We start from the raw sequence: 57671 nt of genomic DNA on the forward strand, positions 1-57671 counted from the left end.
CAGATTCCGTAGTTGCATGCGCGCATGAAATTGAAGATCGCAGCGCTGCCGAGCAGCTCAAAGGCGCCCGGATATTCGTTTCTCGTTCGTCTTTTCCCACGCCCGAAGAAGGCGAATACTATTGGGTCGATCTTATCGGCCTGGCGGTAGTCAATCGTGAAGGCCTTGCTCTGGGCGAGGTGAAGGAGTTGCTGGCCACTGGCCCGCAAACAACCCTGGTACTGAGCTTTGTAGACGCAGGCAAGCCACAAGAGCGCATGATCCCGTTCGTGGATGCCTACGTGGATTCGGTAGACCTTCCTGGCCGTCTAATCACTGTAGATTGGCAACTCGACTACTGAGCCTTTCCGTTACGGGGTGATCAATACCCCCGTGTGCGCTGCGCTCAATATCTTCCCGCATCTACGGGAAGCGGACTCTAGCGAGTCACTTGTACGAAGATCTCGTTGGGTTTGACCATACCCAGTTCAAGCCGCGCTTTTTCTTCCACCATACCCAGCCCCGCCTTCAGATCATCCACCTCGGAGGCAAGTTGCTCGTTTTCGAGCTTCGCCCGCGAGTTGGACGCTTTCTGCAGATCCAGCTTTTTCTGCAACGCCGCCACATTGGGAATACTGCCGCGACCGACCCACATCTGTGCGTGCAAGATCACCAGGACGGCGACCAGCACAAATGGAACGACGCGGTTACCCATGCTCAGTTCATTGCTGTAGTTGGTTGGAATGCTACGATTTTAATAGGATCAACGGAGGTTGTAAAAGGCTGAACGGCCTGGATATTGGGCCATATCTCCCAAATCTTCCTCAATACGCAGCAATTGGTTGTATTTGGCCATGCGATCGCTGCGGCTGAGCGAGCCCGTCTTGATCTGTCCGGCGTTGGTGCCCACTGCGATGTCTGCAATGGTTGAGTCTTCTGTTTCGCCGGACCGGTGGCTGATGACTGCGGTATAGCCTGCGCGTTTGGCCATCTCGATGGCGGCAAACGTCTCAGTGAGGGTGCCAATCTGATTGATCTTGATGAGGATCGAGTTGGCTATACCTTTCTCAATGCCTTCTTGCAGGATTTTGGTATTGGTAACGAACAGGTCGTCGCCTACCAATTGGACTTTCTTACCCAGGCGCTCGGTGAGCAGCTTCCAGCCGTCCCAGTCGCCTTCGGCCATGCCGTCTTCGATGCTGATGATGGGGTATTTATCGGCCCATGTGGCCAGCATATCGACCCATTGCTCAGCAGACAGACGCACACCGCCTTCACCTTCCAGCACGTATTGGCCATCTTTGTAGAACTCGCTGGCAGCGCAGTCGAGGGCCAGCACGATGTCCTGGCCTGCGGTGTAGCCGGCGTCCGAGATGGCCTGCAAGATGAGTTCAATCGCAGCTTCGTGGCTTTCCACATTGGGCGCGAAGCCTCCTTCATCACCCACGGCGGTAGACATTCCCCGGCCGTCGATGATCTTCTTCAGTGCCTGGAATATTTCGGCACCCTGGCGCAGTGCCTCGCGAAACGATGGCGCACCCACGGGAACGATCATCAATTCCTGTAGATCGAGAGAGTTGTTGGCGTGCGCGCCTCCGTTGATGACGTTCATCATGGGTACGGGCAGCTGGCATCCGTTCATGCCGCCGAAATATCGATACAGAGGCAGGCCAGACTCTTCTGCTGCAGCGCGAGCTACTGCCATGCTCACGGCCAGCATGGCGTTGGCGCCCAGGCGAGATTTGTTTTCGGTGCCGTCGAGGTCAATCAGGGTCTTGTCCAGGAAAGCCTGCTCGGAGGCATCCAGGCCAAGCACGGCCTCGCTGATTTCGGTATTGATGTGCTCTACGGCTTTCAGCACGCCCTTACCGCCATAGCGCTTTTTGTCGCCGTCTCGCAACTCGATCGCCTCCCGCGAGCCAGTAGAGGCGCCGCTTGGTACGGCGGCACGGCCCATGACTCCGCTTTCAAGCAGAACGTCACATTCGACAGTGGGATTGCCTCGGCTATCGAGGATTTCGCGGCCTACGATGTCAACTATTGCGCTCATGATGATGATTTGATTGGAAGTTAAGAAATCGGAAAGAAACTGGTTTTCAGCCTGAAGCGAGGGCAGGCTGGCGGATCAAACGGGCTCCGTCCCAAGGGAGAACGGCATAAGATAGCTCCAGTTTTGAAAGATCCGCATGTATGGATGTGTCGCCAATATGCGCAGGTGTCAAACCTGTCACGGTGCAGCGATCTTGCGGTACGCAGATCAGGTCTATAGACGCGGCGTGAAAGATATTTTGCTCGGCGCCTTTGAAATTGTTGCCGTTGAACATGGGCGCGATAAAGTAAAAGGCCGCATAGCCTAACGCTTCCACGAACTCTACCAACTCATCTCGGTTGCCAGTAGGTCGGCCATTGGCGAAATCGATCTCCAGGTAGACGATGGGGCGATGTTTTTCTAGCGTGTCGCCCGCGCCCGCCAGCATTTCAAGCTCGAACCCCTCGATGTCCGCCTTGATGAAGTCGACTTTGGGCAACTGCAGTCCGTCGAGGTGGATCATTTCCACTTGTTCGGTTGACTCGATAGCTTGTGTCTGAACTTCACGCAGAGACAGTCCGCCGAAATTTTGCGCAGCCAGTGGATCCAGCTTGGGAAAACGAGTGACTTGCGTGGCGCGTCCAACCGCCTTGTGGAGAGCGTGAACATTAAAGCACTCATTGAGCGCTAGATTGGCGCACAGCAATTGGTGTGTGAGGCGGGCGGCCTCAAAGGCGTAAACGCTTCCCTTCTCGCCCACCGCACGCGACATGAATACTGTGTGCGAACCGATATTCGCGCCCGCTTCGATCACGATGTCACCCGGGCGAAGGATTTGCTGGAAAAGCCAGATTTCGGCCTCAGACCATTCGCCATACGTGCGGAGGCTGCGCCCCACGTAGGTGTCATTCTCGTTGACGAGAAACCTTCCGTGGCGCGCTTCAGTGAGTTGGTATGCCATGCCGATGAGGATACGGTTGCCTGCTCAGACGCCTTCAACGGCGACCATGTTCATGATCGCAGCGCCGACCCGAGCCTCCCGAGCTTTCAGATACTCGGGAGAATCGAAAAAGGCTTTTGCCTTTTGGAAATTTTCGAACTTCAGAACGACCATGCGGCCTGGCGCCCAATGGCCTTCGAGCGGCTGCACCGGACCGCCGCGCACGCACACTTCAGCGCCGTGTGTTTGAATGGCAAGGGTCGACCACCGCTTGTATTCCTCATACTGAGCGGGATTGGTAACTTCGACCTGGGCGATGATGTAGCCGCTACTCATGGGCGGGAGCTCCAGCAGTTGAAGTTCAGGCGTTGAAGGCGTTCTCGAGGAAGCCGTTCTTCTTGGTGACCAGATCAAGCGCGACCAGCGTTTCCAGCAAGGCCTTCATGTGCTTGAGTGGCACGGCGTTGGGACCATCGGACAGTGCTTTGGACGGATCAGGATGGGTTTCCATGAACAGCCCCGCCACACCAACCGCCACCGCAGCGCGCGCCAATACCGGGACCATCTCGCGCTGGCCGCCACTCGATGTTCCCTGACCACCGGGCAATTGCACTGAGTGCGTTGCATCGAAGACCACGGGAGCGGCGGTCTCGCGCATGATGGCCAGGCTGCGCATGTCGCTGACGAGGTTGTTGTAGCCAAAGCTGGCGCCACGCTCGCAAGCCATGAAGCTGTCGGGAGGCAAGCCTTTTTCCACCGCCGCAGCACGCGCTTTGTCGATGACGTTTTTCATGTCATGAGGGGCGAGAAACTGCCCCTTTTTGATGTTCACCGGCTTTCCGCTTTGCGCTACGGCTCGGATGAAATCGGTCTGACGGCAAAGGAAGGCAGGGGTTTGTAGAACATCCACTACCTGAGCCACGGCCGGTATTTCGGATTCCGTGTGCACGTCGGTCAACAGTGGTACACCCAGCTGTTTTTTGACATTCGCCAGGATTTCCAGTCCTTTATCCATGCCCGGACCACGAAAGCTGACGCCGCTGCTGCGGTTGGCTTTGTCGTAGCTGCTTTTGAAGATGAAGGGAATGCCCAGGCTGGCCGTGATTTCCTTCAACTGGCCTGCAACGTCCATTTGCAGTTGCTCTGACTCAACCACGCACGGGCCGGCAATCAGGAAAAAGGGCTTGTCCAGCCCGATCTCGAATCCGCATAGCTTCATTTGACTGCCTTCAGCGCCTTGGCGCCTGCTTCGCCCTGTTGAGTCGCCTGGCGTTCCAGCGCCGCCCGAATGAAGGCGTTGAACAGTGGGTGGCCATCCCAGGGTGTGCTCTTGAACTCGGGGTGGAACTGCACGCCGACGAACCAGGGGTGCACGTTTTGCGGTAATTCCACAATTTCAGTCAAATGTTCGCGCTGGGTCAACGCGGAAATGACCAGACCCGCCTGGCGCAGCGAATCCAGATAGTTCACGTTGGCTTCATAGCGGTGACGGTGGCGCTCGGTGACCACGTCGCCGTAGATCTTATGGGCCAGCGTACTAGGGGCGACATCCGAGCTTTGTGCGCCCAGGCGCATAGTGCCGCCCATGTTGGAGGTGGCATTGCGCTTCTGGATGCTGCCGTCTTTGTCTTTCCACTCAGTGATGAGCGCAATAACGGGGTGAGGCGTGGCAGGGTCGAATTCCGTGCTGTTCGCGTTTTCCAGATTGGCAACATGGCGTGCGTATTCGATCGTGGCCACTTGCATGCCCAGGCAGATACCCAGATAGGGTACACCGCGTTCTCTGGCAAAACGAGCCGCGGCGATCTTGCCTTCTACGCCGCGCGGGCCGAAGCCGCCGGGCACCAAAATGGCATCGAACTTGGCCAATTGCGCCACTGTGGCTGGGGTGATGGTCTCGGAATCAATGTGTTCGATCCGCACCCGCGCATGGTTTTGCATGCCTGCGTGACGCAGTGCCTCGTTCACCGATTTATAGCTGTCCGAAAGATCGACATACTTGCCCACCATGGCAATGGTCACATCGTGTTGCGGGTGCTCTACCTCGTGCACCAGGTCGTCCCAACGCTTCAGGCTGGCAGGAGGTGTGTTCAGCCGAAGTTTGTCGCAAATGAGGCCGTCAAGGCCTTGCTCGTGCAGCATGCGAGGTACTTTGTAGATGGTGTCTACATCCCACATGCTGATCACGCCCCAGGCGGCCACGTTGGTGAACAGGCTGATCTTGTCGCGTTCCTCTTCTGGAATAGGGCGGTCAGCGCGGCACAGCAGGGCGTCGGCCTGAATGCCGATCTCGCGCAGCTTCTGCACTGTGTGCTGGGTGGGCTTGGTTTTGAGCTCGCCTGCGGCGGCGATCCAGGGGAGGTAGGTCAGGTGCACGAAGGCACTGTGATTGGGCCCCATTTTCAGGCTCAGTTGACGCACTGCTTCCAAAAATGGAAGTGACTCAATGTCGCCCACCGTGCCGCCGATCTCGACGATAGCCACATCGACTTCACTGGATGTACCTATGCCCGCGCCGCGTTTGATGAAATCCTGGATTTCGTTCGTGACGTGCGGGATCACCTGAACCGTCTTGCCCAGATAATCGCCGCGGCGCTCTTTTTCGAGCACGCTTTGGTAGATTTTTCCGGTGGTGAAGTTGTTGGCGCGCTTCATGCGCGTCGTGATGAAACGCTCGTAGTGGCCCAGGTCGAGGTCTGTTTCGGCACCGTCGTCGGTGACAAACACCTCGCCGTGCTGAAACGGGCTCATCGTGCCTGGGTCTACATTGATGTACGGGTCAAGCTTGATGAGAGTAACTTTGAGGCCGCGAGATTCTAAGATCGCGGCCAAGGAGGCCGAGGCGATTCCCTTGCCCAGGGAAGACACCACACCGCCGGTGACGAAGACGAATTTGGTCATGTCATGACGAAGGCGTAAGCCTCCGCTCGGTGGGAAATTCCGATTATAGGCGCCCGCCTTCAATTCATCGCCCGTGCTACATTGCCCGGCATGAACGACTGGGTGCAAAAATCAGGCGAATTGTCAGGTCGCCATATCGTGCTGGGGCTCTCCGGCGGCGCGGCTTGCTTCAAGGCGGCGGCGCTTTGCCGCGTGCTCGTCAAGGCCGGCGCCACGGTGCAGGTGGTGATGACAGCGGCAGCGGAGCAATTCATCACGTCGGTGACGATGCAGGCGCTTTCAGGGCGGCCCGTTTATACGTCGCAGTGGGACACGCGGCCAGATAACGGCATGGCACACATCAATCTTAGCCGTGAGGCCGATGCGATCCTGATCGCACCAGCGAGCGCTGACTTCGTTGCCCAGCTCGCGCAAGGCCGGGCAGATGAGTTGCTGGCGCTGCTTTGTCTGGCGCGACCATCCGGGCGTGTGCCTCTGCTGATTGCGCCTTCCATGAACCGCGAGATGTGGGCGCATCCGGCCACCCAGCGGAATTTAGGGCAGATTGTGCAAGACGGCGCGCACGTTCTTGGCGTAGCGCATGGCGATCAGGCTTGCGGCGAATTTGGCGACGGGCGCATGCTGGAGGCAGAGGAACTGCTCGAAGAGCTGATTGCTTTCCTGGCTCCCAAATTTCTGGCCGGCCAGAAGTTGCTGGTCACGGCTGGGCCGACCTTTGAAGCGATTGATCCAGTGCGTGGAATTACCAACCTTTCAAGCGGAAAAATGGGTTTTGCAATTGCCCGGGCAGCTCGGGAGGCCGGTGCCGAGGTCACCCTGGTGGCGGGGCCGGTGCATCTGCCTACGCCTCGAGGTGTTTCGCGAATCGATGTGACCTCTGCAGAGGAGATGCGAGGCATCAGCGTAGAACACGCTCAGGCGGCGGATATCTTCATCGCCACCGCGGCTGTGGCTGATTGGCGCCCTGCAGAGTCGGCCGCGCACAAGATCAAGAAAGATGGCTCAGGCGATGTTCCGCACCTCGCTTTCGTTGAAAACCCAGACATTCTCTCCGAGATCGCTCATTCGCCTCGCGCGGTGTCAGGTGAGTTGTTCTGCGTGGGCTTTGCGGCTGAAAGCCAGGATCTTTTGGCCAATGCTCAGGCCAAGCGCGCGCGCAAAGGGGTACCGCTTCTCGTGGGCAATATTGGCCCCGCCACCTTTGGGCGAGATGACAACGCGCTCCTACTAGTGGACGATGAGAGTGCGCGAGAGCTTCCGCACGCCAGCAAGCGCGTATTGGCGCAGCAACTGGTGGCTGAGATCGCCAGACGTGTGTCCGGAATGTCGGCCTGACCCGTGGTCATGAGTGAGTCAGGTTATTTTTCCGCGCTTGTGGCCATGGACGGCTATGTGGAGGACAACCGATGAGTCAACTGATTGATCACTCTCCACCCAATGGCGACTATGTGCGCTACCTGGAGAAACTCATGCAGCCGTCTGGCGTTGCCATGCACGCCAGCCCCTCGGTAACCGCGGGAGCCAATCATGTTTCATCTGCGTCTACGCCTGTCGCGGTCCCTGGAGCGGAAGGGCCCCCCGATCTCGTTGAACTGCTGAACAAGCTGATAAAGAAACCCAAGCTGCGTGCTGAAGGCAAGGGCACCGCCACATGGTGGCTCTGGGTGGCCATGGCGCTGGTGATTGCCGGGGTACTTTTCCCGGTGGCCATGGGTTCAGTGGCCGTTGTTGCATTCGTTTTATGGCGAGCGGTGAAGTCGCTTTCCGGCACCAGAATAAAGATAAGGAGAAAACTTTGAAGATTGATGTGAAGATTCTGGACGAGCGCCTGCGTACGCAGATGCCCGCTTACGCCACCCCCGGCAGTGCTGGCCTGGATTTGCGCGCTTGCCTTGAAGCACCGTTGGAGCTGGCTCCGGGTGCTTGGCAGCTAGTGCCCACTGGCATGGCCATTCATCTGGCCGATACGGGCTACGCAGCGCTCATATTGCCGCGCTCGGGACTCGGACATAAGCATGGCATCGTGCTAGGCAATCTGGTGGGCCTGATTGATAGCGACTATCAGGGCCAGCTAATGGTCAGTGCATGGAATCGCAGTGAAACGGCCTTCACCATTGAACCCATGGAGCGAATCGCGCAATTGGTCATTGTTCCTGTGGTTCAAGCAAGATTTCACATCGTCAGCGATTTCCCCGCCAGCGAACGAGGCGAAAGCGGCTACGGCTCTACTGGAAAAAAGTAGCCATGTGCGATTTGTCTGACACGAAAACCTTCCCTTCTCTGGTTGAAGCTTGATTCAGACGAGCGTTTAATAGACTCTGCGCGCGTTGATAGACGCGCACAGATCGCACCCACATATACGTTGGTTTAAGTTGTGGGCGCGGTCTCTTCCCGTATTCATTAAGGAGTAGTCCAAATGTCGAAATTTCAACGACTGAGTCGCGTGGGCATAAGCGCGGTGGTGGTCACCACGCTGGCAGCGTGTGCGAACCAGCCCTATGGCAACTCGAATTACCCCTCAGGCTCACAGCCCGTTTACACCCAACCGGGCTATTCGCAGCCCGGATACTCCTCATTCGGCACCATCGCCAATGTAGAAATGGTCCGAGCAGGCGGAGGCACAGGTGGCATCGCGGGAGCTGCTATTGGCGGGGTTGCTGGGGGCGTGCTTGGCAACCAGGTGGGTGGCGGCTCCGGTCGCACCGTAGCTACGGTGGCCGGTGTCATCGGTGGCGCCTTGATCGGCCAGGCGGTTGAGCGGAATTCGGCAGCAGGCCGCGGCGCAGATGTCTACCGCGTCACGGTACGTCTGGATAACGGCAGCAGCCAAGTTTTCGACTATCAGCAATCGCCAAACGTTCGTATCGGCGAGCGCGTGCGCGTGGAAGGCAACCAGCTGTATCGCTGATCGCCCCGTGTTCCAGAAAGTTAGTGCAGCAGGGGCCCACCAGGAGCCGCTGCTTGCACTCGGAAAAATCCGGTCCCAGCCGTACCTGCTGAAATCTCTTCATCGGTAGCTTCGCGCACGCCCTCCACCTTCAAACGTAGCCGCAGGCCTATGCCGGCCAGTGGATGGTTGCCGTCGAGAACGATGTGTTCGGGGTAAATGCTGGAAACGGTGTAGAGCGCGTCTGCTGGTAGTTTGGAGTTCAGGCCTTCGGGTAGCGCGTGACCTTCAAAGACCATGCCTTCTTCCAGCGGCTCAGGGAAGAGCGCGCGCGGCTCGAGAAAGAGCATTTGGTCGTCGAAATCTCCAAAGGCATCCAGCGGCTCGAGATTGAGCTCAAGCGTGGATCCAGGCTCATGGCCCTGTAGGGCTTCCTCGATTTTGGGCAGCAGATCGTTGCTACCTAGCAAAAACTCAACAGGCTCGTCGAGCACGTCCAGCTCATCGCCGAGGCCGTCTTTCAGCGTCCATGTGAGCGAAACAACGCATTGGGGGGTAATTTCCATCGCACAATTGTCGCATTGCAACGATGGGCTGCCGCAAAAGCGCCCTCTCTTTCTTTCTGACAATGGATACAACCCTCGCTTTACCACTGCTCGGTGGCCTCACACCTGAGCAGTTCATGAAACGCCACTGGCAAAAAAAACCACTGCTGGTCCGTCAAGCCGTCCCTGGCTTCTCGCCGCTCCTCACACGCGCGGCCCTGTTCGACTTGGCGGGTCAAGAGGGCGTTGAGTCCCGTTTGCTGAGTGAGGGCAAGCAGGGCTGGAAACTGCGGAGCGGGCCTATTGCACGTCGTGCGCTACCGCCCGTCAGCCAGCCGCACTGGACATTGCTGGTGCAGGGCGTCGATCTTCACGACGATGGTATTCACGCCTTCATGCAGCAATTCAGATTCGTTCCCGACGCTCGTCTGGACGATCTCATGATCAGCTACGCGAGTGACCAGGGAGGTGTAGGGCCTCATTTCGACAGCTACGACGTGTTTCTATTTCAGGCGGCAGGCAAGCGCCGTTGGCGCATAGGCCGCCAGAAGGACTTGAGCCTCGTGGAAGGTCTGCCCTTGAAGATATTGGCAAACTTCGAGCCTGAACACGAATATGTGCTGGAACCCGGCGATATGCTTTATTTGCCGCCTCGCTGGGCGCACGATGGCGTGGCGCTTGGCGGCGATTGCATGACTTATTCAATCGGGTTTCGTCAGCCTTCTCGGGGTGAATTGGCGCGAGAATTACTGACACGCACCGCAGACGAAGCCACTGATTTTCTGGGCGACACGGCGTACCGGGACCCGACACAACCTGCAGTATCCCGCCCTGCGGAAGTGCCGGCAGCCATGCTGGAGTTTGCACGTGATGCGGTTGAGCGCGCTTTGAGCGACCCCGCGCAACTGGCTATGGCTTTAGGTGAGGCTTTGACGGAGCCAAAGACCAATGTGTGGTTTGAGCCGTCCTCCGGTGCCACTGACGGCGAGACTGGCGGCGCTGTGGTGCTGGATCGGCGGACGCGCATGATGTATGACGAGCGGCATGTCTTCATCAACGGCGAGAGTTATCGTGCTGGCGGGCGAGACGCCCGGGCGATGCGCGCATTGGCGGACAACCGCACCCTGGACAAGCTTGAGGTGGCCCGTTTGAGTGCTGACGCGATCGAATTGGTCAAGCAATGGAAACACGCAGGATGGTTACATTTCGCTTGAGAGCGACGCCTCGCAAGCTCAAAAAGCAGAATATTTAACGATTTGCATTCACTAAATGGCCTGGAAACGTCGCGTTGACGCATCAGGGTTTATCACAATTGCAGAGGCCCGCGCTATAATTGAAGTCTGAGCGGAAAGAGAATGAGCGCTTTCTCTCGGTCAGGACGCAATTCATATCGAGCGTCATGGCTTTCCGAAAATATTACTCTCATAAGGACTATTGAAATGAATAAATCGCTTGTCTTGGCCGCTCTGATGGCTGCTGCTGCTCTGACCGCTTGTGGCAAAAAAGAAGAACCAGCTCCAGCTCCAGCTCCTGTTGAAGCCCCTGCAGCCGCTCCTGCCGTTGAAGCCGCAGCTTCCGCAGCCGCTGGCGCAGCTTCTGCCGCTGGTGCAGCCGCCACTTCCGCAGCTGACGCTGCCAGCTCTGCTGTGGCTGGTGCCGCTTCTGCTGCTGGTGCCGCCGTTGATGCTGCTGCTGCTGCCGCCGGCAACGCTGCCGCCGCCGCTGCTTCTGCAGCCGCTGCTGCTGCTAGCAAATAAGCACTCGCGTGCTCACCGGAGCTATCTGCTCCGGCAAAAAAGCCACCTTTGGGTGGCTTTTTTTTTGCCCTGTTAGGGTAAGGTGGATTTTTGCATCCAGCTTCACGTAACAAGAAATTAGGTAAAAAGCACTCGAAATTCGTGCGTTGAATTTAGATTAGGAGTACGTTTTTGAACGTTCTCCACGTTTGGCGCGAGCGCAAACGCGGCTCTAAACGCTATGCCACTCGCCGCTTCCCATCGGCGTGCAGAATGGCACTTCGTCTGGTGCGCATCCTAGTATTTCTGAGAGCGCGGCCTGCACCAGGCTAGGGCGGTTATTTCGTTCGCTCAAATGCCCGGCGATCACCGTGTGAAGGTCCTTGTGCAACAACGCTTGTAGCGCTTGGGCAGCCTGGCCGTTATTGAGATGGCCGTGAGAGCCGCCTACACGCCGCTTCAGGAATGCCGGGTAGCTCGATCGTTCCAGAAGATCCAAGTCATGATTACATTCGAGCAATAGGGCGTTACAACCACTCAAATTGGATAGTACATAAGGTGTGACGTGACCAAGGTCGGTCAACAGCCCCAATGAGCGTGCGCCATCGGTGCAATTGAGTTGCAGAGGTTCTTGGGCATCGTGCGGTACGGTGAATGGACGCAACTGTATATCGCCTATGCCCACCAATTCACCGTCACGAACGAGAGTCAAGGGCGCGCCCGCCAAAGGCGCATCCAAGGCGCGCCAAGTGCCGGCGCTCATGAACAGTTTAATTTGATGTCGCTGAGACAGCGTTAAGGCGCACCCCACATGATCGCTGTGCTCATGGGTGATGAATATGGCGTCGAGTTGCGGAGTGGAGACGCCGTGGCGTTGCAGGCGGGCTTCCAGTTGGCGAATACCCAGCCCGCAATCCACCAGCACCCTGGTGCTGGTGGTACCGTCCCACGCCTCAATCAGCGTGGCGTTACCAGAACTGCCGCTCGCTAGGCTGCAAAAACGCAGCATGGCTTAGAGCGTGTTCAAAGTCTCTGCGCGAGGGCCGTTGTGTTCGAAAAGCTGGGACTGCAAGGCGAAAAACGCAGGGATACCTGGTGGTATCGCGAGTATTTTTAACGCCGCAGACGCGGTTTTTCGGGCGCAACGGGGCCGCGAGGAGACTTCGAACACGCTCTACACTATTTCAATTCGTCGGCGATGACTTGTACTATGCGTTGCGCAACTGCAGCCGTGACGGGGGCTCCATTCGAGTCAAGCACAGACACGGTGGCGACCTGAGCCTCGCTTTTCACGGAAACCTGGTACCGGGATGTAGGCACTGGGGGGGTGCCCCGTCCTAACAGCTTGCCGAAGAACCCTGGCTCTTTCTTCTCCAGCGTAGGGTCCACGTAGCGGACGAAATAAATGCCCTTGTTGCGGTCACGATCTTCTACGGTGAAGCCTGTGCGATCCAATGCCAGGCCGACACGTCGCCATGCGCGGTCGAAATCCTCGTTGACCTGAACCACCGGCACGTTGTTCACGTTGGCCACGCGTGCATTGGGTACCGCAGGTGCTTGAGCGGCGCTGGCAATGATGGCTTTCGATTGCTCTTGTGATACGCCCAGCCTCACCATCAGGCGGCGAAGAAATTCCGCTTCCAGGTTAGGGTCACTGGCTCGAGGTTGCCAGATGGTGCTGTCGCGTTGCGCGTTGGTGTAGGCCTCTTCCATACCACGATGGCTGATGAAAATATCCGTGCCACCCTGGGCATTGCGCTCCATACGCGTGCGGAATTTGTCGCGTTCTCCAGTGGAATACACCGAATCGAGCATTTTGCCAATCGTGGCGCGGATGATGTCCTGAGGAATCTTGGCGCGGTTTTCGGCCCAATCAGTTTCCAGGATGCCGATATTTTGCTGGTCAACCGCGAGAAGGAAGCCGCTTTCCAGCCAGAACTCTCTCACTGGGTTCCAGAGTTTGTCCGCAGGGCGATCAACGCGCAGCCAGCGCTCATTTCCGGAGCGCTCGAAATGCACATCGGCAATGGTGGTTGCCGCGGTGGGTGTGCCGGTGGTGGCGGCTGCAGCCTGAATGGACTGGTAGTTGCTGGCCGTGACCGCAGTTCCTGGAACCACATAACGCGATTGCCCTGGAAGTTGTGTCAGGTCAGGTGGCACTTCCAGTGAAACGCCTCGGCCGGAACTCTTGTAGTCGATCCGGTCGGTTTCGAGAATCGAGCACGCGCTCAACCCCAGGAGCAGGGCGAGGGGGAGGGCGCGGATGGGAAGAGATGACTTCACGTGTGTGTTTCCTTAAATACGGAACAGGCGTTCAGGCGGATAAGCGCCTTGCCGCAGAATTCATCGCAGCAGGCCGCTTGCCCGCAGTGCTTCTTCGACGACAGCCTCATAAGACTGCGCCAGGGGGGTCATGGGCAACCGCAGTGTGCCGCCGCACAGACCCATGCGGGCCATGGCCCACTTCACGGGAATCGGGTTGGCTTCTACGAACAGTTGCTTGTGCACCGGCAGAAGTTTGAATTGAATATCCATGGCAGCGCGTGTGTTGCCTGCAATGGCGGCCACACACAACTCGTGCATGAGTTTTGGAGCGATGTTGGCTGTGACACTGATGTTGCCTTGGCCTCCACACAACATTAGCGCAACGGCTGTTGGATCGTCTCCAGAATAGACAGCGAAGCCCTTGGGTACCTCGCGAATCAGCCACTGTGCGCGTTCGATATTGCCGGTGGCTTCCTTCATGCCCACGATGCCGGGAACTTGCGCCAGGCGCAGGACCGTATCGTGGTGCATATCGCCTACCGTGCGGCCTGGCACGTTGTAGAGCACCATGGGTAGATCACCCACTGCCTCCGCGATAGCCTTGAAGTGACGGTACTGGCCTTCTTGCGTTGGCTTGTTGTAGTAGGGGACTACCTGTAACTGGCAATCGGCCCCGACCTTTTTGGCAAAGCGTGCGAGTTCGATGGCTTCAGATGTGGAGTTAGCTCCGCAGCCGGCCATGATGGGTACCCGAGCGGCGGCCTGTTCGACCGACACGCGGATGATTTCCTGGTGCTCTTCGATATTCACCGTGGGCGATTCGCCCGTGGTACCGACCACTCCTATGCAATCGGTGCCTTCGGCAATGTGCCAGTCGATCAGTTTGCGCAGCGTGGGGTAATCAACGCTGCCGTCTTCGTGCATCGGTGTAACGAGGGCGACGATACTGCCAGAGATAGGTGTCATGAAAGTGCTTGTCTTTCGCCGTGAAGCGAGCATTTTAGTGCGCTACGGCCTACCCTTTGATGGCCTACAGTGGATATTGTTCCATTGCTTTGCTTTCTCTCTCCGAAAAGCCAGTCTTTCGTACGGCTGCAATTCTTTGAACGAACCGCTGCGGATGGGGCAAAAAACCGTCCTCATACGCCACGATTCGCCATTCCGGTCCCGCACAAACTTTCAGCAATTCGCCGGGTTGCAACAAAAAATCTGCCCGCGAGGGCTTGCCGACCGTCTCGTTACCGGCGGCAAAGGTCTCGTATATCAGTACCCCTCCTTCGGCCACGCAATTCAGCAAGGTCGTAAATAGTGGCCGCCACAAATAGTTGGTGACTACCACTGCACCGAACCGGCGATCCCCCAATGGCCAGGGATCGTTCTCAATATCGGCCAGAACCGCTTCGCCGAGGTCTTTGACCGCTTCTATGGCCGCTGGGTTGCGATCGATTCCCGTCACTGTGTGCCCGCGCTGCGCAAACCACCGCATGTGGCGGCCGCCTCCGCAGGCCACATCGAGAACTGGCGCGCCGGCGGGCACGAGAGGACTCCAGCGCCACACCCAGGGGGATGGCGCTGGCAGGCTGGGAATAGGGGGCGTTGCGTTCATGTTTACAGATGGAAAGCTCGTTTAAATATAGCGTGAATACGTGCTGGCTGTGGATTTATCCAGTCCATCGAGGATGGCGGGGCTAAAATGCTCCGCTATGGCTACGAATTCCACTACAGCTTCCGGTTACTCCGAAGGCTCCATCCGCGTGCTCAAAGGGCTGGAGCCCGTCAAGCAACGCCCGGGCATGTACACGCGAACCGACAATCCTCTGCACGTCATCCAGGAAGTACTGGATAACGCCGCCGATGAGGCGTTGGCCGGCTTTGGCAAGAAAATCAAGATTTCGCTGCACGCCGATGGCTCGGTCAGCGTGGAGGATGATGGTCGGGGCATTCCCTACGGGATGCACCCGGAGGAGAAAGCGCCCGTTCTAGAACTGGTGTTTACCAGGCTGCACGCCGGCGGAAAGTTTGACAAGGGTCAAGGCGGTGCCTACAGCTTTTCTGGCGGTCTGCATGGCGTCGGGGTGAGCGTGACCAATGCACTGTCCACTCGCATGGAAGTGTGGAGCCATCGCGAGGGCATGGTGGCCAAAATGGTGTTCGAGGCCGGTGATGTGGTCGAACAACTCCAGCTTCGCAAGCAGGCCGAAGGCGATCGCCGCCAGGGAACCACCGTTCGCGTGTGGCCGGACCCCAAGTATTTCGAATCTCCTGCTTTGCCCATGGCGGAGCTGACACACCTGCTGCGCAGCAAAGCGGTGCTGATGCCGGGAGTCAGTGTCACCTTGTTCGACGAGAGGAAAAAGGACACGCAAACCTGGCAATACAAGGGTGGTTTGCGCGATTATCTGGAACAGACCTTGGTCGCAGATGCGGTCATCCCCCTGTTTGAGGGCGAGGGCTATGCCGGCAAAGACGCTGAAAACTTCGCAGAAGGCGAGGGCGCACAGTGGTGCGTGGCCTTTACCGAGGAGGGGCATCCGGTGCGCGAAAGCTATGTCAACCTGATCCCCACGAGCGCCGGTGGTACACATGACAGCGGGCTGCGAGACGGCCTGTTCAACGCCGTCAAGAGCTTCGTTGAGTTGCATAGCTTGCTCCCCAAGGGTGTCAAACTGATGCCTGAAGATGTCTTCGCGCGTGCGAGCTACGTACTATCTGCGAAGGTACTGGATCCCCAGTTTCAGGGCCAAATCAAGGAAAGACTCAACTCGCGTGATGCGGTCCGCCTCGTATCCGGCTATGTGCGCCCGGCGCTGGAGTTGTGGCTTAACCAGCACGTGGAGCACGGCAAGCGTCTGGCCGAATTGGCGATCAAGGCGGCTCAAACCCGCCAACGCGCGGGCCAGAAGGTTGAAAAGCGCAAGGGTTCTGGTGTAGCTGTGCTGCCCGGCAAGCTAACCGATTGCGAAAGCCGCGACCTCACCCTCAATGAGGTGTTTCTGGTGGAGGGGGATTCCGCCGGAGGCAGCGCCAAAATGGGGCGCGACAAGGAAACCCAGGCCATCCTGCCTTTGCGAGGAAAGGTCCTCAATACATGGGAGGTGGAGCGCGACCGGCTTTTCGCCAACACGGAGATTCACGATATTTCGGTGGCCATAGGGGTCGATCCTCACGGCCCGACTGATTCACCGGATCTTTCTGGATTGCGTTACGGAAAAATCTGCATCCTCTCAGATGCGGATGTGGATGGCTCGCACATCCAGGTTCTGCTGCTGACTCTGTTCTTCCGTCACTTCCCCAAATTGATTGATTCAGGCAATGTCTTCGTTGCCCGGCCGCCTTTGTTTCGGGTGGATGCACCGGCGCGGGGAAAGAAGCCAGCCTCCAAGATGTATGCGCTGGATGATGGTGAATTGACTGCGATTTTGGACAAATTGCGCAAAGATGGCGTGTCTGAAGGAAAATGGACCATCAGCCGCTTCAAAGGGCTGGGAGAGATGAACGCGGAGCAATTGTGGGAAACCACACTCAATCCCGACACCCGTCGTCTTTTACCGGTGAAGTTGGGCCGCTTCGATTTCGGCCAGACCGCCGCAGAAATGACCAAACTCATGGGCAAGGGCGAAGCTGCTGCTCGCCGCGAACTGATGGAACTTCACGGCGATGCCGTGGAAATCGACATATAACCAGCAATGATTCAGGCTTTGTTTAAACAGACGGTTCGCGTGCTACCGGTGGCGGTGGCCCTGTGGCTATCCACGTGGCATCTTGCTGCGCGCGCTGATCTGTGGGCTTACCTGGACGAAGCAGGGGTGACCCATTTCGCTTCTGAGCAGGTAGATGGTCGCTACCAGTTGTTCTTCCGCAGCGGTGACGCAGGCTCCCTGGGCTCTGTGAAGAGTGAAGGCGCGCTGACATCCGGCAATGGGAGCGCGCGTCCAGGTGTCAAGGCAACCGGCGTGAACGGTGAACCAGCCTTTGTGATTCCTAAGCGCTTCGCAGATCTTGATGCCTCCAAAGGCTACAAGGCGGTTCAAAAGCACATGCAGGCCGCCGCACAGGCGCACGCAGTCGACTACGAACTCATCAAAGCGGTGATCGCGGCGGAGTCTGGCTTTGATCCGGGGGCAGTTTCCCCTAAAGGCGCTGTCGGTCTGATGCAATTGATGCCCACCACGGCCGGGCAGTACGGAGTAGTGGCAGACAGGCAAGGCCGCAAAGACAGCAAAGGCAAGCTGGTTCCCGCCCAGAGTGTGGAACAAAAGCTGGTCGATCCGCAGACCAACATCCAGGCCGGGGCGCGCTATCTGGCCTATCTGATCAAGCTCTTCAAGGGCGAGCTCTCTCTTGCAGTGGCTGCCTACAACGCCGGCGAGGGCGCCGTGCAGCGCGCTGGCAACAAGATTCCCAATTACAAGGAAACCCAGGGTTACGTCAAGACCGTGATGGGCCTGTATGAAGTGTTCAAGCCTGCTGTCCAAGTCGTGCAACCTTTAGCTGGCGCGGTCGGAAAGCTCGGAGGTCGGATCAGCGGTCAATCCGGTGGCCGTGTCCGGGTGGAGCTGGGGGGCATTTCAGACGCCAGTGGCCGCGGGGAGGCCCGTAGGGCTCCTGTAGCTTACGCACAGCCGGCTTCAGCCAATGAATTGAGTCAGTTGGTCGAGGCAAATACCGCTTCGATTGACTAAAAACGTTTTCTAAGTCCTTTCTTTTTTTCCTCTTTTTCAATGAACGATCAATCGGTCTTGGACCTGGCCGGGGAGGGTAGCGGGTCGGATGACGATCTGGCCTTGGCCACCTATGCTCAGCGGGCTTACCTCGAATATGCACTTTCCGTTGTAAAGGGCCGTGCGCTCCCCGACGTTTGCGACGGACAGAAACCGGTTCAGCGGCGCATCCTGTTCTCCATGGAGCGCATGGGGCTCGGCTACAACGGAAATACTGGAGCCAAGCCAGTCAAGAGCGCTCGGGTGGTGGGCGATGTGCTGGGTAAATATCACCCGCATGGAGATACCGCCGCCTATGACGCGCTGGTGCGAATGGCGCAGGATTTCAGCCAACGTTATCCCTTGATTGACGGTCAGGGTAATTTCGGTAGCCGCGATGGTGATGGCGCCGCTGCCATGCGCTACACGGAAGCGCGCTTAGCCAAGATCACCAGCCTCCTGCTGGACGAGCTGGATGAAGGCACTGTGGACTTCGCACCCAACTACGATGGTTCACATGATGAACCGCGCCAGTTGCCAGCGCGTCTGCCCTTTGCCTTGCTCAACGGTGCCAGTGGTATTGCGGTAGGCTTGGCCACCGAGATTCCTAGCCATAACCTGCGCGAAGTCGCTGATGCGTGCATCGCACTCGTCAAATCCCCGCAGATGACGGACGAGGAGCTATTTGCTCTGATTCCCGGCCCTGATTACCCAGGCGCTGGGCAGATCATCAGCTCGCCTGGCGACATCGCCGACGCCTATCGAACAGGTCGCGGTAGCCTCAAGGTCCGGGCGCGCTGGAAAATTGAGGAGCTGGCACGCGGCCAGTGGCAAATGGTGGTCACGGAGCTGCCGCCTGGCGTGAGCAACCAACGTGTGTTGGAAGAAATCGAAGAGCTGACCAACCCCAAGGTCAAGGCGGGCAAGAAGGCTCTCACGGCTGATCAAACCGGTTCCAAGGGAGTTCTGCTGGCTGTGCTGGACACCGTGCGCGACGAATCCAGCAAGGACGCGGCGGTACGCCTCGTGTTCGAGCCCCGCACCAGTCGAATCGGCCAGGACGAACTGGCTAACATCCTGCTGGCCCACACCAGTCTGGAAACCTCGTCGTCCATCAACCTCACGAGCGTTGGAATCGATGGTCGGCCAGTGCAGAAATCCTTGCGCCAGATGCTGCTGGAGTGGGTGACCTTCCGTCAACAGACTATCACCCGGCGCAGCCAGCATCGTCTGCAAAAGGTACTTGATCGCGCTCACATCCTGGAGGGTCGGCGGCTGGTGCTGCTGAACATCGATGAAGTGATCGCCATCATCCGGGAGAGTGACGAGCCCAAAGCGGCCTTGATCGCCCGCTTTGGCCTCACGGACCGGCAGGCAGAAGACATTCTCGACATCCGGCTGCGGCAATTGGCCCGGTTGGAGGCCATCAAGATCGAACAGGAGCTCAAGCAACTGCGCGAAGAGCAAGGGCGCCTCGAAGATATTCTTGGAAATCCCGGCAGCCTCAAGCGTTTGATGGTCAAGGAAATCGAAGCTGACGCCAAGCAATTTGGCGATGCTCGCCGCACGCTGATCCAAGCGCAGAAAAAAGCGGTTGTCGAGGTCAAAGTCATCGATGAGCCCGTTACCGTGGTGATCAGCGAAAAAGGCTGGGTGCGCGCTCGCACTGGCCACGGGCATGACGCGACCGCGTTTGCATTCAAATCAGGCGATGGCCTGTACGGCACATTTGAATGCCGCACAACCGACTCCATGCTTGTGTTTGGCACCAATGGCCGCGTCTACACGGTCGCCGTGGCCAACTTGCCGGGTGCGCGTGGTGACGGACAACCCATTACCACGCTGATCGAGTTGGAGGCCGGTACTCAGCCTGCGCATTACTTCGCCGGTGCCGATGGCGCGGTGCTGATGCTGTCGGGTTCGGGTGGCTATGGGTTTCTGGCGCGGGTGGAACACATGCTTTCGCGTCAGCGCGGGGGCAAGGCATTCCTCACTCTCGGAGAAGGCGAGCAAGTTTGCCAGCCCTCGGTGGTCTCACTACCTGCGGCTACGTCACTTCTGCCGGCCACGCACATTGCGTGCGCGTCTACTGGTGGCCGAATTCTCACCTTCGAAATCGCCGAACTGAAGGTAATGGAAAAAGGTGGCCGTGGCTTGACCTTGATCGACCTTGAGCCCAAGGATTCCCTGGCTGGCGCTGCGGCCTATACCCGTAGTGTGCGCATTCGAGGTATTGGCCGAGGGGGAAAGCTGCGCGAGGAGACGCTGGAAATAAGGAGCCTCAACAACGCGCGTGCCGCCCGCGCCCGCAAAGGCAAAGCGGCAGATCTGGGTTTCAAACCCACTAGCGTGGAGCGGGTGCAATGATTCCGATCGATGTATCCACCGTGGGCCTCATCGTGGCAGTGGTGACCGGCGTGGGCAGCGCCTGGCTGGGTCGGCGCTTGTCTAGAGGCTGGCGGGCCAAGCGCGAGATCCGCCAATTACAAGCCCGGCGCGCCACTGAATCTCGGCAGGTTCGTCGGGCAAGAGAGCGGCAACAGAAGCCTTGATCAGTGGAGGGCGGATTGGCATACAACTCTCTGCCATTCCGATCATTTGACTGAGGAACGCTCGGCGTAGCAACGGCTATTGCTGCGTTCTGTCGTTGGCCCGAGGCAACTTACACCTGGGAAGAAGACTGAAGGAACGAAAGCGAGCATAGTGACTCGTGGTATTTTTGCGCTTGTCGAATCAAAAAAATAGAACTATAGTTATGTTATTAATTGAGAATAAATCTCATTATTAACCTTAATTAATTATATTTTTTGGTCGAATTCGCATCATGCAAAGGCGTAGTCTTTCGCTAACCGTGCTCGTACTTTGGGTCTTGGGCCAGTTCCCCGTTTCAGCTCAAACGGTTCCTTCGCCGCAAGCACTGCAAGGGACAAGCCCCATACCTGATCTCGCTCGCAACGGGGTAGGTGTCATGCACATCGCTCCGCCCAGCCCGGGAGGTGTCAGCCGCAACCAGTACGAACACTTCAATGTTCCAGCGGCGGGTTTGATACTGAATAACAGCGCGCAGCGCACCACCACAGTGCTCGGTGGCGGCGTAGCTGGCAATCCGCAGCTGGGAGGGCAGCCTGCGCGCATCATCGTGAATGAGGTCACGTCCGCTTCACCCAGCACGCTACGCGGCGCGCTGGAGGTGGCCGGACCTAGGGCCGACCTCGTTGTGGCCAACCCCAATGGAATCCACTGCGATGCTTGTGGCTTCCTGAACGCGGGGCGAACCACGCTGACAACTGGCTTGCCTATTTGGAACGGCACCGGAAGCATTCTGGGCTTTCATATTGAAAAGGGTGTTTTGAGCGTGGGCAACGGCGGCCTGGACGCAAGGGACTTGCATCAGCTTGATTTGCTGGCTCGCGGCATCGTGATCGAAGGAGTTGTGCAAAGCCAAAAAATTCATGCCATTGCCGGGGCTAACCAGGTGGACTACGGCGATGCTCCGGCGGTGCAAAGCCTTGCGGCTGGTGGCGGCGATGCGCCGAAATTTGCAGTGGATATCGGCAAGCTGGGAGGCATGTACGCGGGGCAAATCTATATGTTGGCCACCGAGAGGGGGATGGGTGTCAATAGCGAAGGGCGTTTGGTTGCGCACGAAGGGAGCCTGCGCCTCGGCAGCGATGGTGATCTGCGCGTTCATCAGGCCTACGGCCAGCAGGGGGTGAATTTGGCATCTGCCGGTGGCGACGTTTCTGTGTCGGGCGAAGTGGCGTCACCTGCTCAACTGAACATCTCGGCAGGGCAGGTATTACGCAATGGCGGCCTGGTGGCCGCAGGCGAAGGGCTATCGGTACAGGCGCTGGAAATCGATAACGCTGGGGCGCTCGTTGGTGGCACCTCGGCTATGGCGGATCGTCGCGGCGTCGATGCAGATCCTGCGCGTGCCGCTGGCAGCCTGCTGCTGAGCGGAAATGTGCACAACCGCGCAGACGCGCTTGTGTTTAGTGCAGGGGATCTCACGGTCAACGGCTCGCTGCATAACGTCGGTGGGGCGGTTCATGCCTGGGGCAACATCAAAATCATTGGCCACCTGACCAATGAAAACGCTGGTTTTCGCACAGTGCGGGAAACCTCCACGAGCGCGCCCAACGAGTTGTATTACTCGGATGAGCTCGCTCCCGCAGATGCACATCGAGCCGATGATGTTCGCTTCGATCGGCAGCAAAACCTGGTGTTGCCGAGCACCCAATTCCCTTTCGAGCAGTTTGGCCATGAAGCTTACGATTCCGTTCTGCTGCCAAACGCTTACCTCAGCGCGGAGAAATTTCCAGGCGCTCGGTATGCGGATTCGGATCCTGTCTGGGCACGCTTTGGCGTGAAAGCCCCTGACTTTAGCGATCTTGATTCCCATGCGTCGCTGCCGGGCACGGACGTTTGCGTTGCGTCGGACAACTATGAAGTGGCCGTCGAGGCTCGCCGAACCCAGGCCTTGGCCGAACTGCAACTGAAGTTGGATGCATTCAATACTGATCTGGAAAAGCGTCGTACTGCGAGCTACTTTTCGCACAGCGTTGACCAGCATCAGATAACCGAGGACCGTGTGGTTGCCAGCCAGCCGGGCCAGATGATTGCCGGCAGTTCCATCAGCGTTGCCGGAGGGACCAACCGGGACAGCCTGGTTGCCGCTGGTGGTCAATTCTTTTCCTCACGGGGCTTTAGTAACCACGCCACCGAGGGCCGGCGCACCGTCACTGCGCACGGTCGCCTTCAGCGTTCGTGGTCAGAAGCTGCGCTATTTCGAGATGCTCAACCACGCCTGGATGAGCCTGTGCTCCTCACCTCGCTGGTGTCCGAGCAGACTTTTCCGTTGGATGCCAAGCCTATGAAGCATCCCATTGGAGCGCGAGACACCTTCTTGGTAAAACCTTCTCCATGGGGTGAGCTGCCAAAAATAGATCGCTTTGCCTCGCTCCCTAATTCCGACAAGCCAAACGGCGGTCAGGCTTTCCCGTGGACGTCAGCTGCCAGCGTGAACTTCGCTGGGCATGGCGAGCTTTCTGGGCTGGCTGTGCCGCTTGCTCCGGCTACCAAGGACACTCAAGGCAGCCTGCTGGCCGCGAGCGATATCCGCGTTTTAGCCCCCGGTGAGTCGTTCACCAACAGTGGCGCTCTGCTTGCGCACGGTGACGCAATATCCACGGGCAGCCTTACCGTGGAGGCCGACCGCATAAGCCACCGAGGCACCCTCTCTGCGCACGAAACGGTTCTGCGCGCGACACAAGACATCGCTGTCACTGGTGGCCAATTCAACCGTCCCGGTGATAGCGGCCCTACCGGTTATGGCTCGCGGATAGACCTCCAAGCAGGCCGCAACATTCAATTGCAGTCTGAGGTGCAGCCGCTCAGCCAAAGCCTGGGTATTGACCAAGCGGAAGCTCACATAGCTTCACGCACCACCGTGCTTTCCGCCGAACGTATTGATCTGCGTGCAGGGCAAGACCTGCTGACCGAGGGCGTTGTCGTCACCGCTGGAGATACCTTAATGGCAAGCGCGGATCGTCACATCGATATTGGCCCTGCCTTCGAAAACCGCAGCACGCAAGCGAGCGCCATCGCGGACCAAGGTGAACAGTCTTCCCTATGGAGTCAAAGCGCGAGCACCTTGCTCGGCAGCCAATTGCGCGCGAAACGCTTAGCTCACCTGAACGCGGGGGAGCAGCTCACGTTCACAGGTAGCTTGATGGCCAGCGAGAACGATCTTCAGTTAAACGCACGCCATATCAGTATCGAAAGCGCGGAGACCCAGCAGGAACTTTCTGTTCGAACTACCAGGGGGGCGGATCTCCTGCACACGCGCACATTTCGCCAAACCCCTGTGGAGAGCCGTCTTTCTGCCGACAACCATGTTCAGCTCATCGCGGATGAAGACATTGGCATCGCCGGAAGCCTGGTTGACGCCCGGCTCGGTCTAGCCAGCTTGGTTGCGGGGCATGACGTTCATATCAAGGGTGTGTCAAACAGTTTCCGCCACGAAAGAGGCAGTGACGCGAGCCATGGCTGGTGGTTCGCTCGCCACGGTGTCTCCTCGAACCATCTCAGTGCGGGCAGCAGCATCAAGGAGTCTCAAATCGAAGGCCACCGGGTTTCGATGAAGACTGGTCGCGACGCAAAGGTCAGCGGCTCCAGCGTGAGCAGTACGCAGAGTCTGGAGGTTCATGCTGGTCGAGACGTTGAAATTGTTGGCATGAAAAACGTCTACAGCGAGGACGATGTATCCAAAGACAAAAAGCGCGGCTTCTTTATAACGGGAGCGAGTCTTGCCTTGGGCTGGCGAGACCTTTCTAAAGAGAGCCAAACCACCGGCGGGAAAGCAGAGCGCTCGACCGTGGGGTCATTGGGCGGTAGCGTCAACATCGAGGCGAAAGGCAGCTATACCCAAGGCGCCAGCGATCTTCTGGCTTTCGCTGATATCGACGTGCGCGCCAGGGATATCCAACTATTGGAGGTGGTGGATGCAAGCCGACGAATCAAGGAAAGTGAGACCAGTGAACGTGGCCTGGGTCTCGGCGTGGGGATGTTCGGATTTCTAGGCATCGGGGGTACTGCCTGGCTCAATGCAAAGCTAGCCGTCAATGCCCCTAGCGGGCGTGTGGCCGCGTTGCACTCGCTTGCAGCGTTGCGGGGGCTGCGAATTGCGGGAGGTATGTTTTATTCCGGCAAGGATGAGCAAGGCCTTCCCACTCCGGCCCCGGTCAGGCAATGGAAAGGGTTCACCGGTGGGCTTCGAACGGGGGTGCTATGGAATGACTTCTCTCACATGGACCAGAGCCTGAACGATACTGTGCAGATCGCCAAAATCAGTGGCGGTGGCTTGGTCAAGCTGCAGGCTGATCCCCACGCCGGGAAACTGCACTCCGCAGGAGCGGCTGTTCACGGCGGACAGGTGCACTTAATTGCACACGACATTGAACTGGGCGCTGCCCAAGCCCATGACCACCAAGACTCGCGAGAGCATGCCCTTGGCTTTTCAGTTGGCGCCATCCCAGGGGCCTCTTTGGGTGTAGACGGGTGGGCTTACTACTCGGAAGATGCGGCCACTAGAGGCAAAAAACACCCCCACCTCACCCAGGTAAGCGCTGCGAAAAAACTCAGTGTTCGAAGTGTTGGCAATATTGGGTTGCGTGGTGCTCTCTTGGAGGCAGAGTCGGTAGCGGTTGCTGCAGGAAATCAGTTGCTGATTGAAAGCTCGCAGGAAAGCGCGAACGGCAGGGCCGACAAGACTGCAGCAGATGTGTTTCTGGGAACGGGTGGCGGCATGAGCTACGGAGGGATCAGCGGTGCCCGAGGTGAGGCGCAGCTTGATCATGCGATCGTGAGCAAACCGAGTGGCATTTTTGCTGGGCAAGGTGGCTTCGATATGGAAGTGGGTGGCGTGACTCGGCTCGTCGGGGGGCTGATTGACAGCCAAGCGCCTGCGTCCAGCAATCGCTTGACCACCGGGTCACTCGAAACGCAGGACATCACCACTGCCAACGATTCCTACGCGGTGACCATGGACGGCTACATCGGGTACAGCGACGCCTCCCCAAGCAACCTTGGGCGGGGTGTGAGTGCGTATCCTGGCGTTCCTCAATCCGAGGGCGGCCGACAAACGATGCGTGCCAGAAGCGCCATCGCACCAGGCGCCATTGTTTTCACGCAAGTAAGTCAGAGTGCAGGTGCAGAGCAACTTGCTGTACTGAGCAGAGATCCGTCATACGAGAGGGGCATACGTTTTCAACCTCCGCCGGCAGATCCCAGCCAAGTTTTGGCCGAGCATGCCACCCTGGGGTGGGCGATCGCTGCCGCTGTCCCCTTGCGACTCGTGGCCGAGTGGGGCGCTTTCGCCGATGGGCGCCTGACTCAGGCACAAGAGAGCGGAAACGTCCTCGCGGCGAACTGTTGGAGTGCACAAGGAGCATGCCGGGCTGTGGGGCCTTTCGGTATAGATGCATTGACCGGAATGCTGGGGTTGCGCTGAGTTTTTTACTCAATCTGAGCTTCAAACGCATCTTGCGTTCTGGCTAGGCCTCAATGCAGGTTAAAATATTCGATTCGCCAATTTACATAAAGCCGGGTGGTCATGCATGAGCAGGCCGCCCGCATCGTTTGAGACATATTGCGCGGGTGGCGAAATTGGTAGACGCACCAGGTTTAGGTCCTGACGCCAGCAATGGTGTGGGGGTTCGAGTCCCCCCCCGCGCACCACAACTCATATTTCTTTCGAGAGAGAAAACATAATGGCAGTGAACGTGGAAACCCTTGAAAAGCTCGAGCGCAAGATGACGCTGACTTTGCCCGTCGATACAATTCGCGGCGAAGTGGATGCGCGCCTGAAGAAGCTTGCACGCACTGTGAAGATGGATGGCTTCCGTCCAGGCAAAGTGCCCATGAGCGTGGTTGCCCAGCGCTATGGTTATTCGGTCCAGTACGAAGTCATGAACGACAAAGTGGGCGAAGCCTTCTTCAACGCAGCCAATGAAGCTAAATTGCGCGTTGCCGGCCAGCCCACCATCACCGAAAAAGACTCCGCTCCAGAGGGCGAAATGGCGTTTGACGCCGTGTTTGAGGTGTTTCCTGAGGTGAAACTCGGTGATCTGGCTACTGCTGAAGTTGAGCGCGTCTCGGCAGACGTGGGAGACGAAGCCATTGATCGCACCATCGACATCCTGCGTAAGCAGCGCCGCACCTTCGCTCAGCGCGCCAAAGATGCTGCAGCTGAAGATGGCGACCGCGCCACGGTTGATTTCACCGGCAAGATTGACGGTGAGCCCTTCGATGGCGGCAAAGCGAGCGATTTCTCGTTCCTGATCGGCGAAGGCCAGATGTTGCCCGAGTTCGAAAACGCCGTGCGCGGCATGAAAGTGGGCGAGAGCAAGACTTTTCCGCTGGCATTCCCCGAAGACTATCAAGGCAAGGAAGTCGCTGGCAAGACCGCCGATTTCATGGTTACCGTGCACAAGATCGAAGCAGGCCATTTGCCTGAGGTCAATGAGGCACTGGCCAAAGCGCTTGGCGTCAAAGAAGGCACTGTGGACGCGTTGCGCGCTGATATCCGGAAAAACCTTGAGCGTGAGGTGAAGTTCCGCATTGCCGCTCGCAACAAACAAGCCGTGATGGATGCACTCGCCGCCAAGGCTGAGTTGGATCTGCCTAAGGCCAGCGTGCAAGCTGAGCTGGGCCGCATGGTGGAAAGCACCCGTGCAGACCTGAAGGCGCGCGGCATTAAAGACGCTGAAAAAGCGCCTATTCCTGAAGAAATTTTCCGTCCTCAAGCTGAGCGTCGTGTGCGTCTGGGCCTGGTGGTGTCAGAGTTGGTGCGCGCCAACAACCTGCAAGCCACGCCTGAGCAACTCAAGGCTCACATCGAGGAAATGGCTTCCAGCTATGAGAAACCAGAGGAAGTCGTGCGTTACTACTACGCTGACAACAGTCGTCTGGCTGACGTGGAAGCGCTGGTGATCGAAAACAACGTGACCGAACACGTCTTGGCTCACGCCAAGGTGGAAGACAAGAAGTTGAGCTTCGACGATCTAATGGGTCAGCAAGGCTGAAACCACGGGATGGCCGCTGCGTGATTGCCATGCAATAACGCTCGGCCATCTAGTTGAATTTCGGTAGATTGTGTCCAATGGCCAAAGCTGTTGACATCATGGGGCTTGAGCCTGGGGCTTCAAGCCCCATTTGCTTTGAACAGAACCAACGGAGTTTTCATGAACGTACTTGAAACCAGCAATCTCGGCTTGATTCCCATGGTGGTCGAGCAATCGGGCCGCGGGGAGCGGTCCTATGACATCTATTCCCGCCTGCTGAAAGAGCGGGTCATTTTCCTCGTTGGCGAGGTCAATGACCAAACAGCTAACCTGGTGGTGGCGCAGCTTTTGTTCCTGGAAAGCGAGAATCCTGACAAGGAAATCTCTCTCTACATCAACTCTCCCGGTGGCAGCGTGACCGCTGGTATGTCCATTTTCGACACCATGCAGTTCATCAAGCCTGATGTCTCCACCATGTGTCTCGGCTTTGCTGCGAGCATGGGCGCGTTCCTTCTCGCCGCAGGCGCCAAGGGCAAGCGCTACTCGCTGCCCAACAGCAAGATCATGATTCACCAAGTGCTGGGTGGCGCTCGTGGACAGGCGACGGACATCGAAATTCACGCGCGAGACATCCTTCGCACCAAAGATCAGATGAACCGTATCCTCGCAGAGCGGACTGGCCAATCGCTGGAGAAAGTTCAGCGCGACACCGAGCGTGACTATTTCATGACCGCCGACGAGGCGAAAGACTACGGTCTCATCGACCAAGTCATTGCCCAGCGGCCCTAAAATTACCCGGACGGTTGCTCTGCTGCGCATGGCCTGCTGCCCATACGCCGTGCACCTTCCGAGAGGGAGGCGATCTGTTTTGGAAAGAGCTTGGTGGCGCCCTCAATTCGCCGCCAATGTGCAGGCAGGTGTTAGTTAAGTGGGTAGTGCCGTTGCTTTCGGGCAACGGCGTTTCCCTTTCTGGCCACAAAGCATTCGGTATCATGCGGCCATCCATCATCAAACTGTCATTCAATGGCCGATAAAAAAGGCTCTTCCAGTGAGAAGACTCTGTACTGTTCGTTTTGTGGCAAGAGTCAGCACGAAGTCAAGAAGCTGATTGCCGGACCGTCGGTGTTCATCTGCGACGAGTGCATAGATCTGTGCAACGACATCATTCGCGACGAGCTTCCTGCGACCACGGAGCCTGAGTCCCGAAGCGATTTGCCGACGCCGGGCGATATCAAGCACAACCTTGATAGCTACGTCATTGGTCAGGAGCGTGCCAAGCGTACGCTGGCGGTCGCGGTCTACAACCATTACAAGCGGCTCAAGCACAAGGAAGATGCCAAGGGCGGCGATGTCGAACTGGCCAAGAGCAACATTCTGCTGATAGGCCCCACCGGTTCCGGCAAAACCTTGTTGGCACAAACGCTGGCGCGTCAGCTGGACGTGCCTTTCGTTATGGCAGATGCCACTACGCTGACCGAGGCCGGCTATGTGGGCGAGGATGTCGAGAACATCATCAGCAAGCTGCTGCAAAGCTGTAACTATGACGCGGAACGAGCTCAGCGCGGCATCGTCTACATCGACGAAATCGACAAGATCAGCCGTAAGGCGGACAACCCCAGCATCACACGAGATGTGTCAGGCGAAGGCGTGCAGCAGGCGCTGCTCAAGCTGATCGAAGGCACTTTGGCCAGCGTGCCTCCGCAAGGCGGACGCAAGCATCCAAATCAGGATTTCCTGCAGATCGACACCACCAACATTCTTTTCATCTGCGGCGGCGCGTTCGCTGGGTTGGAAAAAGTGATTGAAGCGCGTACCGAGGCTTCAGGCATTGGATTCGGTGCCACGGTCAAGAGCAAGCGCCAGCGCTCCATTTCCGAAGTTTTCACCGAGATTGAGCCAGAAGACCTGATCAAGTTCGGCCTCATTCCTGAGCTGGTTGGCCGCATGCCTGTGGTCGCTACTCTGGCTGAGCTGTCCGAGGATGCACTGGTTCAGATTCTTACCGAACCTAAGAATGCGCTGGTCAAGCAATTTGGGCGCCTTTTTGCTATGGAGGGTGTCGAGCTTGAGATTCGTCCCTCTGCACTGAATGCTATCGCCCGTAAGGCGCTGGCGCGGAAAACAGGTGCCCGCGGCCTTCGTTCCATCCTGGAGCAAGCGCTGATCGACACCATGTTCGATTTGCCCAATGCCAGCAATGTGGCGAAAGTGGTGGTCGATGAGAACACCATAGAAGAAAGCCAGCCCCCCTTGCTGGTCTACCGCGAAGCCGCAAAAAAGGCCTGAGCGGTTCCTGTCCTCGCCCGAACTCACCCTATGATGAGCGGGCAAGGGTGGGGAGGCCGGGCTGCTTTGCCGTCAATCAGTTGTCGGCTCCCTGTCCTGGCCTCACTTTCGTGAAGGAGGGCATCAAAATTGCAAGGCTTTACGCGCCATTTCCGGCGTCAACCCGCTCAAGGGTTGAAAATGTGACTTGCGCTGCCATATCTGGCTGACAACCTTGAGGATTTTCCATGTCTGGAACTACGCCACTGCCTGCCACGCCGATTGACCTACCCCTGCTGCCATTGCGCGACGTGGTGGTTTTTCCGCATATGGTGATCCCACTCTTCGTGGGACGCCCCAAGAGCATCAAGGCGCTCGAGACTGCCATGGCCGCCGATAGGCGGATCATGCTCGTGGCGCAAAAGACCGCCGCCAAGGATGAGCCTGCGGTCTCCGACATGTTTGAGGTCGGCTGCGTATCCACCATATTGCAGATGCTGAAATTGCCTGATGGCACCGTGAAGGTGCTGGTCGAAGGCCAACAGCGCGCTACCGTCACGCATATCGAAGACGGCGAATCGCACTTCATTGCCACGGTCACTCCGCTGGAGCCAGCCAGTGAGCAGGACAGCAGTGAGGTGGAGGCTTTGCGACGCGCCGTCATGCAGCAGTTCGACCAATACGTCAAACTGAATAAAAAAATCCCGCCAGAGATCCTGACGTCCATCGCCAGCATTGATGAGCCAGGTCGTCTTGCAGACACCATTGCTGCCCATCTGCCGCTCAAGCTGGAGAGCAAGCAATTCGTGCTCGACCTGGCCGATGTCAAGGCACGCCTGGAAAACCTTTTTGAGCAACTCGAGCGCGAAGTCGACATTCTCAATGTCGATAAGAAAATCCGTGGCCGCGTGAAGCGCCAGATGGAAAAGAACCAGCGCGATTTCTACCTCAACGAACAAGTCAAGGCGATCCAGAAGGAGCTTGGCGAGGGCGAAGAGGGCGCGGACATCGAGGAGATCGAGAAAAAGATCAAGGCCGCCCGCATGCCCAAAGAGGCACGCAAGAAGGCAGACAGTGAATTCAAGAAGTTGAAGTTGATGTCGCCCATGTCGGCTGAGGCCACAGTGGTGCGGAACTACATTGATGTCCTGGTCGGCCTGCCTTGGGCCAAGAAAACCAAGATCAAGCACGATCTGGCCTATGCGGAACAAGTGCTGAACGAAGACCATTACGGCCTGGAAAAGGTCAAGGACCGCATCCTTGAGTATCTTGCTGTTCAACAACGCGTAGACAAGGTGAAGGCGCCAATCCTGTGCCTGGTGGGCCCACCTGGCGTCGGCAAGACCTCGCTCGGCCAATCCGTCGCGAAAGCCACGGGTAGAAAGTACGTGCGCATGGCACTGGGCGGCATGCGTGACGAGGCCGAAATTCGCGGCCATCGTCGCACCTACATCGGCGCCATGCCGGGTAAGGTGCTGCAGAGCCTGAACAAGGTAGGCACGCGCAATCCTTTGTTCCTGCTGGATGAGATTGACAAACTAGGTATGGATTTCCGCGGGGATCCTTCAAGCGCATTGCTTGAAGTGCTCGACCCCGAGCAAAACCACACCTTTGGCGATCATTACGTTGAAGTGGATTTCGACTTGAGCGACGTGATGTTTGTCGCTACTTCGAACTCCATGAACATTCCGCCGGCCTTGCTCGACCGCATGGAGGTTATTCGCCTGTCGGGTTACACCGAAGATGAAAAGACCAACATTGCGATCAAGTACTTGTTGCCCAAGCAGTTGAAGAACAACGGCTTGAAAGAAGGTGAGCTCAAGGTTGACGACGCAGCGGTGCGCGACATCGTGCGCTATTACACGCGTGAAGCGGGTGTTCGTTCGCTCGAGCGTGAACTCTCGAAGATCTGCCGCAAGGTCGTGAAGGGTTTGCAGCTGGGGCAATTGAAGCCCGAAGTGAACGTCACCGCGGAAAATCTGAATGATTACCTCGGCGTACGGAAATTCAACTATGGCCGTGCCGAACAGCAAAACCAGGTGGGCCAGGTTGTCGGACTCGCGTGGACTGAAGTTGGTGGCGATCTGCTGACCATCGAGGCGGCCATGATGCCCGGTAAGGGCGTCGTGCAGCGCACTGGTCAGTTGGGCGATGTGATGAAAGAGTCGGTGGAAGCCGCTCGCACCGTCGTGCGCTCGCGTGCCCGTGTCATGGGTATCAAGGATGAAGTGTTCGAGAAGCGAGACATCCACATTCACGTGCCAGATGGAGCGACTCCAAAAGACGGCCCGAGTGCTGGTGCGGCCATGGCTACCGCCATCGTTTCGGCTCTTACAGGAATTCCTGTGCGCGGCGATGTGGCGATGACAGGTGAAATCACCTTGCGTGGTGAAGTGACCGCGATTGGTGGTCTGAAGGAAAAGCTGTTGGCGGCACTGCGCGGTGGCATCAAGAAGGTGATCATCCCTGAAGAGAATGTGAAGGACCTTCAGGAGATTCCAGCCAATGTGAAGGAAGGTCTTGAGATCATTCCTGTCAAGTGGATCGACAAGGTGCTTGAAGTCGCTCTGGAGCGCCAACCAGTTCCTCTGACGGATGAGGAAGTTGCCGCTGCGGCAGAGCCAGCGCCCGTGGTGGAGAAAAAAGCCACCAGGGGCTCGGCCGTTAAACATTGAGTGAGTTAATGACGAAGCAGCCGTAGAAATTTTTGAAAAATTTCTACGGCACTTGCCAGAAGCCGGGGAAAAAAAGGCTATACTGCAAGGCTTGCAATGCGGGAATAGCTCAGTTGGTAGAGCGCAACCTTGCCAAGGTTGAGGTCGCGAGTTCGAGTCTCGTTTCCCGCTCCAGTATTTTTCCATGTGTGTCCACAGAGACCCGTGGAGTGCAAAAAAAAGGAGCTTCGGCTCCTTTTTTTATGCCTGCGTCAGTCCCGAGAACCTGAAGGACGCCGGAGAAATGCCAATGAAAGCCGGCGGTTGCCAGCGGTTTGAAGCATTGCCAAGCCTTTCAATTCAACGCCTAGCGCTAGAACCTTGCGTTTAAGAGCGGTAGTTTCACCACTGATATCTCTCCCTGAAGTGGAATAGCGTTCGCTTTGTGCTGCGGGGCCTCAGGTTGTTCGATCGGTTGCCCGCAAGGCGCTCAACAGTGCTTCGAATTTCGTCACCATGTCAGCCTCTTGCACGCAGGCGTATCCCAAAACAAGCCCCTGTTGTGCGGTTGTGCCGGGCGCAAAATAGGTGGAAAGCGCTTTGACATGGATTCCGCGTGCAAGAGCCTCCCGCGCAACTACAGTGTCTTGCAAAGGAATGGGAAATCGCATGACCAGATGCAGGCCGGCTTCATCTTCACCACGCACCATCCAGTCTCTGCCCAGGCGCCTTTCAATGAGATGGGCCAGCATCTCCCGCCGCTGCGCATACAGTGTCCTCATAGCACGTATGTGCGAGGCAAAGTGGCCCTGAGCTATGAACTGGGCCAGTGTGGCCTGTGTCATGAGCCGTCCCTCGCGATAGAGTTCGGCATGGGCAGCCCGAAAGCTGGCCACTAGTTCCAGCGGCACCACCATGTACGCCATGCGAAGGCCTGGATACAAGGTTTTGCTAAAGGTGCCTACATAGATCACCCTGCTTCCTGCTGCCAACCCCTGCATGGCAGGGACAGGGTTGCCGGAAAATCGGAACTCCCCATCGTAGTCATCTTCGATGACCCAGCTTCCGTGGCGGTGCGCAAGAGCGAGCAGTTCTTGCCTGCGTTGCACGGGCATGACAGAGCCAAGGGGGTATTGATGCGATGGTGTCACGAAAAGAAAACGCGGCGCTTCTCCAGCAGCCGGTTCCAGGCAGCGCATGCCGTGAGCATCTACCTCGACAGGAACCTGCCGGATGCCATTGGCCTCCAGAATGGCGCGCGCGCCCCAATAGCCAGGGTTTTCCATCCAGGCAATGTCTCCCACGTCACCGAGTAGACGAGTGATGAGGTCGATGGCCTGATGTGCCCCGTCAGTGACCAATACCTGCTCCGGTGTGCAGTTAACTGAGCGTGTGGCCGTTAGATGGAGGGATAGGGCTTGGCGCAGTTGTGCAAGCCCCCCGTAGCCATAGCAAAGTTCCTCTGATCGATGGCTGCGCCAGCACGCATTTCGCAGACGCGTCCATAGCCGTTCGGGGAACCGCGACACGTCTGGCACCCCGGGCATGAAGGCGCTCCATTGGGTTGCCGAGGCGCGGGGCATGGCGACGATCTGCGTTCCCCGGGCGGAAAGGGCATCTGACTTATAGGGCTCGGTGCCTGATGGAAACGCGATCGCTCGGGCCGTGCGTTCGGGCGCCAACTGCTTTACCCGCGTACCAATGCCTTGTCTGGAGCCGACGTAAGCCTCCAATTGCAACTGTCGATAGGCTGCCAGGACCGTGTTCCGGGCGATCCCCAGTTCACTCGCCAGCACGCGTGATGGGGGAAGCAAGGAGTCTGCAACCAAAACACCTTCTTGTATGGCGCTGCGCAGGCATTCATACAGCCTCCGGTGCATGGGCGCGGGGCCTTCTGGCATGCGCAGCCTGATGAGATCAACCAATAACGCTTGCATGTTTCAATGGACCCATCAAATTGCGTCGATTGGTACCAGGCATTGCTGCCCTTCGGGGTTTCAATGGTGCCAACACGTCGATAGACGCACGCCAATGCCTCGCGTCCATGGTACGGAAGAACCTGTTTCTCATCATTATTGCTATATCGGAGATTTCGAAATGACCATATCCTTGCACCGCAGACGCTTGCTTCGCGCTGGTCTTGCCGTTGGTGTGGGCGGGGCAGGCGCTTTGGCCGTGACGTCTGTCGCGCGGGCAGCCACATTTCCCACGCGCACGGTCAATTTCGTTGTTCCATATGGTGCAGGGGGTCCGTTCGACATTACCGCAAGACTCGTGGCGGAGCGCATGTCGAAGCAGTTGGGTCAGACCGTGGTTGTCGACAACCGCAGTGGTGCAGGTGGCATGATTGGATGCACCTATGTGGCCCGGGCTCCTGCTGACGGCTACACACTGTTGCTGGGTGGGTTGACTACCCACATCCTGATGCAGGGCGCTGTGGAGACCATGCCGTTCGACCCAATGAAGGATTTCACCGTCGCATCGCTGTTGTCCAAGATGCCGCTGGTCATGGTGGTCAACAACGATCTTCCGGTCAAGGACCTGCGCGGGTTGGCGGACCTTTTGCGTAACAACCCGGGGAAGTACGATTTCGCGTCCGCTGGCAATGGGACTTCGGGACATATCCTCGCGCAAAATTTCGTTGACTCCATTGGCGCCAAGGCCGTCCATGTTCCTTACCGCAACAGCGTGAATGCCTACACGGACCTGCGTGGCGGGCGTATTGCCTTCATGGTGCAGACAAGTGGCTCTTCCGAGATGCGCGCCGGAGTGGTTCGGCCGTTGGCGGTCTTTTCCGACAAGCGCTCTCCGGCCATGCCGCAACTGCCCACAGTGGCTGAGGCCGGCTTGGCCGATCGTGTCAAATACAACCTCGAACCTTGGCAAGCAGTCATGGTGCGTAAGGGCACTCCACCGGAGATCATTGCGCAACTCAACGCAGCCGTCACGGCTACGTTGGCAGACCCAGGCCTGCAGTCGCGGTTCGACGAGCTTGGCTTCGTCGCCACACCGGCGCCGGTCGCCCAGGGCGAGCGCTATTTCCATGAGGAAAACCGGCGCTGGGTTCCCATCGTCAAGGCCATGGACCTGGTTGGCCGCTGAATCTCAAGCTGCGTCGTTTTACTCATCACTCACCTCCAATTGAGCACTCCATGCCATGTGATCCCGAGATAGTCGCTTTCTTCGACTTCGTCACGCGAGAAATGAGTCGTTATGCCGCCACCGGCGGCCTGACGGTGGAGGAGCGCCGCTGGCGTGCCGAGCAGTACGCCAAACTGACGGCCGAGCCCCATCCGCCGGAGCTTGAGTCTTCGCAGATGTACATCACGCTGCAGGGCCGTGAAGTTCCCGTGCTGGTGCACCGGCCGCGCGCAAGCGGGCTGTTGCCAGCCATCCTGTTTTTTCACGGTGGCAGTTATGTAGCTGGAAGCCCTCAGTCGCACGACTTCATCAGCGCCAGCATTGCTCACAATACGGGTGCCATGGTGCTCAGCGTGCATTACCGCCGCGCTCCGGAGAATCCTTACCCTGCGCCCACTGAAGACTGCTATGCAGCGCTCTGCTGGGCAGTGGCGCAGGCGCAGCGTCTGGGCATAGACGCATCGCGAATCGCCGTGGCAGGTGACAGCGCGGGGGGATCGCTGGCCGCCGCGTGCACATTGCTCGCGCGCGACCGAGGAGGTCCGGCCATTGCGCATCAGACCCTGATCTACCCGGGCCTTGGCGCAGGGCCGGATACAGCGAGCTTTCGCAACAATACCGAGGATCTGTTTCTCAAGCCTGCAGGCGTTGAGTTCGCGCAGCGCGCCTTCCTGGGCGACGCTGTGCCAGATGCCTATTCCAGTCCGCTGCGCCATGCTTCGCTCGCTGGCCTGCCGCCGGCATATGTGCTTGTAGCCGAGCTTGATCCGCTGCACGACGACGGCGTGATCTATGTGGACAAGCTGCAGGCAGCCGGTGTGCGCGCCACGCTGCGTTCTGCACCTGGCATGGTCCATGGTTTCGTGCGCGCGCGGCGCTGGAGCAAGGTGGCGCAGGCTGAATTCGAGAGCATGTGTGCGGACATCCGTAACGCGCTGGACCTCCCGATACCGCAAACTACTTCTTGGTAAGCTGCGGCGCTCGCTCGGCGCCGCGCTTGAGATAACGAGCCGGGGCTGAGCAAGAGCAAGCATCTTTTCGGGAGGGGGCTTCGAACATGTCCATGATTTTTTCGCGACCCCGGATGCCCGGCGCCCGAAAAGCTCATGAACACACTCTTAGGCCATCAACACTTCAATCAGGCGCGGACCTGAGCTGGCATACGAGCGCGCAAGCGCTTGAGTGAGTGCGGCGGCATCGACGACGCGCTCGGCCTCCACACCGTGTCCGCGTGCTATCGACACCCAGTCGGCGCGTGGTCGATCCAGGGTCAGCATGTCGCGCGCGGCTTTCCCGCTAGGGCCTGCGCCGGTGTTGCGCCATTCCCCTTGGAGAATGGCGTAGTTGTGGTTGGCGAAAATCACGACAGTGGCATTTGCGGATTCACGGGCGAGTGACCACAGGGCTTGCTCAGTATAGAAAGCGCTCCCGTCCCCCACCATCGCCAGTACGCGCCGATCCGGGCATGCCACTGCTGCACCCAGGGCCACCGGCATTCCAAAGCCAATGGAGCCACCCATGTTGCCTAGCAGCGTGAAAGGGCCTGATCTGGACATCGTGGCATAGATGCTTCGCCCGGATGTGACGGACTCGTCCACGACGATGGCATTTTCTGGTAGCGTATGCGCCAGCGCCTGCGCGATAGAGTCGGCGGTCAATGGGCCGGATGGGGCGATCACAGCTTCTTGTGGTGCGCGTCGGAGTTGTTGGCCTCGGGGGGCGCAGAAGGAAGCGAGCGCGGCCATCGCTGTCTGGGGATCTACGCCGGGTGCGACCGCTTTCACGACGCGGCACCTTTCGGGAATCAGCACGCTGGGCTTGTCGGGATAAGCGAAGAAGGCGACGGGTGTGGGCGCGCCCATGAGGACGATGCAATCCACTTCCGCCAGGAATGCAAGTGCAGCATCTACCGGATACGGAATGCGAGGCACTTCGGGTAGCCCGCCGCCGCGCTCCATGCGTGCATTGCTTCCTGGAGCGGCCACGCGGCAGCCTGAGGCTTCGGCGACCGCGAACGCCTCCGCTATGGATCTCGCGCGGAGTGCTTTACCGCCCAGCAACAGCAACGCGCGGCTGCCGTATTTCCGCAGTGCAGCGCCGGCGGTTTCGATATCGATTGCCGCTGGCTCCTTCACCTCCGCATTTCGGCACAAGGCCGGCGAGGTTGTAGTAAGTCCCCAGGCTGAATCTGCGGGCAATATCAGTGTCGCGATGTGGCCCGGTGTGCCCTGTGTGGCCGCGATAGCTTCAGCCGTGCGGGTAGCGACGGCGTCAGGCGTTTGGGCGCGACCCACCCAATGCGACATGGCTCCAGCAAGTGAGTCGATATCGGAGGCGAGCGGCGCGTCGTATTGCAGGTGGCGCACGGCGTGATCACCCACCACGTTGAGCACCGGGGTTCCTGCTTTGCGCGCGTTGTGCAGATTAGCCAACCCATTAGCCAAGCCAGGGCCCAGGTGCAGCAATGTCGCTGCAGGCTTTTCAGTCAGACGCGCATAGCCATCGGCCGCACCCGTAACCACGCCCTCGAACAGACCCAGTACGGCCCGCATGCCGGGCGCCCGATCAATGGCGGCGACCAGATGCATTTCGGACGTGCCTGGATTGGCGAAACACGTATCAATGTCGGCCGCCAAAAGCGTACGGACCAGCAGGTCGGCGCCAGTGGATAGTGAAGGCGTTTCCATCAGGCAGCTTCCAGGCAGGCGCCGGCGAGGGCGTCGAAACATTGCGCGAGAATTTCCAGGCCTTCATCGAGCAGAGCGTCTGACACTGTGAGTGGGACCAGAAAGCGCAATACGTTGCCGTAGGTCCCGCAACTGATTGCAATGAGCCCTCGCCGGCAGGCCTCTGCCACGATAAAGCCGGTGGCCTCCGCAGCGGGGCGCCCGGGATCACCCGGTTGGAACAGCTCAATCGCCACCATAGCGCCCAGGCCTCGCACGTCGCCGATGATGGGATGCCGAACGGCCATCGCCTGCAGGCGTTTCGTGAAGTGCTTGCCAATTGCCTGGCTACGGGCCAACAGTTCTTGCGCTTCAAAGGCATCCATCACAGCCAGTGCAGCGGCGCATGCAAGTGGACTGCCAGCGTAAGTGCCACCCAGGCCGCCTACGTGTGGCGCGTCCATGATGTCGGCGCGCCCTATCACTGCAGAAAGCGGAAATCCGCCCGCTAAGGATTTGGCCACCGTGATGAGGTCAGGCTCTACGCCCGCGTGTTCGATCGCAAACCAGGTCCCTGTGCGGCCAGCGCCTGTTTGCACTTCGTCGGCAATCAGCAGGATGCCGTGGGTGTCGCAAAGAGCGCGCAGACGCTGAAGGAATTCTGGCGGTGCGATGTAGAAACCACCTTCACCTTGCACGGGCTCGACGATGATGGCTGCGACCTGAGAGGCTTCCACGTCATTCTTGAACAGCCATTCCACCGAGTTAATGGCAGCATCCACCGTCACGCCGTGCAGCGGATTCGGAAACAAGGCGTGAAAGATGCTGGCAGGAAAGGGCCCGAATCCTTTCTTGTAGGGCATGACCTTGCCCGTCAGTCCCATCGTCAACAGGGTACGGCCGTGGTATCCGCCGCCGAAAGCGATCACTGCCGGGCGCCCTGTATAGGCGCGTGCGATTTTCACCGCATTCTCCACGGCTTCGGCGCCTGTAGTCAGCAGCAAGGTCTTCTTGGGAGCTTGGCCGGGCGCCAGACTGTTGAGCCGCTCGGCAAGCTCCACGTACGGCTCATAGGCGATGACCTGAAAGCAGGTGTGGGTGTAACGTTCCAACTGGTCCTGAACGGCCTCCACCACACGTGGATGGCGATGTCCCGTATTGAGCACCGCAATGCCACCAGCAAAATCGATATAGCGCTTGCCTTCAACATCCCAGACTTCTGCGTTGTCGCCACGGGCGATGAATACCTCATGGATATTGCCCACGCCGCGAGGAATGGCCTGATTGCGGCGGGACATGAGGCTTGCGTTGGAGGAAGTGTGGGCTTGGAGCATGAAGGCGACGTTCGGAAAAGTATGGATGGCGTGTGCGGCGGTTTGCACCAGGGGTGTTCAAAGGCATTTTCCCCTGCCCTCGCACGGTGCGACAGGTACAGAAAGGGCTCGCATGCGCTAAGCCTGTACTGGTGGGCAGACCTGTACAATTTTTCGATCTCATCTTTCCTTGGCAACTTGCAAGCCCTAGTCCGTTCGACGAAGGTCGGATTTGCAAGTGGCGCGCGTCCGGTGGGCATGGACCATTCAAGAGCTACTGCGGTTCCAGCGTTCCTTTCAGCAACTCTTCACGGCATCATTTCCATGTTTGCACTGCAGCCCCATAGCAACGTTCCGTTGGTTCAGCAGATCGTCACGCACTTCACTGGCTTGATCGAGCAGGGAAAACTTCGCTTGGGGGCCAAACTTCCTTCCATCCGGCAGTTTGCCAAGACGCATTCGGTCAGTGTCTTCACAGTGGCAGATGCCTACGACAGGCTGGTGGCGCAGGGACACTTGGTGTCTCGTGCTAACACTGGTTTTTTTGTAAGGCGGATGGCGTCCGTTGATACGTCGACTGCCAGCAACGGAGTAAGGCGCTGGGCACCTTTCGACGCCATGTGGTGCTTGCGCGAGGTATTCGAGAATCGGGACCTTGCGCTGAAGCCCGGGTGTGGCTGGATCCCGGAGGGGTGGCTTTTCAAGGAGGGGCTGCAGCGTGGAATGCGGGCATTAGCGGCGGATGGTGGAGACTTTGGTGGGTACGGCGACCCGCAGGGATACAAGCCCTTGCGGCAGGTGATTCGTGAGTTCATGTCGGAGCAGGGAATATCGGTTTCCCTGGAACAAATATTGTTGACACAGGGCTCCAGCCAGGCGCTGGACCTTGTGGTGCGAAGCCTGATCAAGCCAGGTGATGCGGTGTTGGTAGACGATCCAGGGTATGCAAATCAGCTGTTTTCTCTTCGCTTTCTGGGTGCACGACTCCTGGGGGTTCCTCGCACGCCCGACGGTTACGACTTGGGCGCACTGGAGAGATTGGTCGCTGAGCACCACCCGAAGATTTTCGTGACACAACCTCGTCTGCACAGCCCGACTGGCTCTGTCGCCAGCCTCGCTCAGATGCATCGCGTGCTGAATCTGATAGAGCGGAATGACATGCTCCTGGTGGAAAACGACATCTACGCGGATCTCGATCCTGTGGCGCGCCAGTCTTTCGCCAACCTCGATCAACTCCATCGGGTGATACACATCCGCAGCTTCTCCAAAGCGCTCTCACCTAATCTGAGGGTAGGGTACTTGCTGGGCAGTGCAGACCTCGTTGAGGACTTCGCCCAATTGAAGATGATGTCCGGACTCACGTCTTCCGAGATCAGCGAGCGCATCACGCATCACGTTCTTATGGATGGACGCTGGCGTAAACATCTGAAGTCTTTGCAGGGGCGACTGGCAGAGGCTCACAGTAGAACGGCAGAACGCCTGCTGGACATGGGCTTCAACCTGTTTGCACAACCGGGTGCAGGGCTGTTCTTGTGGGCCCATCATCCTGACCTGCCGGACTCCGATGTGATTTCTGCCGAAGCGGCTGAATACGGCATCATGATGGGGCCAGGCCACCTGTACTCCACTTCCTTGGAAACTACGAACTGGATGCGATTCAATCCGGCGTACTGCGATGACGAGCGGATATTTTCTTTTCTGGCAGAGACCCTGGTCCGGCATGGCGCCAAGCCCTCAGATCTGCCTGACTAAAAGCCAATGTGGGTATAGCCTAAGACGAAATTTAGAAAAGCCAAAAGACGATGCAAAAAATAAGGCTATAATTGAGGGCTCAACTGCTAAACACAGTTGTTAAATGCTTCAGATGTCTCTAGTGGATCTTCGAAGTACATGCGGGAATAGCTCAGTTGGTAGAGCGCAACCTTGCCAAGGTTGAGGTCGCGAGTTCGAGTCTCGTTTCCCGCTCCAATTTATGATTTACAGTCGTCTATAGATCGACTGTAAGTTGTTGAAAATAAGGAGCTTCGGCTCCTTTTTTCATTTCAGAAGAGTTAACCGATTCGGGCTCTCCATCCCTCGAAACCTAATACTTCATTAAAAAAACGCGTTGATCCCACGGACCAACGCGTTTTTTCTTGGGCGCTCCCAGCCGTCAGACCATCTTCACGCGCAGGTCGGTCAGGCCGGTGATGCGTCCTTCCATGGTGTCGCCTGTCACCACGGCGGCTACGCCCTCAGGTGTACCGGTGTAGATCAGATCGCCCGGCTGCAGCTCCCAAGCGCTGGAGAGGTGTTCGATGGTTTCCGAGATGTTCCAGATGAGCTTGTGAATGTGGCTGTGCTGGCGGTCGCTGCCGTTGACGGTGATGGAAATTTCTGCGTTGACGATGTCACCCGCGGCTTGCGCTGGAGTGATCGGGCCGATGGGCGCGCTCAGATCAAAGCCCTTGCCTATGCACCATGGGCGGCCTTGCTTTTTCATGTCGTTTTGCAGATCGCGCCGTGTCATGTCCAGGCCGACCGCATAACCGTACACGTGCGACATTGCGTCGGCGGCTTTGATGTTCTTGCCACCCTTGCCGATGGCGACGACCAACTCGATTTCATGGTGCAGGTTCTTCGTCAGTGACGGGTAGGGCATTTGGCCAGTTTCGCCCGCGGGGACTACCAGCACCGTATCTGCCGGCTTGAGAAAGAAGAACGGAGGCTCGCGGCCTGTGAAACCCATTTCCTTGGCGTGGTCCTCGTAGTTGCGGCCAACGCAATACACGCGGTGTACGGGGAACAATTCGCTTTGGCCGACGATGGGAACGCCGGTGGTGGGAGTGGGGGAAAAAAGGTAGCTCATGGTGGTGAAGTTACTTAAGGACAGAAATCAGTTGATGGATGCGTGCAACATTGTGGGCAGGTAGGCCTGCACCAGTTCTGGCGGCAATTGCGAAAGTGAGTGTTGACGTACTTCTGCGGTGGCCTGCTGCAGGCCGGCCATGTCCAGGGCCTCCATGCCCTTGACGTGCACGCCGAGCGATTGCAAGCGGGTCAGCGCCGATGCATCTTGCTCGGCGGCGCTGGCGCGTTGCTGGACGGTCGCTTCGTTCACGGCCTGCTGGAGTGTCTCACGCTGTGCCGGGTTGAGCCTTTCGTACCAGCTGCGTGGGCACACCAGTAGCAGAACGCCAAAGAAGTGGCCGGTCAGGCTCACGTGAGGGTGGTGTTTCCACAGCTCGAACGTGAGCAGATTCGTCAAGGGGTTTTCCTGTGCGTCCACTGTGCGGTCTTGGACGACGCGCACCAGGTCTTTCACGTCGGTTGTGATCGCCTTGAAGCCCAGGGCCGAGAGGGAGCGGCGGTACAACTCGCTATCGAGTGTGCGGATCACCAGGCCCTGGCAATCTTCGGGCGCGGTGATAGAGCGCACCGCATTGGAGATGTGGCGAAAGCCGTTGTCCCAGAACCCCAGCACGTGCAACCCGCTCTGCTTCGCTACCGCATTTCGCAGCAGGTTGCCGGCCTCGCCGTCCAGTGCGGCTAGCGCGGCTGCGCGGTCCTGTACGGAAAAGGGCAGGTCGAGAACGGCCAGTTCGGGTACGCGGGCCGACAGGTAGCCCGAGGCCATGTAGCCGATGTGCCGCTCGCCGTTTTCAAGCGAGGCGAACAGCGAAGCAGCACTTTCGCCCAGCGCGGTCACATCGGGCACCAGGTGAGGGGTACCCACGGTGGAGCCGTCCAGCCGGCGCGCGAGCGTGGTGAGCGCCGCCGTGAGGATGGAGGCACTTCCCTGATAACCCGCCAAGTAGAAGGTGGTTTTCATGCTGGGTCTTCGGATGGGCTGATGCTGGTGGTGCGGCAGCGGGCAATGGCTTCTACGATAAACGAATTATCTCGGGCTGAGTCGCCCCGGGCGACACAGCCTTCAAGCAAATCGGCGTAAATGTTGGCAAAAGGCAGTGCCTGCCCGCGGACTGCGGCTTGCTCCAGAATAAGGCGGAAATCCTTCAGGCTTTGGTCGACCTTGCCTTGTAGTGGCTCGAACTGGCGCGTGGCCATCATTCGGCCTTTGACCTGCATCACCCGCGAATATGCGGCTGAACCAATCAGCACATCGAGGAAGCGCTCAGGATCCAATCCCAGTTCACTGGCAAAAACGAGGCCTTCTGCCAACGCGCTGCGGTTCAGCCCTAGTACCAGGTTCACTGCCAGCTTGGCGCGACTGCCGTTGCCCACGGGGCCGAGGATGTGCCTTGATGAGCATAGCGCATCCAGAACTGGAGTCGCGCGCTGCAAGTCTGCCTCGGCGCCTGCTACTAGCCCGACAGCCTCGCCACGCGCCAATGTTCCACTGGTGCCTGAGATGGGCATTTCGGCAAAGGGCAGGCCGGCTGCGGCGCAGCGCTGCGCCAGCGCGGCCATCCGGTCCGGATCGCACGTGCTCACGCACAAGACCACGGGCTTGCGGCCGGCCTTCTGTGCTGCATTCAGCAAGCCGCTATCGCCTTCCACTACCTGCTCAACCTGTGTGGTGTCGAATACCGCCAGCACGACCACGTCGCAGGTGACCAGGTCGGCCAGTTCCGCGGCGGCGACACGACCAGGACCGGTAAAAGCCGCCCGGCGGGCCGGATCGACGTCATAGCCAGCCAGCGACAGGCCGGCACCTCCCAGGCGAGTGGCACAAGCCGTGCCCATCAGACCCAAGCCGACAATGCCGATCCGTAAGGCCGTCTCAGGCGTGGCCGGAGGTGCCGCGGTTGATGCGGTCCTGGCTTGCATCACTCCGCCTTGATGCCGGCATCGCGAATCGCTTTGCCGATGCGGGCATGGCCTGTGCGAGTGAGTTCACCCAGTTGTGCCGGTGTGGAAGCTACAGGATCCAGGCCCAACCCCAGCAGGCGATCGCGCACACCCGGGTCTGCCAGGGCGCGTGCCACCTCCGCATTGAGTCGATCGACGATGGCTTTGGGCGTTCCCTTGGGCGCATAGAGGCCGAGCCAGGTTGAGAAGTTGAAGGCTGGCATGCCGGCTTCGGTGAAGGTGGGCACGTCGGGCAAGAGGCTGGATCGGCGCTCTGCCGGTTGGGCCAGCGGGCGCAGCTTTCCGTCTTTGATCAGGGGCAGGGCCACCGAGATCGCGGAGAACATCAATGGCACTTGCCCGCCAGCCACGTCCACTGTGGCTTGTGTGGCGCCTTTGTAGGGCACGTGCGTCAACTGCAATTTGTTGGCGGAGGAAAACAGCTCCATTGCAACATGATGCGGGCTGCCGTTGCCACCGGAGGCGTAGTCCAGTTTGCGCGGTTGAGCCCGGGCTTGCGCCACCAGTTCTGTCACGTTCTTGGCGGCGTTGTTATTGGCCACCAACACCCAGGCGATGTTGGCCATGCGGCTGACCGGTTCGAAGTCGTTCAGGGGGTCGAAGCTGGTTTTGGCGGCCAGGTTGACGGCGTAGTTCAGCACGCTATCTGTGATGCCACCCAGTACATAGCCGTCAGGTGCGGCGCGAGCGATGCGGTCAGCGCCGACCAGCCCTGAGGCACCGGGCTGATTCTCGACGGCGAAGCTGGCACCCATGTTCTCGCCAACCTTGGCCAGGACGACGCGGGTACCCACATCGGCCGCACTGCCGGCTTGCAAGGGAACGATCACCTGGATCGGTTTGCTTGGGTAGCTGGCCTGTGCTTGAACTGCGACAGGCGCAGCAAGCACCAACAACAGGGGGGCCACCAGAATGCTGCGGCGTGATCGGGTGAAGGGAATGTGCATGTTTGTCTCTGTTGAATAGTTTTGTTGAACGGCCGGGTTGAATGCTTATTTCGGGCGAGCGAAGCGCTCCTCGCACCAAAGCGCTGCCTGTGTCATTCCTTCATGCCGGCGTCTGCCACAACCTTGGCCATGCGGGCGTGGTCTTTCGCCATGTAGTCACGCATCTGGGTGGGCGTCATGACGGAAGGATCGATGCCGTTGTCGGCCAGGCGCTTGACCGTGTCGGGGTTGCGTAGCACTTTGGTCAGTTCTCCGGCGATGCGGTTGACCACGTCGTCCGGCGTAGCGGCCGGCGCGACGATGCCTATCCAGGAGGCATAGTCGTAGCCCGGCACGCCCTGCTCAGCCACGGTGGGGACATCCGCCATCACAGGCGTGCGCTGGGCACCAGCTACGGCGATAGCGCGCAGCTTGCCGGCCTTCACCAGGGGCAGCACGGTGCCAATGGCGTTGAACATGACCTGCACCTCGCCGCCGGCCACACCCACTGCGGCCGGGCTGGCACCTTTGTAGGGCACGTGCAGCATTTTGGTGCCGGTGGCCACTTCGAGCATGCTCATGGCAATGTGCTGGGCGCTGCCGACGCCGCCGCTTGCATAGCTCACCTTGCCCGGGTTCGCCTTCACGTAGGCGATCAGTTCCTGCACGCTGTTCACCGGCAGAGAGGGGTTCACAACCAGCGCGGTGGGCAGCACCGCCACCATGCCAACCGGCTTGAAGCTCTTGACTGGATCGAAGGGCACTTTGCGCAGGTGCGGCAGCACGCCGAGGATGGCGTTGTTGCAGCCGCACAGGGTGTTTCCGTCTGGCGTGGCGCGGGCTACCTTTTCTGCCCCAATGGCGCCGGACGCGCCGGTCTGGTTTTCGATCACGATAGGCTGGCTTAGCGCTGTGGCCAGCTTATCCGTGACGATGCGCAGTGCGACGTCTGAGGCGCTTCCTACGGCCAGCGGCGTGACCACAGTCACGGTCTCCCCGGCAGCCCATGCGGGCGGTAAGGTGGCCATAGTGAGGCACAGGGTGGTAGTGCGCGCGATGCGCGTCAGCAGAGATGCCATGAAGATGTCTCCTTCGATTTTTTGTTCTCGGGGCAGGGCGTGTGGCCTTCTCAGAGCATCACGCGGCCACCATTGGTGTCAAGGTTGACGCCGGTTACGAAGCCGGCGCCGTCGGATGCCAAATACAGCATGGCGGCGACGTGGTCATCCACCTGCGCCAGCCGGCGCAGCGGCACTTGCGAGGCGATACGCTCCACGTCCTCGGCGGTGCGCAGGGCAGCCACGCGCGGGGTCAGCGTGGTGAGCGGGGCGATGGTGTTGGCGGTCACGCCATGCGGGCCCAACTCGTACGCGAGAAAGCGCGTCAGCTGGGTGACGCCGGCTTTGGCAGCGCCGTATGCCGGGGATGAGGCCGCATGTACTGTCCGGCCCGAGATGGACGTCACGTTGATGATGCGCCCGGCCTTTGATGCCTTCAGGGCCGGGATGGCGGCGCGGCAGCAAAGGAACACGCTGCGCAGGTTGAGCGCTACCGTGGCGTCCCATTCGGCGATGTCCATCTGCTCCACAGTGAGCAGCTTCTTGTAGCCGCCGGCGCAGTTGACCAGCACATCGATACCGTGGCTGGCTGCGGCGATCTCGGCGAATGTCGCAATAACAGCCGCCTCGTCCGTGATGTCCACAGCCAAGCCTGCGGCGCTAGCGCCAGTTTGCAGACCGGCAGCGATCTCGCGCACACGCTCACCATCGATGTCCAGGAGAAAGACGTGCGCGCCCTGCGCTGCGAAAGCCTGCGCTGCTGCGGCACCGATGCCGCCGGCGGCGCCGGTAACCACGACGCTGCGACCGGATAGTTCGGGGTACTGCGGCATCACGCTTTCCGGGTTCCAGTGGAAGTGTCTGTGCAGCTCATCGGGGCGACGTGCCGGCGTTGGACTGCGGCTGATTGCTGTTGTCGGTGTCAGCTTCCTTGAACTCCGGATTGACGCCGGCATCAGTCCACTCGGGTACGCGGCCCATGCGAGCTGCTTCGTGCCAGGCGAAGTTGAGCTCAATCTTCAGGCCGTTGATGGGCTCGCGCATGAACAGCTGATAGAGGTTGGAGTTGTGCGCTTTGCGTTCGCTGAAATCCACGCCGTTGCGGGTAAGGCGTTCAATGAACTCTTCGATACCGTCGCAGTTCAGACAGAGGTGATCAATGCGGCCTGAGCCCAGTGCGCCCGCGGCGGAGAAGTCGCGGTCCCCGTCGGAGGGGGTTTTCAGGTACGTGTCCTGGTGTTCGGAGTGGCGCGCTTTTCCGATGTGGATCACATCCTGCTCGCCGATGTAGAGCCAATACACCGGAAAGCCAAACTCGGGGTGGTAGCCACTGCGAAAACCGAGGTTTTCCACGAACCAGTCGCGCGTGGCATCAGGGTCGTGTGTGAGGATGAGCGCGTGCTCCAGAAATCGAAGTCCCATGGCGATGTCTCCAGCGTGTGGTGGTTTTTATTTGGCGTGTTCTGATGAGACCGGATTCGTTACCCCGGTGTCGATCACTGTTCGCGTGGCGTGAACCGATGCGTAGATCCAGAGGATCTTCATGGGCTCCGTCTCTGACATATTGCGAAAACGGTGCGGCACGTTCGGAGGAATGAAGGTGGTGTCCAGGGGTTTGAGTTCCTGCACATCCCCATCGATGTCAAGGTAGGCGTTGCCGCTCAGCAGCATCACGCTTTCTTCGCAGTTGTGGCTGTGAAACGGAATCGCGGTGCCGCCGCTGAATTCGGTAATGCCGTTGATGAAGCCCGTGGCACCGATTGAAGGCAGCACCAGTGGCGTGGTGCGGGCACCACCTCCCCTGTCGTGGCTCTTGATCTCGTCGGGGCGCAGCACAGCGTATTTGGTAGCGGTGGTCATGGGACTCCTTGTGTTGTCGTCAAGTGCGTGCGGGGCCGGTCCACACGGTTTTGGTGTTGGTGAACTCGGCCAAGCCCAGCTTGCCCAGTTCGCGGCCGTAACCAGATTCTTTGATGCCGCCAAATGGAAGGCGAGGGTCAGAAGCCACCAGGCCGTTGATGAAGACGGCACCGGCCTCAATGTGGCGGGAGAGTTTCCTGGCGCGCTCAAGGTCGCTCGTCCAAAGCGCTGCGCCCAGCCCGAAGTTCGTTGCATTCGCAATCCGCACGGCCTCATCGGCATCGCTCACTCGCAGGATCGCGGCCGCGGGTCCGAATGTTTCCTCTTGCGCCGCGACCATTTCGGGCGTCACGTGATCCAGCACCGTGGGTTGGTAGAACGCGCCCGGGCCTTCCACTGGCGATCCGCCCAGCAACAAACGGGCACCTTGCCGCACGCTCGCCTGAACCTGTGCGTGCAACTCATCGCGCAGGTGGCGTTTGGCCATGGAGCCTTGTGTGCTGCGCGCTTGCATGGGATCATCAACGACCAGTTTGCGCGCGCCCTCGCAGAATGCTTCTACAAACCGCTCAGCCACAGCCTGCTCAACAATGAAGCGTTTGGCGGAAATGCAGCTTTGCCCAGTGTTCTGGAAGCGGGCCTTCACTGCCACTGCAGCGGCCGCTTCGATGTCAGCATCGGCCAGCACGATGAATGGGTCTGAGCCGCCTAGCTCCAGCACTTGCTTCTTTAAAGCCGCACCCGCCTGCGAGGCAATCTTGCGTCCTGCAGGGGTTGAGCCCGTGAAGGTAACCGCAGAAATGCGTGGGTCCGCGATGAGTCCGGCTACCTCACCGGAGCCCACCAGCAGCGTGCTGAATAGCCCAGCGGGCGCGCCCGCATGTTTGAACACGCCTTCAAGGGCCAGCGCGCACTGCGGCACATTGCTCGCATGTTTGAGCACCATGGCATTGCCGCCTGCGAGCACCGGCGCCGCTGCACGCATCACCTGCCAGTACGGATAGTTCCACGGCATGACGGCGAGCACGGTACCGATGGGGTCGTACACGATGCGGCTGTCGGTGGCACTGCTGTTCACCACTTCGTCCGCCAGGAAGCCGGGTGCGGCTTCGGCATAGAAGTCAAAATTCCAGGCGCATTTTTCCACTTCGCCCACTGCTTCACTCAGAGGCTTACCCATCTCCAGGGTGGCCAGCGGCGCGAGCTCGGAGCTTTGTGCTCGCAGCGTTTGCGCCACGCGGCGCAGCAAGGCCATGCGCTCCGCGATGGGCGTTTTCGCCCATTCGCGTTGCGCCTTCGAAGTCTCCGACAGTTTCCGGTCTATGGTGGCTGCGTCGTGGGCGTCGAATTGCGCCAGTACGTCTTCAGTGGCGGGATTGATGGACGCGATGCTCATGCTAAAGCCGTTTCTTTCAAGGCGGGGATTCCGAGTTGCGTGGCCAGGGTGTGAAGTTCGCTCATGACTCCGGCAGAGACGGGGATACCGCCTTCGCGATATCGGGCGCGTTTTTCATGGCTTTGCTCACCGGGCAACCAGATGCGCTCCACGCCAGGCAGGCGTGCGCTGTCGCGGATGTCGCGCACCAGCCGGTCGACGTTGTGCTTAAACACCTGGGGATCGCCAAACGCGGACAGATCGATCACGAGGATGGCCTGGCCCGTGTTGGTAACGGTTTTGAAATCAGCGTTGAAATCGATCACATCACGACCCATGGCTGCGCCACCCAGAGTGCCTGCCAACAGCCCCACAATGAGCGCGAGGCCATAGCCTTTATGTGCGCCGATGGGCAGCAGAAAGCCTTCGTTCGAGCGGTTGGGGTCGAGCAAGGGCTTGCCTTCGCGATCAATCATCCAGCCTTCTGGCATGGGCTCGCCTCGCTTGGCTTTTGCCTTGACCTTGCCGTAGGCGGCTACGGTGGTGGCCATGTCCAACACTACCGGTGGTTCTTCCTCCGTGGGAATGCCTGCGGCGATCGGGTTGGTGGACAGCAACATGTCCATGCCGCCCCATGGTGGCAGGTGGTTCGCGTTGCCGACCGCGAAGTACAGGCCCAGCATGTCGTGCTCTAACGGACGGCGTGCGTAGAGCGAAGCCGGGCCCGCGTGGTTGCTGTAGCGCGTACTGACCCAGGCCACGCCGCAGGTGCGGGCTTTTTCAATCGCGATGTCCACCGCTTTGCTGACCACAAGGTGGCCCATGCCGTTGTCTCCGTCCACCACAGCCATGGCGGGTCGTTCTTCAACGATTCGGATTTCCGGTTGCTTGTTGATGCCGCCAGCCTGGATGCGCTTGATGTATTGCGGCAGCCGGATCACGCCGTGACCGTCGGAGCCTTGCAGGTCGGCTTCGGTCATGAGCCGCGCCACTTGCGCGGCGTCTGCGTCCGGCAGGCCTTGTTGGGCAAAGGCCGAGTGAATGAATTGCTGCAGCGCTTGTGCAGTGACGATGGATGGTGTCATGTGGACGAAGGTGTTAGGAAGAGGTTGCTTGACGCGGGCGCGTTGGGCATTGGTGTAAACACACCGCTAGTCAGCGGAGATGCCCTTGTCCTGAATCACTTTGCGGTAGAGCTCGTACTGGGCTTTCGTGGCTGCACCGAAATCAGCGGCGCTGGTGCCTCGGGGGGTTACGCCAATGGCCAGCAGCTTGTCGCGGGTGACGGGGTCTTCCACTGCGGAGCGAACTTCCCGGTTGAGCCGTTCGATGATGGCTGGTGGCGTGCCAGCGGGCGCCACCATGGCAAACCATGAATTGAATGTGAAGTTCGCCATGCCCGATTCGTGGAAGGTCGGCACGTTGGGGTATTGATTCAGGCGCTGCGGCGTGGACACTGCCAGCAGCCTGAGCTTTCCGCCCTGGATCAGCGAGGTCACCGTGCCCAGACCTTGCATGGACACATCCACTTCGCCAGCGGCGACAGCCACCGCGGCTGGTGTGGCGCCTTTGTAGGGCACGTGCATCAGGTTGATCTGCGCGCGGTCCAGGATCAATGCCATGCCGATGTGTTGCGGGCTGCCGTTGCCGCCACTGCCGTAGTTCAGTTTGCCCGGTGCGGCCTTGGCTGCCGCGGTGAAATCCGCCAAGCTGCGGTAGGGCGAATCGGCCTTCACCACCAGGCCCCACTCGATGGTGCCCACCAGTGACACCGGTGCGAAGTCGGTGAGCGCATTCCACGGCATCTTGGCCATGAGGTGCGGCACCATGGTGAGCACGCTGTCGTTGAAGCCGCCAATGGTGTAGCCGTCAGGCGTGGCGCGTGCCAGGCGCTCGGCGCCGATCACACCGGCCGAGCCGGCGATATTCTCAACCGCGATGCCTTGGCCCATGGACTCACCCATCTTCTGCGTCACCAGGCGTGCGGCGTTGTCCACCGCGCTGCCAGCGGCCAATGGAACGATCATACGGATAGGTTTGTTCGGGTAGCTGCTTTGGGCATGAATCGCCAGGGGCAGGCAGAGCAGGGCGGTCAAGGCAATGGGGCCAAACAGTTTCATGCGGTGTCTCCGTATTTTTTGTAGTGTGTCCAGTGCGTGGCTGGGTCAGACTCCGCAGATTAGGGGGGTTGGCCTCGCTTGTCTAATGCTGAATTTGCGCCCTGCCATATCATCTTGATATCGGAAGGCCTCAATATGAACCTGAAAACCCTACGCTATTTCGTGGCTGTGGCCGATAGCGGCAGCCTGACTGCCGCAGCGGCTGCCATACCGATCGCCCAGCCCGCGCTTACCCGGCAGATGCGCGAACTGGAGAGCGAAACTGGCGTTCAGTTGTTGCAGCGCCTGCCGCGCGGCGTGCGGCTGACACAAGCGGGTGTAACGCTGTACGAGTCTGCACAGCGCATCTTGTCTGAGGCCGCGCGGCTGGACCGGCGCCTGGCGCACAGCCAGCAGCGCGACCTGGTGCCTGTGGTGGTCGGGGCATCACCCACACTGGCCCGGTTGCTGTTGCCAGGTTTGTTCGAAAAAAGCATTACAGCCATTTCCAACCTCGAACTGCGTGCGCGAGAAGCATTCACGCCCGAACTCATCGATTGGCTGGAGCGCGGGATGATCGACCTCGCGGTGTTGACCAACCCCGAGCCTGGTCACGCATTGTCTTTTCAGCCCTTGCTCGGCGAGCCCTTCGCTTTGGTTTCGCACGCGAAAATGGGCATCGGCCCAGTAGTCTCGGTGAGTCAGCTCGCTCGAATTCCGTTGTTGATGACCAGTCTGCACCGCGGCTTGGTGGACCGCCAACTTGCCAGCCTGGGCAAGTCGCTGAATGTGCAGGCCGAGATTGATTCGGTAGATTCGATCCGGGCAATGGTCCTGCGCGGCCGGTGGGCAACCATCATGCCTGTGTCGGTGTTTCGCGAGCACCTGCACCAGGAACCGGTGGTGATGTCCGAAATATCAGGCGTTCAACTCAATCGCCTGCTGGTGCTGGCCACGCGGATCGACCCGCGGCCGAATCCATCCTTGTCCGTGGTGCACGACTTTGTGATCGCGGAGTTCGCCCGTATGGAGCGCCAGGGAACCTTCAGCTTTGCCAGCGCACACGCTGTGCAGGCTTAACCGCTCGGCCTGTACCGCTGCGGTAGACCAGTAAGCCCAAACTGACTGCGCATTCGGCTTTTTGCAGTCGCGCTTGATCCTGGCCGTCATGCGCGAGAGGCACCGAGCGCATCTCGTGCATGACCTATTTCAGAAGATCAGTCAATGCGTTGAATTAATCGAAGTGCAATTACTTTGATTTCTTTTTTGACAACAGAAGTTGGGCAACCTAGCATCCGCCTACTGTTGATCCTCTTGCCATGAGCGAATGGCGGCAGCGCGGTTGGTCACGGACACCCACCGAGACATTGATTTCATCGCGAACGAAAAAGTAATCCCCGACAAACTTTTAACCAAAGGCCACGATGACTCCTCTCTTCTCCCACCGTATCCGCTTGCTCGCCGCCAGCCTCGGCATGATGGCTACCTGTGTGGCTGCAGTACCCGCTATGGCGCAGGATGCAGTTCCGCGCAACTCCAAACTGGTGGTCGGGTTTAGTCCAGGCGGGCCTGTGGATCAAGCCGCCAGGTTGATTGCTGAACAACTGGGGACGAGAACCAAGTCCACTTTCATCGTCGACAACCGTCCAGGCGCCAACGCCCAACTGGCCGCTACGCAGGTGAAGAATTCACCACCCGACGGTGCCACGATCTTCGTGAGCAGCAGCACTGCGATCACGATGAATCCCACCTTGTTCGCCAAGACCATCACCTACAACCCGGATAAGGATTTCACGCCCGTCGCGCCATTGGTTGAGATGCCTCTCATCCTGGTGGTCAACGCCAACGATCCGAAAATGCAGTCTGTCAAATCCCTGAAAGACTTGGTCGAATTAGCGAAGCGCACACCGAAAGGATTGAACTACGGTTCATCTGGCAATGGGGGCCTGGTCCATATCGCTGCAGAGCTGCTGGCCACTCGTACGGGCACGAACCTGGTTCACATTCCCTATAAGGGAACCGCTGCAGCGCAGGCGGCCATCTTGGCGAAAGACGTTGACATGACGTTCGACGCGCTCGCCGTGATGCCGCATATTCGCGCCGGTACCCTGCGTGCGCTGGCCGTATCTTCGAACCGACGCCTGGCCGAGCTCCCGGATGTCCCCACCGTCGAGGAGTTGGGCTACGGTGACTTCAATGTGGCCTCGTGGGTTGGGCTGTTTGTACCCAAGGCGACACCGCGTGCTTACGTTGAGAAGCTGAACGCTGAAGTGAACGCTGCCATGAAAGATCCAGCCTTCCGTGAGCGCCTTACTGTGGTGGGGCCGCTGATGCCGATGTCCGTGGTGGAATTCGAGCAGAAGATCCATAAGGAAACACAGGATCTCCTGAACGTCATCAAGACCGCCAAGATTACCGTCGATTGACGCTCCCTCGTTTGAACGCTGCACGAGATGTGCTCTCTCGTGCGGTGCTCGCACGCCTCTTGTCTTCGAATCTCAAGCGTTTCCATGTCTGATATTTTTGCTCCCGAAGCATTCGCCGCAGCCCGAAAACAGTTGCCCGATGCCAGTACGTTGCCGCCCGCTGCTTACCATGATGCCGCGTTCTACCAGCGCGAGATTGATAGGCTCTTTCTGAAGGAATGGAACTTCATAGGCCATGAAGACCAGCTCCCAAGCCCGCGCTCCTATTTCACAATTGATTTTGCCGGCGTTCCGGTGATCGTTGCGCGCAACAGCGCTGGTGAAATTCATGCATTCGCAAATTCATGCCGGCATCGTGGCGCACGCCTTGTGAGTGGAGAAGGCACTTCGCCGGTGTTTGTCTGCAAGTACCACAGCTGGTCCTACGACTTGAATGGATCGCTGCGGGGCTGCCCTGGCATGGAGGATGTCAAAAATTTCAACAAGGAAGAGAACGGGCTCGTGCCTGTCCGTCTGGAAAAGATGGGCCCCTTCATGTGGATCAATTTTGATGAGAAAGCAGTTTCCCTGGCTGAGCACCTTGGAGATTTGCCCACCAAGGTCGGTAGCCATGGAATTGACGAACTCGTTCTTACCCGCCGTATGGAGCACGATGTCAAGTGCAACTGGAAGGTGTTCGTCGAGAACTTCATGGACTACTACCACACGCCTACCGTGCATAAGAAGACGCTGGCACGCGGGAGTCTGTCGGTGTATCACCGCAAACCGGTGGAGTTAGCGGCATGTGACGGAAACTATCTTGAGCTGTATGCAGCTCACGAAGGCACCGCCGGCTTACTGCCAGGCGTTGAAGGCTTTCCTGTCTGGCCGGGCCTGGAAGGGCGCAACAAAGAAGGCTCTACGTTCATCTTTACTTCGTCTTGCGGTCTGTTTGGCTTCACCAAAGACTGTGTCTGGTACGTTCAGATCAATCCCACTGGCCCGGAAAGCATTCGGCTGACACTGGGTTCCTGTTTCCACCGGAGCACCGTAGCGCGTCCAGATTTCGAAGAGATCGTTCAGCGCTACTACGAACGTTGGGACGTTGCGGTGGCTGAAGACAACGAAATCAACGAGCTTCAACAGCAGGGTGTGCGCTCGCCGCTTTGCAAGCCTGGGCGGGTATCGCCTTTGGAAGCTGTGTCGTATGCATTTCGTCGTCAGTTGCTCGACAAACTAGGCCTTTGATTCCACCCGCCATTCGGAAACGCCGTGACCACCCAATCCGCTGACATTACTTTCTTTGGCACGGGAGAGTTTGCCGCTCGTGCCTTGTTCGACCTGGTGGCAAGCGCCAGTCAACCTCTTACTGTGCAGGTCGTCGGCCGCAACGAGGCACGCCTGGCGTGGCTGCGTACGGCAGCGAATGCGCGCGCGGTGCTCTTTGGGCGTCCGGTGCGCACTGTCACCCGTGTGTGCGATAGCTTTGAAGACGAGCCCATCGCACGCATCTTGTCTGAATCACGCCCGCGCGTGGTGTTCCAGGCCGCTTCGCTACAAACAGCATCAGTGCTTCGCGGTACAGACAACGCCTGGAGCCAGCTCGTGCAGCAAGGGGGTTTAAGCGCTACTGCGCCCTTTCAGGCCTTGCTTTCGCTGCGGATCGCACGAATTGCTCAGCGGGTGTTGCCCGGCACCCACTTTCTGAATGCCTGCTTTCCAGATGTGGTCAACCCCATGCTGGCAGCAGCTGGCGCAAACGTGCTTTGCGGAGTGGGCAATATTGGCATTTTGTCCAACTCATTCGCTGGCTCCAAGAATGTGCAGGAAGATGGGCGTTTGCGCGTGCTGGCCCACTATCAACAACTTGGCGTCTGGCGCAGGCAGCCGGGAGAACGCCAAGGCGCCACACCTCGAGTATGGCTGGACGGTCGGGAGGTTGCGGACGTGTTTGGCGAGTTTGCTGATGTCAAGCTGTCCCCCGAAGTGGCTTTCGATATTTCAGGTGCCACCGGCGTGCCATTGATGATGGCGCTTGCTTTGGGGAAGGAGTGGCGCGGACACGTGCCGGGGCCACTGGGTCTGCCAGGTGGGTACCCGGTGCGGATCGATGCCCAAGGTCGCATTGCCTTAGACCTTCCGGAGGGCATCACGGCTCAAGAAGCCGAGCGCTGGAACAATGCCTTCGAGGAGCGCAGTGGCCTTACCGTGAGCACTGACGGACGAGCCTGCTACCACGGCTTGCTTCGTGAAAAGCTTGAACTTCACGACCCCGAACTTGCAAAGGGCTTTCACTGCACAGAAGTCGAAGCCGTGGCGGAGCGTTTGGGCGCGCTGCGTGATCGCTTGCAATCCGTGCAGCTGTCGGTCTGAATTCCCTGAGCCGCCATAGCACTGCACGCGTTGCCACACCAAGTTCCAAATCACTTCATATGATCACAGCAAAACACCTTCACGGCATCTTTGCGGCGCTGCCCACACCGATTCACCCCGATGGCACTGTGCATGCCGAGGCAGTGCGCACGATGGTGCGCCGCCAGCTCGAAGCCGGTAGCACCGGCCTGGTCCCGATCGGCGGAACAGGCGAATACGGCTCACTTTCAACCACTCAGCGCGAGGCTATGGTGCGCCACACCGCCGAGGCTAGTGCAGGGCGTCTGCCTGTCATTGCCGGCATCCTGGACCCCGGCTACCCTGACGCGCTCGCCGCCGGCCGCCGTATGGCCGAGGCCGGCGCGGACGCGCTGATGGTGGTCACTCCTTACTACACCAACCCCACGCCAGCCGGTGTGCGCGACTATTTCCTGCGCTACGCTGACGAATCGCCGGTGCCGTTGATCCTCTACGAGATCCCATACCGCACACGAATCGCCATCGCACCCGAAGTCCACGAAGAGCTGTCACGCCACGAGCGCATCATCGGCATGAAGGCATGCAACCTGGACATGTACCACTTCCTGAGCGTGCTGGCTTGTGTGGGTGAAGACTTCGCCGTGCTGAGTGGGGAGGACTCCTTGTTACCCCTGCACCTGATGGCCGGCGGGCATGGCGGCATTGTTGTGACCGCCACGCTCGTGCCGCGCGTGTGGAACCGGCTCTTTCACCTGGTACAGGCCGGCCAGCATCGCGAAGCGCTGATGCTGCATCGGCGCCTCATGCCGCTTATGAACCTGGCGTTCGCAGAAACCAACCCCGGCCCCATGAAGGCAGTGCTCGACCTGGTGGGTCCTGCGGCACCTGACGTTCTCGCGCCACTGGCGCCGCCTCAGGAAGGACTGGCGCAGGCGCTGAGGGCAGAAGTGCAGAAGCTGATGACAGATTTCGGCGAGACGCCCTGAAATTTGTGACCCTCGCCAACATCGCAGACTACCAGCGCCTTGCACGCAAGCGCCTGGCCCGTATTGCCTTCGATTACCTTGAAGGCGGTGCCGAAGACGGGCACACACTCCGACGCAATCGCCATGCATTTGAAAGCCTGACATTCCAGCCTCGGGTGATGTGCGATGTCACCCATGTTGACTCCGCGGTTACCGTAATGGGAAGGCCCATGGC

At 58.9% G+C, this 57671-nt stretch carries 50 protein-coding genes and 3 tRNA genes (2 of these 53 only partly in view); 28 read left to right on the plus strand and 25 right to left on the minus strand.

Translation table 11 applies throughout. The annotated features are described in order from the left end of the window. Positions 1-341, plus strand: the 3' portion of a protein-coding gene (rimM, locus tag G518_RS0126670) for a ribosome maturation factor RimM (protein ID WP_036596299.1). 229 nt of this gene lie to the left of the window's left edge; only the last 341 of its 570 coding nucleotides appear in the window; its start codon lies beyond the left edge, outside the window; its stop codon occupies positions 339-341. A 77-nt stretch (positions 342-418) separates the two neighbouring features. Here the strand turns inward: rimM and G518_RS0126675 are convergent, their stop codons facing one another. From G518_RS0126675 to G518_RS0126700, 6 genes are read right to left on the minus strand one after another with little or no spacing between them, the layout of a single operon-like run. Continuing rightward, the gene (locus tag G518_RS0126675; RefSeq protein WP_028605083.1) at positions 419-694 is read right to left on the minus strand and encodes a septum formation initiator family protein; all 276 of its coding nucleotides are present in this window, start codon (positions 692-694) and stop codon (positions 419-421) included. 48 nt (positions 695-742) lie between these two features. Continuing rightward, a complete protein-coding gene (gene eno, locus G518_RS0126680; protein WP_028605084.1) occupies positions 743-2029 on the minus strand; it encodes a phosphopyruvate hydratase in 1287 nt (428 codons plus the stop codon). Between the two features lie 46 nt (positions 2030-2075). Further along, entirely contained in the window at positions 2076-2969 is an 894-nt protein-coding gene (locus G518_RS37170; protein WP_051237444.1) for an FkbM family methyltransferase, read from the minus strand. Positions 2970-2993: 24 nt separating this feature from the next. Then, positions 2994-3284, minus strand: coding sequence for a DUF1330 domain-containing protein (locus tag G518_RS0126690; protein ID WP_028605085.1), 291 nt, complete (start codon positions 3282-3284; stop codon positions 2994-2996). Positions 3285-3309: 25 nt separating this feature from the next. Next, a complete protein-coding gene (gene kdsA, locus G518_RS0126695) occupies positions 3310-4167 on the minus strand; it encodes a 3-deoxy-8-phosphooctulonate synthase (RefSeq protein ID WP_028605086.1) in 858 nt (285 codons plus the stop codon). Next, positions 4164-5849, minus strand: coding sequence for a CTP synthase (locus G518_RS0126700; protein WP_028605087.1), 1686 nt, complete (start codon positions 5847-5849; stop codon positions 4164-4166). Before G518_RS0126700 ends, kdsA begins: the two co-directional genes overlap by 4 nt. Before the next feature lie 90 nt (positions 5850-5939). Here G518_RS0126700 and coaBC point away from each other — a divergent pair, with 90 nt between their 5' ends. The 4 genes from coaBC (at position 5940) to G518_RS0126720 (ending at position 8757) form a co-directional block, all read left to right on the plus strand. Beyond that, on the plus strand, positions 5940-7184 hold the full coding sequence (coaBC, locus tag G518_RS0126705) for a bifunctional phosphopantothenoylcysteine decarboxylase/phosphopantothenate--cysteine ligase CoaBC (protein WP_036596301.1): 1245 nt from the start codon (positions 5940-5942) through the stop codon (positions 7182-7184). A 71-nt stretch (positions 7185-7255) separates the two neighbouring features. Continuing rightward, positions 7256-7648, plus strand: coding sequence for a hypothetical protein (locus G518_RS0126710; protein WP_028605089.1), 393 nt, complete (start codon positions 7256-7258; stop codon positions 7646-7648). Beyond that, on the plus strand, positions 7645-8091 hold the full coding sequence (gene dut, locus G518_RS0126715; protein ID WP_028605090.1) for a dUTP diphosphatase: 447 nt from the start codon (positions 7645-7647) through the stop codon (positions 8089-8091). Before G518_RS0126710 ends, dut begins: the two co-directional genes overlap by 4 nt. A gap of 174 nt (positions 8092-8265) precedes the next feature. Next, positions 8266-8757 (plus strand): outer membrane lipoprotein, encoded by a 492-nt coding sequence (locus G518_RS0126720; RefSeq protein ID WP_028605091.1) that lies wholly within the window; start codon positions 8266-8268, stop codon positions 8755-8757. Positions 8758-8777: 20 nt separating this feature from the next. Here the strand turns inward: G518_RS0126720 and G518_RS0126725 are convergent, their stop codons facing one another. After that, entirely contained in the window at positions 8778-9302 is a 525-nt protein-coding gene (locus G518_RS0126725) for an FKBP-type peptidyl-prolyl cis-trans isomerase (RefSeq protein ID WP_028605092.1), read from the minus strand. Positions 9303-9364: 62 nt separating this feature from the next. On the opposite strand from G518_RS0126725, the gene G518_RS0126730 reads away from it, so the two are divergent. After that, a complete protein-coding gene (locus tag G518_RS0126730) occupies positions 9365-10495 on the plus strand; it encodes a JmjC domain-containing protein (protein ID WP_028605093.1) in 1131 nt (376 codons plus the stop codon). 225 nt (positions 10496-10720) lie between these two features. Further along, positions 10721-11038, plus strand: a complete 318-nt coding sequence (locus G518_RS37175; RefSeq protein WP_036596302.1) for a hypothetical protein — start codon at positions 10721-10723, stop codon at positions 11036-11038. Positions 11039-11249: 211 nt separating this feature from the next. Here G518_RS37175 and G518_RS0126740 read toward each other — a convergent pair whose 3' ends face one another. From G518_RS0126740 to G518_RS0126755, 4 genes are all read right to left on the minus strand, one after another. Then, on the minus strand, positions 11250-12026 hold the full coding sequence (locus G518_RS0126740; protein WP_036596303.1) for an MBL fold metallo-hydrolase: 777 nt from the start codon (positions 12024-12026) through the stop codon (positions 11250-11252). A gap of 170 nt (positions 12027-12196) precedes the next feature. Next, positions 12197-13300, minus strand: coding sequence for an outer membrane protein assembly factor BamC (gene bamC, locus G518_RS0126745; RefSeq protein ID WP_028605095.1), 1104 nt, complete (start codon positions 13298-13300; stop codon positions 12197-12199). A gap of 60 nt (positions 13301-13360) precedes the next feature. Next, positions 13361-14248: a 4-hydroxy-tetrahydrodipicolinate synthase gene (dapA, locus tag G518_RS0126750; RefSeq protein WP_028605096.1), complete on the minus strand. Its 888-nt coding sequence runs from the start codon at positions 14246-14248 to the stop codon at positions 13361-13363. 64 nt (positions 14249-14312) lie between these two features. Next, on the minus strand, positions 14313-14888 hold the full coding sequence (locus G518_RS0126755) for a class I SAM-dependent methyltransferase (RefSeq protein ID WP_051237446.1): 576 nt from the start codon (positions 14886-14888) through the stop codon (positions 14313-14315). Positions 14889-14985: 97 nt separating this feature from the next. Between G518_RS0126755 and G518_RS0126760 the strand changes: the two genes are divergently transcribed. The 11 genes from G518_RS0126760 (at position 14986) to G518_RS0126815 (ending at position 32659) form a co-directional block, all read left to right on the plus strand. Further along, positions 14986-16962 carry a DNA topoisomerase IV subunit B gene (locus G518_RS0126760; RefSeq protein ID WP_028605098.1) on the plus strand — a complete coding sequence of 659 codons (1977 nt, stop codon included), beginning with the start codon at positions 14986-14988 and terminating at the stop codon, positions 16960-16962. An 18-nt stretch (positions 16963-16980) separates the two neighbouring features. After that, on the plus strand, positions 16981-17964 hold the full coding sequence (locus G518_RS37180) for a lytic transglycosylase domain-containing protein (RefSeq protein WP_245598140.1): 984 nt from the start codon (positions 16981-16983) through the stop codon (positions 17962-17964). 39 nt (positions 17965-18003) lie between these two features. Beyond that, positions 18004-20349 carry a DNA topoisomerase IV subunit A gene (parC, locus tag G518_RS0126770; RefSeq protein ID WP_028605099.1) on the plus strand — a complete coding sequence of 782 codons (2346 nt, stop codon included), beginning with the start codon at positions 18004-18006 and terminating at the stop codon, positions 20347-20349. Continuing rightward, complete coding sequence (locus G518_RS0126775) at positions 20346-20534, plus strand: hypothetical protein (RefSeq protein WP_028605100.1); 189 nt, start codon at positions 20346-20348, stop codon at positions 20532-20534. Before parC ends, G518_RS0126775 begins: the two co-directional genes overlap by 4 nt. 272 nt (positions 20535-20806) lie before the next feature. Beyond that, positions 20807-25993, plus strand: a complete 5187-nt coding sequence (locus tag G518_RS38810) for a two-partner secretion domain-containing protein (RefSeq protein WP_084652308.1) — start codon at positions 20807-20809, stop codon at positions 25991-25993. A 140-nt stretch (positions 25994-26133) separates the two neighbouring features. After that, positions 26134-26220: transfer RNA gene (locus tag G518_RS0126785), tRNA-Leu, on the plus strand. Between the two features lie 32 nt (positions 26221-26252). Beyond that, complete coding sequence (tig, locus tag G518_RS0126790) at positions 26253-27566, plus strand: trigger factor (protein ID WP_028605101.1); 1314 nt, start codon at positions 26253-26255, stop codon at positions 27564-27566. 159 nt (positions 27567-27725) lie between these two features. Beyond that, entirely contained in the window at positions 27726-28334 is a 609-nt protein-coding gene (gene clpP, locus G518_RS0126795; protein WP_028605102.1) for an ATP-dependent Clp endopeptidase proteolytic subunit ClpP, read from the plus strand. Positions 28335-28568: 234 nt separating this feature from the next. Then, the gene (clpX, locus tag G518_RS0126805; RefSeq protein WP_028605103.1) at positions 28569-29831 is read left to right on the plus strand and encodes an ATP-dependent Clp protease ATP-binding subunit ClpX; all 1263 of its coding nucleotides are present in this window, start codon (positions 28569-28571) and stop codon (positions 29829-29831) included. 227 nt (positions 29832-30058) lie between these two features. After that, positions 30059-32485: an endopeptidase La gene (gene lon, locus G518_RS0126810; RefSeq protein ID WP_028605104.1), complete on the plus strand. Its 2427-nt coding sequence runs from the start codon at positions 30059-30061 to the stop codon at positions 32483-32485. Between the two features lie 98 nt (positions 32486-32583). Then, a tRNA-Gly gene (locus G518_RS0126815) sits at positions 32584-32659 on the plus strand. A 263-nt stretch (positions 32660-32922) separates the two neighbouring features. Here G518_RS0126815 and pdxR read toward each other — a convergent pair. Next, positions 32923-34401, minus strand: a complete 1479-nt coding sequence (pdxR, locus tag G518_RS0126820) for a MocR-like pyridoxine biosynthesis transcription factor PdxR (protein ID WP_245598141.1) — start codon at positions 34399-34401, stop codon at positions 32923-32925. A gap of 160 nt (positions 34402-34561) precedes the next feature. Here pdxR and G518_RS0126825 point away from each other — a divergent pair, with 160 nt between their 5' ends. After that, positions 34562-35566: a Bug family tripartite tricarboxylate transporter substrate binding protein gene (locus G518_RS0126825; protein ID WP_028605106.1), complete on the plus strand. Its 1005-nt coding sequence runs from the start codon at positions 34562-34564 to the stop codon at positions 35564-35566. A gap of 50 nt (positions 35567-35616) precedes the next feature. Then, on the plus strand, positions 35617-36576 hold the full coding sequence (locus G518_RS0126830; RefSeq protein WP_028605107.1) for an alpha/beta hydrolase: 960 nt from the start codon (positions 35617-35619) through the stop codon (positions 36574-36576). 147 nt (positions 36577-36723) lie between these two features. Here the strand turns inward: G518_RS0126830 and G518_RS0126835 are convergent, their stop codons facing one another. Next, the gene (locus G518_RS0126835) at positions 36724-38292 is read right to left on the minus strand and encodes an acetolactate synthase large subunit (protein WP_036596304.1); all 1569 of its coding nucleotides are present in this window, start codon (positions 38290-38292) and stop codon (positions 36724-36726) included. Then, the gene (gene gabT / locus G518_RS0126840; protein WP_245598142.1) at positions 38292-39569 is read right to left on the minus strand and encodes a 4-aminobutyrate--2-oxoglutarate transaminase; all 1278 of its coding nucleotides are present in this window, start codon (positions 39567-39569) and stop codon (positions 38292-38294) included. The genes G518_RS0126835 and gabT overlap by 1 nt, the downstream gene beginning before the upstream one ends. 339 nt (positions 39570-39908) lie before the next feature. On the opposite strand from gabT, the gene G518_RS0126845 reads away from it, so the two are divergent. Together G518_RS0126845 and G518_RS0126850 are read left to right on the plus strand one after the other, a co-directional pair. Further along, positions 39909-41336, plus strand: a complete 1428-nt coding sequence (locus tag G518_RS0126845; protein WP_028605110.1) for an aminotransferase-like domain-containing protein — start codon at positions 39909-39911, stop codon at positions 41334-41336. Between the two features lie 140 nt (positions 41337-41476). After that, a tRNA-Gly gene (locus G518_RS0126850) sits at positions 41477-41552 on the plus strand. Between the two features lie 184 nt (positions 41553-41736). Here the strand turns inward: G518_RS0126850 and G518_RS0126855 are convergent. The 11 genes from G518_RS0126855 to G518_RS0126905 all read right to left on the minus strand — a co-directional run bounded on the left by G518_RS0126855 (position 41737) and on the right by G518_RS0126905 (position 51735). Next, a complete protein-coding gene (locus G518_RS0126855) occupies positions 41737-42432 on the minus strand; it encodes a fumarylacetoacetate hydrolase family protein (RefSeq protein WP_028605111.1) in 696 nt (231 codons plus the stop codon). 27 nt (positions 42433-42459) lie between these two features. After that, on the minus strand, positions 42460-43395 hold the full coding sequence (locus G518_RS0126860; RefSeq protein WP_028605112.1) for a TRAP transporter substrate-binding protein: 936 nt from the start codon (positions 43393-43395) through the stop codon (positions 42460-42462). Next, on the minus strand, positions 43392-44354 hold the full coding sequence (locus tag G518_RS0126865) for an NAD(P)-dependent oxidoreductase (RefSeq protein ID WP_051237449.1): 963 nt from the start codon (positions 44352-44354) through the stop codon (positions 43392-43394). The genes G518_RS0126860 and G518_RS0126865 overlap by 4 nt, the downstream gene beginning before the upstream one ends. Continuing rightward, complete coding sequence (locus tag G518_RS0126870) at positions 44354-45343, minus strand: Bug family tripartite tricarboxylate transporter substrate binding protein (protein ID WP_051237450.1); 990 nt, start codon at positions 45341-45343, stop codon at positions 44354-44356. Before G518_RS0126870 ends, G518_RS0126865 begins: the two co-directional genes overlap by 1 nt. A 92-nt stretch (positions 45344-45435) precedes the next feature. Further along, entirely contained in the window at positions 45436-46401 is a 966-nt protein-coding gene (locus tag G518_RS0126875) for a Bug family tripartite tricarboxylate transporter substrate binding protein (protein WP_051237451.1), read from the minus strand. A 50-nt stretch (positions 46402-46451) separates the two neighbouring features. Beyond that, positions 46452-47213: an SDR family NAD(P)-dependent oxidoreductase gene (locus G518_RS0126880; RefSeq protein WP_028605116.1), complete on the minus strand. Its 762-nt coding sequence runs from the start codon at positions 47211-47213 to the stop codon at positions 46452-46454. A gap of 37 nt (positions 47214-47250) precedes the next feature. After that, a complete protein-coding gene (locus G518_RS37190; RefSeq protein ID WP_051237452.1) occupies positions 47251-47802 on the minus strand; it encodes a VOC family protein in 552 nt (183 codons plus the stop codon). A gap of 27 nt (positions 47803-47829) precedes the next feature. After that, complete coding sequence (locus G518_RS0126890; protein ID WP_028605117.1) at positions 47830-48240, minus strand: cupin domain-containing protein; 411 nt, start codon at positions 48238-48240, stop codon at positions 47830-47832. A gap of 19 nt (positions 48241-48259) precedes the next feature. Then, entirely contained in the window at positions 48260-49636 is a 1377-nt protein-coding gene (locus tag G518_RS0126895) for an NAD-dependent succinate-semialdehyde dehydrogenase (protein WP_028605118.1), read from the minus strand. After that, positions 49633-50700, minus strand: coding sequence for an Ldh family oxidoreductase (locus G518_RS0126900; RefSeq protein WP_036596305.1), 1068 nt, complete (start codon positions 50698-50700; stop codon positions 49633-49635). The genes G518_RS0126895 and G518_RS0126900 overlap by 4 nt, the downstream gene beginning before the upstream one ends. A 66-nt stretch (positions 50701-50766) precedes the next feature. Further along, the gene (locus G518_RS0126905) at positions 50767-51735 is read right to left on the minus strand and encodes a Bug family tripartite tricarboxylate transporter substrate binding protein (RefSeq protein ID WP_084652314.1); all 969 of its coding nucleotides are present in this window, start codon (positions 51733-51735) and stop codon (positions 50767-50769) included. 135 nt (positions 51736-51870) lie between these two features. Here G518_RS0126905 and G518_RS0126910 point away from each other — a divergent pair, with 135 nt between their 5' ends. From G518_RS0126910 to G518_RS0126940, 6 genes are all read left to right on the plus strand, one after another. After that, on the plus strand, positions 51871-52794 hold the full coding sequence (locus G518_RS0126910; RefSeq protein ID WP_028605121.1) for a LysR family transcriptional regulator: 924 nt from the start codon (positions 51871-51873) through the stop codon (positions 52792-52794). A gap of 344 nt (positions 52795-53138) precedes the next feature. Further along, positions 53139-54140 (plus strand): Bug family tripartite tricarboxylate transporter substrate binding protein, encoded by a 1002-nt coding sequence (locus tag G518_RS0126920; RefSeq protein WP_028605122.1) that lies wholly within the window; start codon positions 53139-53141, stop codon positions 54138-54140. A gap of 84 nt (positions 54141-54224) precedes the next feature. After that, a complete protein-coding gene (locus tag G518_RS0126925; RefSeq protein ID WP_036596306.1) occupies positions 54225-55367 on the plus strand; it encodes an aromatic ring-hydroxylating oxygenase subunit alpha in 1143 nt (380 codons plus the stop codon). Positions 55368-55391: 24 nt separating this feature from the next. After that, positions 55392-56492, plus strand: a complete 1101-nt coding sequence (locus tag G518_RS0126930; RefSeq protein ID WP_028605124.1) for a hypothetical protein — start codon at positions 55392-55394, stop codon at positions 56490-56492. Between the two features lie 59 nt (positions 56493-56551). Continuing rightward, positions 56552-57457: a 4-hydroxy-tetrahydrodipicolinate synthase gene (gene dapA, locus G518_RS0126935; RefSeq protein ID WP_028605125.1), complete on the plus strand. Its 906-nt coding sequence runs from the start codon at positions 56552-56554 to the stop codon at positions 57455-57457. A 5-nt stretch (positions 57458-57462) separates the two neighbouring features. Then, a protein-coding gene (locus G518_RS0126940) for an alpha-hydroxy acid oxidase (protein ID WP_028605126.1) crosses the window boundary here: on the plus strand, positions 57463-57671 show its beginning. It continues 958 nt past the right edge of the window; the window shows 209 of its 1167 coding nt (coding positions 1-209); the start codon lies at positions 57463-57465; its stop codon lies beyond the right edge, outside the window.

The organism is Ottowia thiooxydans DSM 14619 (genome assembly GCF_000422885.1).
GTDB classification, from domain to species: Bacteria; Pseudomonadota; Gammaproteobacteria; order Burkholderiales; family Burkholderiaceae_C; genus Ottowia; species Ottowia thiooxydans.

What these genes read in the sequence shown, in the direction of transcription:
- G518_RS0126675 (WP_028605083.1), bottom strand. Translation starts at nt 694, where the DNA reads ATGGGTAACCGCGTCGTTCCATTTGTGCTGGTCGCCGTCCTGGTGATC.
- eno (WP_028605084.1), bottom strand. Translation starts at nt 2,029, where the DNA reads ATGAGCGCAATAGTTGACATCGTAGGCCGCGAAATCCTCGATAGCCGA.
- G518_RS37170 (WP_051237444.1), bottom strand. Translation starts at nt 2,969, where the DNA reads ATGGCATACCAACTCACTGAAGCGCGCCACGGAAGGTTTCTCGTCAAC.
- G518_RS0126690 (WP_028605085.1), bottom strand. Translation starts at nt 3,284, where the DNA reads ATGAGTAGCGGCTACATCATCGCCCAGGTCGAAGTTACCAATCCCGCT.
- kdsA (WP_028605086.1), bottom strand. Translation starts at nt 4,167, where the DNA reads ATGAAGCTATGCGGATTCGAGATCGGGCTGGACAAGCCCTTTTTCCTG.
- G518_RS0126700 (WP_028605087.1), bottom strand. Translation starts at nt 5,849, where the DNA reads ATGACCAAATTCGTCTTCGTCACCGGCGGTGTGGTGTCTTCCCTGGGC.
- coaBC (WP_036596301.1), top strand. Translation starts at nt 5,940, where the DNA reads ATGAACGACTGGGTGCAAAAATCAGGCGAATTGTCAGGTCGCCATATC.
- G518_RS0126710 (WP_028605089.1), top strand. Translation starts at nt 7,256, where the DNA reads ATGAGTCAACTGATTGATCACTCTCCACCCAATGGCGACTATGTGCGC.
- G518_RS0126720 (WP_028605091.1), top strand. Translation starts at nt 8,266, where the DNA reads ATGTCGAAATTTCAACGACTGAGTCGCGTGGGCATAAGCGCGGTGGTG.
- G518_RS0126725 (WP_028605092.1), bottom strand. Translation starts at nt 9,302, where the DNA reads ATGGAAATTACCCCCCAATGCGTTGTTTCGCTCACATGGACGCTGAAA.
- G518_RS0126730 (WP_028605093.1), top strand. Translation starts at nt 9,365, where the DNA reads ATGGATACAACCCTCGCTTTACCACTGCTCGGTGGCCTCACACCTGAG.
- G518_RS37175 (WP_036596302.1), top strand. Translation starts at nt 10,721, where the DNA reads ATGAATAAATCGCTTGTCTTGGCCGCTCTGATGGCTGCTGCTGCTCTG.
- G518_RS0126740 (WP_036596303.1), bottom strand. Translation starts at nt 12,026, where the DNA reads ATGCTGCGTTTTTGCAGCCTAGCGAGCGGCAGTTCTGGTAACGCCACG.
- dapA (WP_028605096.1), bottom strand. Translation starts at nt 14,248, where the DNA reads ATGACACCTATCTCTGGCAGTATCGTCGCCCTCGTTACACCGATGCAC.
- G518_RS0126755 (WP_051237446.1), bottom strand. Translation starts at nt 14,888, where the DNA reads ATGAACGCAACGCCCCCTATTCCCAGCCTGCCAGCGCCATCCCCCTGG.
- G518_RS0126760 (WP_028605098.1), top strand. Translation starts at nt 14,986, where the DNA reads ATGGCTACGAATTCCACTACAGCTTCCGGTTACTCCGAAGGCTCCATC.
- parC (WP_028605099.1), top strand. Translation starts at nt 18,004, where the DNA reads ATGAACGATCAATCGGTCTTGGACCTGGCCGGGGAGGGTAGCGGGTCG.
- G518_RS0126775 (WP_028605100.1), top strand. Translation starts at nt 20,346, where the DNA reads ATGATTCCGATCGATGTATCCACCGTGGGCCTCATCGTGGCAGTGGTG.
- G518_RS38810 (WP_084652308.1), top strand. Translation starts at nt 20,807, where the DNA reads ATGCAAAGGCGTAGTCTTTCGCTAACCGTGCTCGTACTTTGGGTCTTG.
- tig (WP_028605101.1), top strand. Translation starts at nt 26,253, where the DNA reads ATGGCAGTGAACGTGGAAACCCTTGAAAAGCTCGAGCGCAAGATGACG.
- clpP (WP_028605102.1), top strand. Translation starts at nt 27,726, where the DNA reads ATGAACGTACTTGAAACCAGCAATCTCGGCTTGATTCCCATGGTGGTC.
- clpX (WP_028605103.1), top strand. Translation starts at nt 28,569, where the DNA reads ATGGCCGATAAAAAAGGCTCTTCCAGTGAGAAGACTCTGTACTGTTCG.
- lon (WP_028605104.1), top strand. Translation starts at nt 30,059, where the DNA reads ATGTCTGGAACTACGCCACTGCCTGCCACGCCGATTGACCTACCCCTG.
- pdxR (WP_245598141.1), bottom strand. Translation starts at nt 34,401, where the DNA reads ATGCAAGCGTTATTGGTTGATCTCATCAGGCTGCGCATGCCAGAAGGC.
- G518_RS0126825 (WP_028605106.1), top strand. Translation starts at nt 34,562, where the DNA reads ATGACCATATCCTTGCACCGCAGACGCTTGCTTCGCGCTGGTCTTGCC.
- G518_RS0126830 (WP_028605107.1), top strand. Translation starts at nt 35,617, where the DNA reads ATGCCATGTGATCCCGAGATAGTCGCTTTCTTCGACTTCGTCACGCGA.
- G518_RS0126835 (WP_036596304.1), bottom strand. Translation starts at nt 38,292, where the DNA reads ATGGAAACGCCTTCACTATCCACTGGCGCCGACCTGCTGGTCCGTACG.
- gabT (WP_245598142.1), bottom strand. Translation starts at nt 39,569, where the DNA reads ATGTCCCGCCGCAATCAGGCCATTCCTCGCGGCGTGGGCAATATCCAT.
- G518_RS0126845 (WP_028605110.1), top strand. Translation starts at nt 39,909, where the DNA reads ATGTTTGCACTGCAGCCCCATAGCAACGTTCCGTTGGTTCAGCAGATC.
- G518_RS0126855 (WP_028605111.1), bottom strand. Translation starts at nt 42,432, where the DNA reads ATGAGCTACCTTTTTTCCCCCACTCCCACCACCGGCGTTCCCATCGTC.
- G518_RS0126860 (WP_028605112.1), bottom strand. Translation starts at nt 43,395, where the DNA reads ATGAAAACCACCTTCTACTTGGCGGGTTATCAGGGAAGTGCCTCCATC.
- G518_RS0126865 (WP_051237449.1), bottom strand. Translation starts at nt 44,354, where the DNA reads ATGCAAGCCAGGACCGCATCAACCGCGGCACCTCCGGCCACGCCTGAG.
- G518_RS0126870 (WP_051237450.1), bottom strand. Translation starts at nt 45,343, where the DNA reads ATGCACATTCCCTTCACCCGATCACGCCGCAGCATTCTGGTGGCCCCC.
- G518_RS0126875 (WP_051237451.1), bottom strand. Translation starts at nt 46,401, where the DNA reads ATGGCATCTCTGCTGACGCGCATCGCGCGCACTACCACCCTGTGCCTC.
- G518_RS0126880 (WP_028605116.1), bottom strand. Translation starts at nt 47,213, where the DNA reads ATGCCGCAGTACCCCGAACTATCCGGTCGCAGCGTCGTGGTTACCGGC.
- G518_RS37190 (WP_051237452.1), bottom strand. Translation starts at nt 47,802, where the DNA reads ATGGGACTTCGATTTCTGGAGCACGCGCTCATCCTCACACACGACCCT.
- G518_RS0126890 (WP_028605117.1), bottom strand. Translation starts at nt 48,240, where the DNA reads ATGACCACCGCTACCAAATACGCTGTGCTGCGCCCCGACGAGATCAAG.
- G518_RS0126895 (WP_028605118.1), bottom strand. Translation starts at nt 49,636, where the DNA reads ATGAGCATCGCGTCCATCAATCCCGCCACTGAAGACGTACTGGCGCAA.
- G518_RS0126900 (WP_036596305.1), bottom strand. Translation starts at nt 50,700, where the DNA reads ATGACACCATCCATCGTCACTGCACAAGCGCTGCAGCAATTCATTCAC.
- G518_RS0126905 (WP_084652314.1), bottom strand. Translation starts at nt 51,735, where the DNA reads ATGAAACTGTTTGGCCCCATTGCCTTGACCGCCCTGCTCTGCCTGCCC.
- G518_RS0126910 (WP_028605121.1), top strand. Translation starts at nt 51,871, where the DNA reads ATGAACCTGAAAACCCTACGCTATTTCGTGGCTGTGGCCGATAGCGGC.
- G518_RS0126920 (WP_028605122.1), top strand. Translation starts at nt 53,139, where the DNA reads ATGACTCCTCTCTTCTCCCACCGTATCCGCTTGCTCGCCGCCAGCCTC.
- G518_RS0126925 (WP_036596306.1), top strand. Translation starts at nt 54,225, where the DNA reads ATGTCTGATATTTTTGCTCCCGAAGCATTCGCCGCAGCCCGAAAACAG.
- dapA (WP_028605125.1), top strand. Translation starts at nt 56,552, where the DNA reads ATGATCACAGCAAAACACCTTCACGGCATCTTTGCGGCGCTGCCCACA.